Genomic DNA, 57671 nt, shown 5'->3' on the forward strand with positions numbered 1-57671 from the left:
CTTTTTGAAGTGCTTTAATTCTAGATATTTCGTCTTTTGTTTCCACTTTTACTCTGGTGTTCATTAAGTCTTTACGATTGTATTTTTTAATCCACACGTTTACTGTTGTAGGTGCAATAGAGTAGAGTTTACAAAGTTCACTCTTTGTGTGTTTTCCTGTTGTAAGTTCAGCTAAGATTTTTAATTTAAAAGGTTCGCTGTAGCGTCTAATTACTTTGTCATTTTTGTACATAATGTTTAAAATTATGTAGCCTTTATTCAGGACGGGTCAATGATTCGTCTAACGTTGTTGTGTATGGTTAGTTGCGTGTTTAAGTAACTAATTTAGTAAACAAAAACGAACAAGAGAAAATTCCGAAGGAATTTTCCAAATAAGCACTTGCCAAAGCAATTAATTATACACGTCTTAAGTTTACAATTCATTAAATTTAGAATATAATTAGAAAAGACAAAAGAGAGGAATAAGGTTAATATACACGCAGAAGCTAAAGACTTCGTCAACATTGTAAATCCCCTCTCTTTTCTACACAGATTTCGAACAGTTCTGTGAGGCTTTTAGACCTCGATTTTAAGTCGTTGAAACTCGCGTAGTATGTCCTTTCAAAAAAACATTTTCTTATGAATAAAGATATTAAATATTTTGGTATTGACATTAGTCATTTGGTTTTTGATGTTACAGATTCTGATGGTAATTACTACCAGTTTAAAAACAAAGTTTCAGGCTTTAATAAATTTAAAAAGCTCTTAAATTGTAATAGTCATTGCGTGATGGAAGCAACGGGTTATTATCATTACCAGTTGGCTTATTATTTGTTTGAAAACGATAAAAAAGTATCCGTTGAAAATCCTTTAGCAGTAAAACGTTTCATCCAAATGAGACTATCAAAGATCAAGACAGACAAGAGCGATTCAAAACTCATTTGCGCTTACGCAGAGCAAGTAGAATTAAAGCTTTGGAAGGGTAGTTCTAAAGAGGTTCAAGAAAGTCTTCAAATTACCAGAGCCCTTTCTGTGTATACAAAACAGAGAACTATGTTAAAGAACAAATTGCATGGAGAATCTGTTTTGGGCGAGCCGAGTAAAGCTGTTGTGAGGTCTTTAAAACGTAGTTTGAGACAGCTTGATAAAGAGGTGGGGACTTTAGAAGAGAAGTTATTGCTATTGGTAAAAGAGTCACATAAAGATTTGTTTACACGTATAAAAACTATCCCAGGAATCGGTAGAAAAACAGCCATTATGTTAATTGTTTTAACGGGAGGTTTTGAACGTTTTTCAAGTGCAGGTGAATTGTGTAGTTACGCAGGTCTAACACCAGTGATTCGGCAAAGTGGGAGCAGTGTAAAAGGGCGACCAAGAATTAGCAAAATGGGAAATCAAAAACTCAGAAATTTATTATTTATGTGCAGTTTCTCTGCTTGTAAATATAACAAATCATGCCGAGCACTTTATGAAAGGATCGTCGCCAAAGGAAAGAGTAAAAAACTAGCATTAATCGCAGTGTGTAATAAGCTATTAAAACAAGCCTTTGCCATTGCTAAATCAGGATTAATATTTGATAATGAATATAAAAGTAAACTAGCTAAAATTTAATGGATTTTTACTTGTTTTTTAGCACAGTACTTTGTTAGGTGTAGTTATTTTCTAAAAAGGTTAAATTAAATCGACATACATTCTAATATTCCTTCCTCCATATGACTCAATATACACAGGATACATTCCGTCTCCCATAAATGTATTAAATGCTATTCCTGCTCCTTCGTGACCACTTTCGTGAGTCATTACACCAAAACCTTGTTCGCTTAAAGTAGCATAACAAGCACCTGAATATGAATAAGAATGATTCGGTTTGCTATCTATTTCCATTTTCACAAACCTTTTAGATTCGATAAGTTCATTTACCGTTTTATCAAAGCCTGATATCTTTTCTTCAAAATGATTGAAGTCTTTTCTGAATTGATAAGTCTTACCTGTTTTCTCATCTTTGTAATGTCTTAAATCTTCGAAAGGTTCATTTTTCCAATCAGAATCTATATAACAAGGATCTGTAATCATTAATTGACCACTGTCAACATCAACATAACCAGCTAACTCTGTTTCTAGTTTTTTATCTTTGTCCAATAAATCTCCAAATTCCCCAAAATTTTGGATAAGTTCTGAAATTGAAGACTGTAATTCGTTTGTTTTCTTTAATTCTCTCTTAAACAGAATTAGTTCGTCATTTTTCTTTTGAATTTCGATTTGGTGATTCTCTTTATCTAGATTAAGTCTTTCGATTTCTTCTTCACGAATTTTTATTCGCTTACTCAATGCATTCTCAATGAAATCAGGTGTTTTTCTCTCTAGTTCTGATACTCTGTCTTTCCAAAGGGTTATATTTTTCTCCACAATTTTAATTTGCTCATCTTTTGCTGTAACTGTGGCTTTTAAATTTAAAATATAAGCTTTGTAAATCCAACCTGCTGCACCTAAAGCAAAAGCATTTATAATAAGCTGAATCCACTTTATGTAATCTTCTGGGTTCATAGTTTTGTTTTAATTACACCTAACGCGCTAGCATATCGACTATTTCAATTGTCAATATCCGCAATGAGACGAAGTTCAACTATTTTTTTGAAAATTCTGTACGTAGTTCTACGTATATTTTAGTTTTTATGTGTTAAAATCTTTTTAATCAAAGCAATCTGTCCCAAATGGTAATGGGTATGTTCAATGATTCCGTTAATATTACTGAAGTAATTTCCATATTTAGCATCTGTGAAGTCTTGTTTAAGTTGTTCTTCAGTCAGCAATTCTATATGTTGGGCTAATGTTTCAGCATTTAAAAGAAGGGTGTCTATGAGTTGTTTCCATTGGGTTTCGGTAGTAATATCTGGATAGTTGTAGCTAAATTTATCTTTAATTAATAATGGTCTGTCATTGAAAACTTCTAATACACCTGTGACATAATAACCCATATGAAAAGTCAATGCTAATATGGTGTTGAGATTATGAACTTTGGTTTTGGCAACTTCTAAAGTGACATCTGCCAATTGGTCTTTAATGTTAGAGTTAGTCCAATTACCTCCAAAATGAACGCCTCTAAAATGTTTTGCTAATTGTTGTGCTGTGGTCATATCTCTACTACTAAGGAATAAAAAAACGAAATAAATTTGACTATAAAAAATTAGAATTCATACATTTAGAAATGCAAGAAGATTTCTTACACTATTTATGGTTGCATAAAAAGTTAGATGTACTCCATCTAAAAACAACTCAGCATGAGCGTTTAGAAATCGTAAATGTTGGCACGCATAACCATAATTCTGGTCCAGATTTTTTTAACGGTCAAATTAGAATTGCAGATCAGCTTTGGGCAGGTAATATAGAAATTCATATCAAGTCTAGTGATTGGTTTGTGCATGGTCACGAGCAAGATGCTGCTTATGATAATGTGATTTTGCATGTGGTTTATGAACACGATACAGATATTTTTAGAAGTGATAATTCTACGATTCCAACTTTAGAACTCAAAAATTTTATTGATAGTGCGTTAATGGATAACTACCATAAACTATTTTCTTCAAAAAAGAAATGGATTAATTGCGAACAGGATTTTCCTGAGGTTGATGAATTTACGCTCAAAAACTGGCAAGAGCGTTTATATTTTGAACGTCTAGAGCGAAAACAACATACCATTGAAGACTTATTAAAGACTTCAAAAAACGATTGGGAAGCAGTATTGTTTAAACTGCTAGCTAAAAACTTTGGACTCAAAGTCAACGGAACAGCTTTTGCAAGCATCGCCAATTCTGTGGACTTTTCTATTGTGAGAAAAACGAGTTCTAAATTAGAGCAATTGGAAGCTTTGCTTTTTGGTCAGGCTGGATTATTGGAGAAGGAGAGTAGTAATAGTTATTATGAGACGCTTCAGAAAGAATACAAATTTCTAAAACAAAAGTTTCAGTTGGAGAGTCAAGGTGTCATTGATGTGCAATTTTTTAGATTGAGGCCTCCAAACTTTCCAACGATACGCTTATCACAATTAGCCAATTTGTATCATAAAGAACAGCAGTTGTTTTCAAAAGTGATTTCCGCAGAAAACCTAAAAGACATTTATACGCTTTTTGAAGTAAGCACCTCTCCATTTTGGAACACGCACTATACCTTTGATAAAGAATCTAAGCAGAGCAGCAAAAAAGTGACGAAAGCATTTGTAGATTTATTACTTATAAATACGATTTTACCAATAAAATTCTGCTACGCGAAACAAAACGGAGAAGCTATTGATGAAACGATACTGGAGATTATAAATGCAATTGCTTCGGAAAAAAATTCTATTGTAGATGGATTTACTCAATTAAAACATAAACCAAAATCTGCTTTAGAGTCTCAAGCCTTCATTCAATTAAAAACCGAATATTGCGATAAAAATAAATGTTTACAATGTGCTGTTGGAAATGTACTGCTCACCAATGGTTCTCACTAGAAGTTTATAGTATTAGATAGCGTAAAAAAAGAAATAAATTTTAACTTGCAGTATGAACAGGTTTTACCAAATGCTATACTATTTTCAAAAACGTGGGTTTTACGTGTGTCAACGTATTGCAGACCGTATTGGGATTAGAGCAAAAATTGTAAGGACGTCATTTATGTACCTCACGTTTGCTACTTTAGGTTTTGGGTTTGCGCTGTATTTGTTTTTCGCTTTCTGGATAAAAATTAAAGATATTGTCTACACCAAACGCTCATCTGTGTTTGATTTATAACCTATGAATCCATTAATTAAGTTATTTAGAGTTAAAATTTATACTGCAGTTTTTCTGTTGGTATTCATCCTGCTAGTTGGAATTTTTGGGTTTAGAATGATGTCTGACTATACTTGGGTAGATTCAATTTACATGACCGTAATCACAATTACCACAGTTGGTTTTGGTGAAGTGCAACCCTTAGACGATAATGCCAAAATATTTACCATATTCTTAATTTTAGCAAGTGTAATCATTTTAGGTTATGCTATTACTGTGATTACAGAGTATATTTTAAGCAAAAACAATTTTGAAGAACTAAAACAAAGAAAGATGCAAAAGAGAATTGACGGTTTTAAAGATCATATTATTATTTGTGGCTACGGAAGAAATGGAAAACAAGCTTCAGAAAAATTGTTAGCTTACAATAAGTCTTTTGTTGTGATAGAAAAAGATAAAGAGGTGATGGAGAAATTTCAAAGCGATACTGTGCCTTTTGTTTTAGGAAATGCTAATGAAGATGAAATTTTGATCCAAGCAGGAATTGAACGTGCAAGCACGCTTATTTCGGCTTTGCCAAATGACGCAGATAATTTATTTGTCGTGCTTTCTGCAAGGCAAATAAATAATAAATTAAATATTATAAGTCGTGCCTCTGAAGAAACGTCTTATAAAAAATTAAAATTAGCAGGAGCTAATAATGTGATTTTACCAGATAGAATTGGAGGTGATTACATGGCGTCTTTAGTTGTAGTTCCTGGTTTAATTGAATTTATTGATAACCTTTCTATTGTTGGTAAAGCAAATATCAATATAGAAGAAATTCCAATTGAGAAATTGTATGAATCCTCAACAACTAAAACAATTAGGGATTTAGATCTTAGAAAAAAAACGGGATGTAGCGTTATTGGATATAAGAATGCAAATGGTGAATATCTTGTTAATCCTGAGGCTGATTTAGAATTAGCGACCAACTCCAGAATAATTGTTTTGGGTAGGCCTGAGCAAATTCAGAAACTAAATTCATTGTACGATATCACTTAAATACTATCTCATTTTAACAACCGATGCTTTAAAAAGTCGAATTTTTTTAGCATCTTGTCACATTAATCTTTAACTAACTAATTAATTATATACAATGAAGAAACATCTTCTTTCAATTTTTGCACTCATTTTTCCAATTTTATTTTTTGCACAGGATGCAGAAAAAGGTGTAGATCAAATTATCGATGAAAAGTTTGGAGACGCTACAGGATGGTTCGTACAAGGAGTATTTTATCAAATACCATTTGGTTCTGTTGATAGAGATGTAACTGTTGATTTTGATAAAAACAGTAAGCTGTATTCAATTGAAGATAAAAACGATTCCCTTTATGTGAGTGGAATAAAAATGGGAAATCGTACAGCAAGAGAGTTGTCTAGTGCGAATTCTAATATTAAAATAGATGGTGGGAGTTTTGTTGTCGCTAAAAAGGATGTGCCAGATATGGTCGCATTAAAAGCAACTGCACCTTTTACAACAATCTATTGGGTATTATTCCCATTAATAATTGGAGCAATCTACTTTACAATTTATTTCAACTTTATCAATTTTAGAGGCTTCTTTACATCTGTAAATATTGTAAGAGGAAAGTATGATGAATTAGATCACCATGAATCTTTAATAGGTGCTGGAGATTCAACTCCAGGAGGTGATAATATAGAAACCATAGCAATTGAAAATCATGAAGGAGAAGTATCGCATTTTCAAGCATTAACAGCTGCTTTATCTGCAACCGTAGGTTTAGGGAATATTGCTGGTGTTGCAATTGCAGTGTCTATTGGTGGAGCAGGAGCAACATTTTGGATGATCGTAGCAGGTTTTCTTGGTATGGCATCTAAATTTGTAGAATGTACTCTTGGTGTAAAATATAGAGATATTGCAGAAGATGGAACCGTTTACGGTGGACCAATGTACTATCTAACAAAAGGACTTAAAGAAAAAGGACTTGGTGGTTTAGGTAAAGTGTTAGCAGTATTATTCGCCATTTTTGTGATTGGTGGTTCATTTGGAGGTGGAAACATGTTTCAAGTTAACCAAGCATTTCAATTGGTAGAAAATATAACAGGTGGAAAAGAATCTTTTCTAAATGGAAATGGTTGGGCATTTGGTTTAGTAATGGCAATCCTTGTTGGTATTGTAATTATTGGAGGTATTAAGAAAATTGCGAAAGTAACAGATAAGATTGTGCCTTTTATGGTAGTCATTTATGTGGCAGCATCTTTATTTGTCATCTTCTCAAAGTTTGATATGATTGGTGATGCATTCGCTGCAATCTGGAATGGTGCTTTTAGTCCAAAAGGAATAGCAGGTGGTGCAATTGGAGTATTAATTCAAGGATTTAGACGTGCAGCATTTTCAAATGAAGCAGGTATTGGTTCGGCTTCTATTGCGCATTCTGCAGTAAAAACAAAATACGCAGCAAGTGAAGGTATGGTGGCATTATTAGAACCATTTATTGATACGGTTATCGTTTGTACAATGACTGCTTTAGTATTAATTATCACAGGTTTTGTTGATCCTTTAAATCCGCCATCAAACGACGCTCAAGCTATTTTATTAACATCAAGCGCCTTTGAATCGTCAATATCATGGTTCCCTTATGTATTAACGGTTGCAGTAGTATTGTTTGCATTTAGTTCTATGATTTCATGGTCTTACTACGGTTTTCAAGGATGGACGTTTTTATTCGGAAGATCTAAAAAAACAGAATATACTTATAAAGTGATTTTCTGCATATTCGTAATTATTGGAGCAGCTGCAAGTTTAGATTCTGTAATAGGATTCTCAGATGCGATGGTATTTGCGATGATGGTTCCTAATATGGTTGGTCTAATTTTATTAGCGCCTAAAGTGAAACAAGAATTGAATAAATATATGGCAGCAATTAAAACTAATAAGTCATAAATAAGAAAACAATGAATTTTAAATCCCACTTCTCGTTTACAAAGAAACAGAGAAGTGGGATTTTTTTATTGCTCATTTTGATACTTGTTTTCCAATGTGCATATTATTTCTTTAATTTTTCTTCGGAAGAGCTTGATAGCGATTCACAGGAGGTTTATCAGTTTCAAGCAGAGATGGATTCTCTACGTATTGTGAAATTAGAAGCCTCAAAACCAGTTATATTCCCTTTCAATCCAAATTATATAACAGATTTCAAGGGTTATTCTCTAGGAATGTCAAATACTGAAATAGATAGACTACACGCCTTTAGAGATACCAATAAATGGGTAAATACTGCAAAAGACTTTCAGAAAGTAACTAAAGTATCAGATTCTCTTTTAGCTCAAATATCTCCTTATTTTAAATTTCCAGATTGGGTCACAAACCCTAAGCCTAAAACAAACTATACTAACAGCTATTCAAATAATTCAAAACCTAAAACCTTTGCTCAAAAACAAGATTTAAATACAGCAACTGCAGCACAACTAAAGCGAGTTTATGGGATAGGAGAAAAACTATCAGAACGCATTGTAGCTTATAGAGTTAAATATGGAGATTTTGTAGCAGATGTTCAACTTCAAGAAGTGTATGGTTTATCACCAGAAGTCATTGAACGAGCATTAAACGATTTTACAGTAAAAACTGGCAAGCCTATTACTACAATTAATGTAAACACTGCAACCATTGATCAGTTAGTGACTATTAAATACATTGATTACGAAATAGCATATAATATTATAGAACAAAGAACGCTTAGAGAAGGTTTTAAATCCTTTGATGAGTTGATAAAAGTTAAAGATTTTCCTACCAAAAAGAGTGAGATAATTAAGTTATATTTGTCCATAGATTAAAGGTACTCGTTTAACGAGATCAATATAAAAAATCACATTTTATGAGCAGTAGGTACTTCACAGAAGAACATGAGTTATTTAGACAAAGTTTAAAAGATTTCTTGCAAAAAGAAGTCGTTCCTCATATTGAAAAATGGGAAAAAACGGGTCATATAGAGCGTTTTATTTGGGAGAAATTTGGAGAAATGGGTTTCTTCGGTTTAGCATATCCTGAAGAATATGGAGGTATGGATCTCGATTTGTTTTACACAGTAATCTTACTTGAAGAATTACAAAAAGTAAACTCTGGCGGATTTGCAGCTGCAATTTGGGCACATGCTTATTTAGCAATGACGCATCTTAATAAAGAAGGAGATGACGCTATCAAACAAAAATATTTAGCACCTAGTATCACTGGAGAGAAAATTGGATGTCTTTGTATAACAGAGCCTTTTGGTGGTTCTGATGTTGCAGGAATGAGGACAACTGCTGTTAAAAAAGGCGATACATATGTAATCAATGGGTCAAAAACATTTATTACAAATGGAGTATATAGTGATTATTTAGTAGTATGTGCAAAAACAAATCCTGAACTTGGTAATAAAGGAATCAGCATATTCGTCATGGATCGTGATACACCAGGAATTTCGGCTACAAAACTTGATAAATTAGGATGGAGAGCATCAGATACTGGTGAGATTGCATTTGATAATGTGACTATTCCAGCATCAAACTTAATGGGTGAGGAGAATAAAGGGTTTCCATATATCATGCAACATTTTGCATTAGAGCGTTTAATTATGGGAATTAACTCTCATGCTCGTGCAGAATTTGCTTTAGAATATGCTCAAAAATATATGAGTGAGCGTCAAGCTTTCGGTAAATCTATTGATAAATTTCAAGCGTTAAGACATGCTTTTGCAGATTGTTACGCAGATATGATTATGTGTAAAGAATTTAATTATTCTATTGCAGATCGTCTTAACAACGGAGAATATGTAGTTAAAGAAGCTACAATTTCTAAATTGCGTTCAACAAAAATGGCAGATGAGGTCATTTACCAATGTCTTCAGTTTTTAGGAGGCTACGGTTATATGGAAGAATATCCTATGGCAAGATTATTGCGTGATAGCAGACTGGGACCAATTGGTGGTGGTACTTCGGAAATCTTGAGAGAGATTATCGCTAAAATGGTAATCGATAACAAAGACTACAAGCCAGCGACATAATTTCTTGATTGCTATTTTAGCGAAAATTATTTTTCAATTTCGCTAAAATGGTAATTGATAACAAAGATTACAAGCCAGCAACATAATTTTTTCTTCGGAAATATGATACCAAACTGTTCCCTCGCAATAAATTCAATTATAAAAGAACACTTAGTATGGTAATGAAACACTTTAAAAATTTTCTAGCAATAACTATATTGCTTTTCGCATTTAGCGCATCTGCACAAACTGAAGTCAAGAATAAAATTGTTGACTTCTTAATGCAATCACCAATAGAGAGTGCTAGTATTTACGTGCAAAACACAACTATTGGTACAGTAAGTAATGCAGATGGTAAATTTGCACTTGTAGTTCCACAAGAATTTGTAAAAGACACTTTAATCATATCTTCAATAGGATATAAGAGTTACAAAATCCCAGTAGATGAGTTTGATAACACCTTTGACGTTTTTCTAGAAGAAGATGTCGCATCACTTGATGAGATTGTTATAATGGCAGAAACGCGTCCCAAAACAGGAAACGATATTGTGCTTAAAGCCATGGAGAAGTTGGCTACTAACTTACCAGATTCGGCATATATTCAAAAAGGTTTTTTGCGTCATAAAGAACGAAATAAAGTGGAGTTCAAATGGCTTATTGAAAGCGCAATAACGGTTTATGATTCAGGATTTGCTGCCAATTCAAATGACTATTTAAAAATCAATGTTGATCAGGTTAGAAAAAGTTATGACTTAAGAGATGTAGATAGTATTTTTAATTATGTGGCTTACAATAATCAGAATGCAAAACGTAGCAGACTAAAAGTAAAAGATGTAAAGCGACGTGATTTATCAACCGAACAATTGGAGAAAGCCATTAAGTGGAATGATACCAGAGTCAACGGACTTCAAAACATATTTCAGGGAAAGCTTAATTTATTCAGAAATTCTACTAATGATAGTGCACTTTTTGGAGAAGATGTTTTAGAAAAGCATCATTTTGATTTAGATACCATATTAGTTGATGATGGAAGAAAAATCTATAAAATTAAAATTTCAGAAAGTAGAAAATTTGTAGATCTCGAAACTAAAGGTATTTTTAATGCAGGTTATGAGGCTAAAGGTTGGTTATATATCTATTACGATAATTATGCGATTAAAAAAGTAGAGTATGAGCTTGTAGCAGCTTCTCCAGCGCAAAAAGTTAGAAGTAAACGCTTATTTGATACGCAAGTTAATCACAAATTAGTGATGACTTATATGGAGTATCAAGATAAGATGTATCCTAATTACATTTATTATGAAACACCTAAACTCGTCAATGTTGGTTTTAAAACAGACCAAAAAGTAAGTGATGAAGAAAAGGAACGCTATAATAAAGAAGAACGCTTTTATTACACTGTACAGGAGATTTTGTTTTCTGAGATTATTTTAGATAAAGAAATCATTAAAATGAAACTTGATGGTCAATGGGATATGGATATATTTTCTCCTAAACCATACGATAAAGCATTCTGGAAAAACTATAATGTACTCTTAGAAAGCGAGGAAGATGAAAAATTGATTCAAGATTTAAGTCAAAGGGCATCTTTATTTAAAGACTAGAACTTTAAAAATTCAAAAACACAAATAAAGTCAAAACGATAAGTTTTGGCTTTATTTTTTGAAGTTAATTCAAAAAATACTACTTATTTCTGATTATTTATCAACACGAAAACGTTTTCGTTGATTTTCTATTTCTTTATTCGATTGTTATTAATGTAACTTACTGCTATAGTAACCAAATCTTATAATCATTATGAAAAATTTAAAATGTATAGGCATTGCGCTTTTGCTGTTGTGTCTATTTAATTGTAACAATGAAGACCTTTCGGTTGAAGAAGAATCTTTACAAAAAAAAGAAAATACTAATGACTTTCAACGTGCAGGTTTAAAACCGATTGGAGAAGGTGTTATGATGCAGGCTTTTTATTGGGATGTTCCAGGAGGTGGTAATTGGTGGAATACTTTAGATACTAAAATGGCAGATTGGAGTAATGCAGGAATTGATGCTGTATGGCTTCCGCCAGTTTCTAAAGCTCAAAATGGTCCGTTTTCAATGGGATACGATCCATTTGATTATTTTGATTTTGGAGAATATAACCAAATGGGAAGTACAGAAACTCGCTTTGGTTCTAGAACAGAGTTAACCAATATGATAAAGACAGCTCATGATAATGGATTGAGTGTCATTGCAGATATTGTGATAAATCATAATAGTGGAGGAGATAGTGAGTCTAATGCTTATACAGGAGGAAATACATGGACAGATTTTAATCCACTATCAGGAAATTTCAATCGCTCTTCAACAGATTTTCATGCTAATAATATACATTCTAACGATACTGGTGCGTTTGGAGGTTTTCCAGATTTATGTCATCACCAAACCTACGTTCAAGATTGGCTTTGGAAAAATCCTAACAGTGTAGCAAAATATTATAGAGATGTCATTGGTTTTGATGGCTGGCGTTTTGATTATGTAAAAGGATTTGAACCGTGGGTTGTAAAAGATTGGAAAAATGAAGTTGGTGGTTTCTCAGTTGGAGAATATTGGGATAGTAATGTGTCAACTTTAGATTGGTGGACAGGAGCAGCAGAGGTTAGCGCATTTGATTTTGCATGTTATTACAAAATGAAAGATGCTTTTATGGGTAATGACCTAGCAGCTCTAAATGACAATATGTTATGGAAGCAAAATGCATCTAAGGCAGTAACTTTTGTAGCAAATCATGATACAGATGAGATTATTAATAATAAAATATTAGCCTATGCTTATATTTTAACTCATGAAGGTTATCCAACTATTTTTTATAGAGATTATGAAGAGTGGTTAAATAAAGAACGATTAAACAATCTTATTTGGATACATAATAATTTAGCAAGTGGAACTACAACAATTCTTCACGCAGATACAGATGAATACATAGCTAAAAGAAATGGATCTGGAGGAAATGGATTAGTCGTGTATATTAATAATTCAAATTCTTGGCAAGAACGTTGGATAGAGACAAATTGGTCTAATACAGTGATAAAAGATTTTACAGGTCATTCTGGTTGGGAACCAACAACACAATCAGGAAAATGGGTAAAAATACAAGCTCCACCTAAAAGTTATTCAGTTTGGTCAGTAAAATAGATCCTAGTTTTTTTTGATTTTTTTTGTTGGACATTTTAAATTAGTTTTTATATTTGCAGCCTTAAAAAATCTAAAAGAGAGGAGGTTAAGAACTATGTTAATAATTCCAATAAAATCAGGAGAAAATATAGATAGAGCGCTAAAACGTTACAAACGAAAGTTTGTGAAGACGACGGTTAAAAACCAGTTGCAAGAGCGTAAACAATTTATAAAACCTTCTATAGCACGTAGAGCGCAAGTACAAAAAGCACAATATGTTCAGGGTCTTAGAGATCAAGAAGCAGTATAATTAAATGCTTTTTTAAATATAAATCCTACTCATATGAGTAGGATTTTTTTTGTTCTTTACTGAAATAGATAATTAAAAAGGTTGTACTTTTAAATTCGTACGAATTATTACTTCGGAAACATAAAACATGTCATTTAAAGCATTTTCAGATTATCTCTTCCTAGAGAAAAACTATTCAAAGCTAACGCTGAAAGCTTATTTAACCGATTTAGAAGCATTTCGAAAATTCGTTGAATCAGAATTTCAATCAGACACTATAGACGATGTCAACTATCAACAAATAAGAAATTGGATTGTTAGTTTAGTTGAAAGCGGTATCTCAAATCGAACTATAAACAGAAAAACATCATCTCTCAATACTTATTTTAAGTTTCTTTTAAAAACAAATACTATTACTGTAAACCCTTTAAATAAGCATAAAGCTTTAAAAGTGAGTAAAAAAGTTCAAGTACCGTTTTCAGAAACCGAAATGCAACAAGTAATAGAAGAACTTAATTCTGTAACAGACTTTGAAGGTTTAAGAAACCGATTAATTATAGAATTGTTCTATGCAACCGGAATACGTCGTATAGAACTCGTACAGCTTAAAATTTCTGATGTTGATAAGTCAAATAAGGTATTAAAAGTACTTGGTAAGCGAAACAAAGAACGACTAATTCCATTGTTAGATTCAGTAACAAAAACATTAGAAACATATTTAACTCAAAGAAATAAATTAGAACTAATAGTAGATAATCCTTATTTGTTTTTAACAAAAAAAGGGGTTAAAATTTATGAAACTCTTGTGTACAGAATTATAAATGACTACTTTAGTAAGGTATCTAGTAAAGTAAAAAGAAGTCCGCATATATTGAGGCACTCTTTTGCGACGCATTTACTTAATCAAGGTGCAAATTTAAACGCTGTAAAAGAACTTCTTGGACATTCAAGTTTAGCAGCAACTCAAATTTATACTCATAATAGTATAGCCGAATTAAAAAAAGTGTATTCAAATACACATCCAAGAAGTAAAAAATAATTTTTTGCTAACCTATAAAAGAACGAATATGAAGGTAAACACACAAGCTGTAAATTTTAATGCAGATAAAAAATTAATAGACTTTATTCAAACACGTATGGATAAATTAGATTTGTTTTATGATAAAGTCATACAATCTGACGTGTATTTAAAGGTCGAAAACACTAGTGATAAGGAAAATAAAGTTTTTGAAGCACGAGTAAAAGTGCCTGGAGACAGTTTTATTGTGAAAAAACAATGCAAAACTTTTGAAGAAGGGGCAGATATGGCTATTTCATCGCTTGAAAGGCAGTTAAAACGTAGAAAAGAAAAATTAAGAGCACATATGTGATAAAATTTTTCAAAAAATGTTTTGAATAAATAAATAAATCTTTACATTTGCAGTCCGTTAGAAATAGCGGACTTTTTTTATAACGAAAAAGTTATAGAAAAGCCGATGTAGCTCAGCTGGCTAGAGCAGCTGATTTGTAATCAGCAGGTCGTGGGTTCGAGTCCCTCCATCGGCTCTAAAAAAAGTCTAAGAAAACGAAAGTTGTTTTTAGCAAAGTTCTTTAAAATTGGGGAGATACTCAAGCGGCCAACGAGGGCAGACTGTAAATCTGCTGACTACGTCTTCGCAGGTTCGAATCCTGCTCTCCCCACAATTTGTTTTTAAGCGCAGTTTTCAGTTTTTTTGTAAAACTGCGTTCAAAAATTATTTTGGATTGGATTACCAATCTATTTTGAAATATTGAAACCTTTAACTTGTAAGATGGTTAAAAAATGCGAGAGTAGCTCAGTTGGTAGAGCGTCAGCCTTCCAAGCTGAATGTCGCCGGTTCGAACCCGGTCTCTCGCTCTAACTAAATTAAATTTTAGTTTTAAGTAAACGTTTCTGTTTAGCTTACAACCTTTAAAGCCGGTGTAGCTCAGGGGTAGAGCGTTTCCTTGGTAAGGAAGAGGTCACGAGTTCAATTCTCGTCATTGGCTCTTTTTTTTTGTGAATAAAGAATAAAATTGAATACTAATATAAATTAAGAATAAATAAATTAAACATGGCAAAGGCAACTTTCGATCGTTCAAAACCACACCTTAACATAGGTACTATTGGACACGTAGATCACGGTAAAACAACTTTAACTGCTGCTATTACTAAAGTATTAGCTGATGCAGGTTTTTCTGAAGCAAGATCATTTGATCAAATTGATAACGCTCCAGAAGAGAAAGAAAGAGGTATAACAATTAATACTTCGCATGTTGAATACGCAACAGCAAATCGTCATTACGCTCACGTTGACTGTCCAGGTCACGCCGATTACGTAAAGAACATGGTAACTGGTGCTGCTCAAATGGATGGTGCAATTTTAGTAGTTGCTGCGACAGATGGTCCTATGCCACAAACACGTGAGCATATCCTTTTAGGTCGTCAGGTAGGAATTCCTCGTATGGTTGTATTCATGAATAAAGTGGATATGGTTGATGATGAAGAATTATTAGAATTAGTAGAAATGGAAATTAGAGATTTATTATCATTCTATCAGTATGATGGTGATAATGGACCTGTAATAGCTGGTTCTGCTTTAGGTGCACTTAACGGTGAGCAAAAATGGGTAGATAGTGTATTGGAATTAATGAAGTCTGTTGATGAATGGATTGAAGAGCCAGTACGTGATATGGATAAACCATTTTTAATGCCTATTGAAGATGTGTTTTCAATTACAGGTCGTGGAACTGTTGCTACAGGTCGTATCGAAACTGGTGTTGGTAATACAGGTGATCCAGTTGAGATCATTGGTATGGGTGCTGAGAAATTAACATCTACTATTACAGGTATTGAAATGTTCCGTCAAATTTTAGATAGAGGTGAGGCTGGTGATAATGCTGGTATCTTATTAAGAGGTATTGAAAAATCTCAAATCTCTAGAGGAATGGTAATCTGTAAGCCAGGTTCTGTAACTCCACATGCTAAATTTAAAGCTGAGGTTTACGTATTGAAAAAAGAAGAAGGTGGACGTCATACTCCATTCCATAATAATTATCGTCCACAGTTTTACGTACGTACAACTGATGTAACAGGAAACATTATGCTTCCTGATGGAGTTGAAATGGTAATGCCTGGAGATAACCTTACAATCACTGTTGATTTAATTCAAGCAATTGCAATGAACGTTGGTTTACGTTTCGCAATCCGTGAAGGTGGTAGAACAGTAGGTGCTGGTCAGGTTACTGAGATTTTAGACTAAATATTTATTATATAAATATTGATTAAGGTGTCTTGTTTTTACAAGATGCCTTGATTAATATTTACGGGTTTAGCTCAGTTGGTAGAGCACTGGTCTCCAAAACCAGGTGTCGGGAGTTCGAGTCTCTCAACCCGTGCAAAGAAATAAAAACGGGATTTGATTTCTTAGATGCTTCTAAAAAATCGTTTCTATTAAAGTTAGCACTAGACGAAAGTTAAGTGTTTAAATACTAAATCAAATGGCAGGAATTATTAATTATATAAAAGAATCTTTTGACGAGTTAAGAAACAATGTTTCTTGGCCTACATTGTCTGAGGCTCAAAGTTTAACTGTTTTGGTTGCTGTGTTTTCAATCATATTCTCACTAGCTATTTGGGGAGTTGATACTGTTTTTAGTAAAGTAATTAAGGCTTACTTTAATTTAATGTAACTAAAATAACAGAGAGAATGTCTGAAACTAATGTAAATAAAAAGTGGTACGTTGTTAGAGCTGTAAGTGGTCAGGAAAACAAAATCAAAGCTTATATAGAAAATGAAATTTCTAGATTAGGTTTAGAAGATTTTGTAGATCAAGTATTAGTTCCTACAGAAAAAGTTATCCAAATTCGTAATGGAAAAAAAGTAAATAAAGAACGTGTTTACTTTCCGGGATATATTATGATTCAGGCCAATTTAAGTGGAGAAATACCTCATATAATTAAATCTATTACTAATGTAATTGGATTCCTAGGAGAAACAAAAGGAGGAGATCCAGTGCCATTAAGACAGTCTGAAGTTAATAGAATGTTAGGTAAAGTCGATGAATTATCTGTAGAAGCTGATTCTAGTATGGCAATTCCTTACACTATTGGAGAAACAGTCAAAGTAATTGATGGTCCTTTTAATGGATTTGATGGTACTGTTGAAAAAATAAATGAAGAAAAGCGTAAACTTGAAGTTATGGTTAAGATTTTCGGAAGAAAAACACCTTTAGAGCTAAGTTATATGCAAGTAGATAAAGTATAATAATTGTTACATATATAGAAAGTATGTCTTTTTGCTTCCATATTAAAAGGGATACAAAACTAAAAATTTAAAAATGGCAAAAGAATTAGGTAAAGTAGTTAAATTACAAGTTCGGGGAGGTGCTGCGAATCCGTCGCCACCGGTTGGACCCGCTTTAGGAGCTGCTGGAGTTAATATCATGGAATTTTGTAAACAATTCAACGCTAGAACTCAGGATAAGCCTGGTAAAGTTCTTCCAGTTGTAATTTCAGTTTACAAAGACAAGTCTTTCGACTTTGTTATTAAAACTCCTCCAGCTGCGGTACAATTGTTGGAAGCAGCCAAAGTAAAAAAAGGATCTGGTGAACCGAACAGAAAAAAAGTAGCAAAAGTAACTTGGGATCAAGTGAAAGCTATAGCAGAAGATAAAATGCAAGATTTAAATGCATTTAATATTGGATCTGCTATGAAGATGATTGCAGGTACTGCAAGATCAATGGGAATCACAGTTAAAGGTGGAGAAGCACCTAACTAAAAAATTTTTGAAATGGCAATTACAAAAAACAAAAAAGACGCTCAAGCTAAAGTAGAGAAGAATAAATTATATTCTGTCAAAGAAGCTTCAGTATTATTAAAAGAAATTACGTATACAAAATTTGATGCCTCTGTTGATTTAGCTGTAAGACTTGGAGTTGATCCTCGTAAAGCTAACCAGATGGTAAGAGGAGTTGTTTCTCTTCCACATGGAACAGGTAAAGATATGAAAGTTCTTGCATTAGTTACTCCAGATAAAGAAGAGGAAGCTAAAGCTGCAGGAGCAGACTACGTAGGATTAGATGAGTACCTAGAAAAAATCAAAGGTGGATGGACAGATGTTGACGTTATCGTTACTATGCCATCTATCATGGGTAAATTAGGCCCATTAGGTAGAGTATTAGGTCCAAGAGGACTTATGCCAAACCCAAAGACGGGAACAGTTACTATGGATGTTGCTAAAGCAGTAGCAGAAGTTAAAGCTGGTAAAATTGATTTTAAAGTTGATAAAACAGGAATTGTACACGCTCCAATAGGTAAAGCATCATTTAGTGCTGATAAACTAGAAGAGAATGCAATGGAATTGTTAACGACTTTAAATAAATTAAAGCCAACTGCTTCTAAAGGTGTATACATGAAAAGTGTATTCATGTCTAGTACAATGAGTCCTAGTATAGCAATTGATGTTAAATTCGCATAAGTAGTTAAATCTTTATTATTATGACAAGAGAAGAAAAATCACAAGTAATTGAAGAGTTAACTGCTCAATTAGCAGATAATGCAAATATCTATTTAGCAGATATCTCAGGATTAAATGCAGGAAACACTTCAGATTTGCGTCGTGCTTGTTTTAAAGCAAACGTACAATTAAACGTAGTAAAAAATACATTATTAACTAAAGCTATGGAGGCTTCTGATAGAGATTTCGGAGAACTTCCTTCAGTTTTAAAAGGTAATACTTCTATAATGTATTCTGAAACTGGAAATGCTCCAGCCAAAGTAATCAAGAATTTTCGTAAGAAATCTGATAAGCCTGTGCTTAAAGGAGCTTTTATTGAAGAGGCAGTATACATTGGTGATGATCAATTAGACATGTTAGTAGATATCAAGTCTAAAGAAGAATTGATTGGAGATATCATTGGATTATTACAATCACCAGCTAAGAATGTTATTTCAGCACTTAAATCAAGTGGAGGAACAATAGCAGGTATTCTTAAAACATTATCCGAAAAAGAAGGATAATCAACTAAGTACGCACTTAAACAAATTATATTTTATTAAAATTATTAAAACGGTAGAAAATGGCAGATTTAAAAGATTTCGCAGAGCAATTAGTTAATTTAACAGTAAAAGAAGTTAACGAATTAGCTACAATATTAAAAGACGAATATGGTATCGAACCAGCAGCAGCAGCAGTAGTTGCAGGACCTGCAGGACCAGGAGCAGAAGCTGCTGAAGAGAAAACAGAATTCGACGTAATCCTTAAAGCAGCAGGTGGTTCTAAACTAGCGGTTGTAAAATTAGTTAAAGAATTAACTGGTTTAGGATTAAAAGAAGCAAAAGGATTAGTTGATGATGCACCAAGTGCAATCAAAGAAGGTGTTTCTAAAGATGAAGCTGAAGCTCTAAAAACTCAATTAGAGGAAGCAGGAGCAGAGGTTGAGCTTAAGTAAGCTTAACAATCCTACAAATTTTGGTTTAGGTCTTTCGGTATACTCGAAATGACCTAAACCCTTTTGTGTATAAAAAAGGTACACAAAAAAACTAGTTATTTTTTTAATCAAAATCTCGTTCATCGATGTTAGCAAATAAAGCTGAAAGATTAAATTTCTCTTCCATAATAAACAGAACTGAATATCCAGATTTCTTGGATATTCAAATTAAATCCTTTCAGGATTTTTTCCAGTTAGAGACAAAATCAGAACAAAGAGGAAATGAAGGGTTGTATAATACCTTCATGGAAAACTTTCCAATTACGGATACTCGTAATCAATTCGTATTAGAATTTTTGGATTATTTTATCGATCCACCTAGATATTCAATTGAAGAATGTATCGAAAGAGGACTTACATATAGTGTGCCTTTAAAAGCACGATTAAAACTGTATTGTACAGATCCAGAACATGAAGACTTTGAAACAATCGTTCAAGATGTTTATTTAGGAACAATTCCTTATATGACTCCTAGTGGAACTTTCTGTATCAATGGTGCAGAGCGTGTGGTTGTTTCTCAATTGCATAGATCTCCAGGTGTATTCTTTAGTCAATCATTCCATGCGAATGGTACTAAATTATATTCTGCGAGAGTTATTCCTTTTAAAGGATCTTGGATTGAATTTGCTACAGATATCAATCAGGTAATGTATGCGTACATTGATAGAAAGAAAAAGTTACCTGTTACAACATTATTCAGAGCTATCGGTTTTGAACGCGATAAAGATATTTTAGAGATTTTTGATCTTGCTGAAGAAGTTAAAGTATCAAAATCTGGACTTAAAAAAGTTATAGATCGAAAGCTTGCTGCTCGTGTATTAAACACTTGGCATGAAGATTTTGTTGATGAAGATACAGGAGAAGTTGTATCTATTGAACGTAATGAAATTGTATTAGATCGTGACACAGTTATAGATAAAGAAAATATTGAAGAAATCCTTGAAGCTGGTGTAAAAACTATTTTATTACACAAAGAAACATCTCAACAAGGAGATTATGCAATTATTCATAATACATTACAGAAAGATCCAACAAACTCTGAAAAAGAAGCTGTTGAGCATATCTACCGTCAATTACGTAATGCTGAGCCGCCAGATGAGGAAACAGCACGTGGTATTATTGACAAATTATTCTTCTCAGACCAACGTTACTCTTTAGGTGAAGTAGGTCGTTATAGAATGAATAAAAAATTACAGTTAGATATCGGTATGGATAAGCAAGTGCTTACCAAAGAGGATATTATAACAATTATCAAATATTTAATTGAGTTAATCAATTCTAAAGCAGAGATTGATGATATTGATCACCTATCTAACCGTCGTGTACGTACAGTTGGTGAACAATTATCTTCTCAGTTTGGTGTTGGTTTGGCACGTATGGCTCGTACTATTCGTGAACGTATGAACGTTCGTGATAACGAAGTATTTACGCCAATTGATTTAATTAATGCGAAGACCTTATCTTCAGTTATTAATTCTTTCTTCGGAACAAATCAGTTATCTCAATTTATGGATCAAACTAATCCATTAGCAGAGATTACACATAAGCGTCGTCTATCGGCTTTAGGACCTGGAGGTTTATCTAGAGAAAGAGCAGGTTTCGAAGTTCGTGATGTTCACTATACACACTACGGAAGATTATGTCCAATTGAAACTCCTGAGGGACCAAACATTGGATTAATTTCTTCATTATCTGTATTTGCTAAGGTAAATTCAATGGGATTCATTGAAACACCATATAGAAAGTCTGATAACGGAGTTGTAGATATCAAAAATGCACCTATATATTTAAGTGCAGAAGAAGAAGAAGACATGTTAATTGCGCAAGCAAATATTCGTGTTGATGATAATGGTAAAATCTTAGAAGACAAGATTATTGCACGTCAAGAAGGTGATTTCCCTGTAATAGATCCAGTAGATGTGAACTATACAGATGTTGCACCTAACCAAATTGCTTCTATTTCGGCATCGTTGATTCCGTTCTTAGAGCATGATGATGCCAACCGTGCATTAATGGGATCTAACATGATGCGTCAAGCAGTACCTTTATTACGTCCGCAAGCACCAATTGTAGGAACAGGATTAGAGCGTCAAGTAGCTCAAGATTCTAGAGTATTGATTAATGCTGAAGGAAATGGAACTGTTGAGTACGTTGATGCCAATGAAATCACAATAAAATACGAGCGTTCTGAAGAAGCTGCAATGGTAAGTTTTGAAAGTGATACCAAAACATATCCATTAGTTAAATTTAGAAAAACTAATCAAGGTACATCTATTAACTTAAAACCAATCGTTGAGAAAGGTGATAAGGTTAAAAAAGGACAAGTACTTTGTCAAGGTTATGCTACTGAAAAAGGAGAATTAGCATTAGGTCGTAACATGAAAGTAGCATTTATGCCATGGAAAGGTTACAACTTTGAGGATGCAATTGTAATTTCAGAAAAAGTAGTTCGTGACGATATATTTACATCTATTCATATAGATGAGTATTCATTAGATGTTAGAGATACCAAATTAGGTAACGAAGAATTAACTAATGATATTCCTAACGTTTCAGAAGAGGCAACAAAAGACCTTGATGAAAATGGTATGATTAGAATTGGTGCAGAGATTAAGCCAGGTGATATTCTAATTGGTAAGATTACACCAAAAGGAGAATCTGACCCTACACCAGAAGAAAAACTATTACGTGCCATCTTTGGAGATAAAGCAGGTGATGTAAAAGATGCATCTTTAAAAGCATCTCCATCATTACATGGTGTCGTTATTGAGAAAAAATTATTCTCAAGAGCAATCAAAGATAAACGTAAGAGAGCAAAAGATAAAGAAGATATTGAAGCATTAGAAAATATCTATTATAAGAAGTTTGATGATTTACAAGCTGTTTTAGTTGAAAAATTATTTGCACTTGTAAATGGTAAAACTGCTCAAGGTATTTATAACGATTTAGGTGAAGAAATAATTCCGAAGGGAAAGAAATATACACTTAAAATGTTAAACTCTGTTGATGATTATGCGCATTTAACTTCAGGAGTTTGGACTACTGATGACCATTTAAATTCTCTAGTTGCAGATTTAATTCACAACTATAAAATTAAAGAAAATGACCTTCAAGGTTCATTACGTCGTGAGAAGTTTACAATTTCTGTAGGTGATGAGTTACCAGCAGGTATTATCAAATTGGCTAAAGTTTATGTTGCTAAAAAACGTAAATTAAAAGTTGGTGATAAAATGGCAGGACGTCACGGTAACAAAGGTATTGTTGCTCGTATTGTTCGTCAAGAAGATATGCCTTTCTTAGAAGATGGAACTCCTGTTGATATTGTATTAAATCCGTTAGGTGTACCATCTCGTATGAACATCGGTCAGATTTATGAAACTGTTCTTGGTTGGGCTGGACAAAAATTAGGACGTACATATGCGACTCCAATTTTTGATGGTGCAACTCTAGACCAAATCAACGAGTTTACAGATGAAGCAGGTGTACCAAGATTTGGTCATACATACTTATATGATGGTGGAACAGGAGATCGTTTTGATCAACCAGCAACAGTAGGTGTGATTTACATGATTAAGTTAGGTCACATGATTGATGATAAGATGCATGCACGTTCAATTGGACCATACTCATTAATTACACAACAACCATTAGGTGGTAAAGCACAGTTTGGTGGTCAGCGTTTTGGAGAGATGGAAGTTTGGGCACTTGAAGCATATGGAGCTTCAGCAACATTACGTGAAATCTTAACAGTAAAATCTGATGATGTTATAGGTAGAGCTAAAACTTACGAAGCAATCGTAAAAGGAGAGCCAATGCCAGAACCAGGACTACCTGAATCTTTCAACGTACTTATGCACGAATTGAAAGGATTAGGATTAGATATTAGATTGGAAGATTAGTTTCGTAGGGACAAGTTTTGACTTGTCCTTTACAAATCCAATCGCAAAAAAATAATTAAATAATTGTTAGAACCATAAAAAATGGCAAGAAGACAAGATAAGAATATAATACAGAAATTTAGCAAAATTTCTATTGGTTTAGCATCACCAGAGTCTGTTTTAGGAGCATCTCGTGGAGAAGTTTTAAAACCAGAAACTATTAATTATCGAACACATAAACCAGAACGTGATGGTTTATTTTGTGAGCGTATTTTTGGTCCTGTGAAGGATTTTGAATGTGCTTGTGGTAAATATAAAAGAATACGTTACAAAGGTATTGTTTGTGACCGTTGTGGTGTTGAAGTAACCGAAAAGAAAGTACGTCGTGATAGAGTAGGACACATCAACCTTGTTGTGCCAGTTGCTCATATCTGGTATTTCCGTTCGTTACCAAATAAAATTGGTTATTTACTTGGTTTACCTTCTAAGCGTTTAGATATGATTATCTATTACGAACGCTATGTAGTAATTCAACCAGGTGTTGCCAAAAATGTTGAAGGTGATCCATTACAGAAACTTGATTTCTTAACAGAAGAAGAGTATCTAAATATCATGGAAGGTCTTCCGCAGGAAAATAGACATTTAGATGATACAGATCCTAATAAGTTTATTGCTAAAATGGGAGCTGAGTGTTTAATCGATTTATTATCAAGAATCGATTTAGATGATTTATCATTTGAATTACGTCACAAAGCAAACACAGAAACTTCTAAGCAACGTAAAACTGAAGCGTTAAAACGTTTGCAAGTAGTTGAAGCGTTTAGAGATTCTAATAAAAATAGAGAGAATAGACCTGAGTGGATGATTATGAAGGCTATTCCAATCATTCCGCCAGAATTAAGACCTTTAGTGCCTTTAGATGGTGGACGTTTTGCAACTTCAGATTTAAATGATCTTTATCGTCGTGTTATTATTCGTAACAACCGTTTAAAGCGTTTAGTTGAAATCAAAGCTCCAGAAGTTATTTTACGTAATGAAAAACGTATGTTACAAGAATCTGTAGATTCATTATTTGATAATACACGTAAAGCTTCTGCAGTAAAAACAGATTCTAACAGACCATTAAAATCATTATCAGATTCACTTAAAGGTAAGCAAGGACGTTTTCGTCAAAACTTACTTGGTAAGCGTGTTGATTATTCTGCACGTTCTGTAATTGTCGTTGGACCAGAATTAAAATTATTTGAATGTGGGTTGCCAAAAGATATGGCAGCAGAATTATACAAACCTTTTGTTATTAGAAAACTAATTGAAAGAGGAATTGTAAAAACTGTAAAATCTGCAAAGAAAATTATAGATAGAAAAGAGCCTGTTGTTTGGGATATCTTAGAGAATGTTTTAAAAGGACATCCAGTTCTTTTAAATCGTGCTCCTACATTACACAGACTTGGTATTCAAGCTTTCCAACCAAAATTAATTGAAGGGAAAGCAATCCAGTTACACCCATTAGTGTGTACTGCATTTAATGCCGATTTTGATGGTGATCAAATGGCAGTTCACTTGCCACTTGGACCAGAAGCTATTTTAGAATGTCAATTATTAATGTTGGCATCTCATAATATCTTAAACCCAGCAAATGGTGCTCCAGTAACTGTACCTTCTCAGGATATGGTACTTGGTCTTTATTATATGACTAAGCACAGAATATCTTCAGATAATTATAAAGTTATTGGTGAAGGCTTAACATTCTATTCTCCAAAGGAAGTAACAATTGCTTACAACGAAAAGAAAGTAGAATTAAATGCTGGTATTAAAGTTAGAACTCAAGATTTTAATGAAGAAGGAGAGTTAACTACTCAAATTATTGAAACTACTGTTGGTCGTGTACTTTTTAACGAAAAAGTTCCAGCTGCAGCAGGTTATATAAATGAAGTATTGACTAAGAAATCATTAAGAGATATTATTCATGGTATTCTTAAAAAGACTAGTGTTCCTGAAACAGCTGCTTTCTTAGATGAAATTAAAACTCAAGGATATAAGTTTGCATTCCAAGGTGGTTTATCATTTAGTTTAGGTGATATTATTATTCCTGCGGAAAAACAAGGTATGATTGATAAGGCTAACACCTTAGTTGATGGTATTAAGAGTAACTATAACATGGGGCTTATTACAAATAACGAACGTTATAACCAAGTTATTGATATTTGGACTTCAACAAATGCTGAATTGACAGAATTGTCAATGAAGCGTATTCGTGAAGATCAACAAGGTTTCAACTCGGTGTTTATGATGCTTGATTCTGGAGCTCGTGGATCTAAAGAACAGATTCGTCAGTTAACAGGTATGCGTGGATTAATGGCTAAACCTAAGAAATCTAACGCAGGTGGTGGTGAAATTATTGAAAATCCAATTCTTTCTAACTTTAAGGAAGGTCTTTCAATTTTAGATTACTTTATCTCTACTCACGGTGCACGTAAAGGTCTTGCCGATACAGCACTTAAAACTGCAGATGCAGGTTACTTAACACGTCGTTTAGTTGATGTATCTCAAGATGTTATTATCTACACTGAAGATTGTGGAACATTAAGAGGTATTGAAGTTAAATCTTTAAAGAAAAACGAAGAAGTTATAGAAACTCTTGAGGCTAGAATTGTTGGTCGTACGTCATTAAATGATGTGTATGACCCAATTACTGAAGAGTTATTAGTTGAAGCAGGTGGTCATATTCATGACGATATTGCTAAGCGTATTCAAGCGTCTCCATTAGATGCTGTAGAAGTACGTTCTGCATTAACTTGTGAGGCTAAGAAAGGTATTTGTTCAAAATGTTACGGTCGTAATTTAGCGACAGGTAAAATGGTACAAAGAGGTGAAGCTGTTGGTGTAGTTGCTGCACAATCAATTGGAGAACCAGGTACTCAGCTTACTTTACGTACATTCCACGTAGGTGGTGTTGCAGGTAACATTTCCGAAGAAAATAAATTAACAGTTAAATTTGATGGTGTTGCTGAAATAGAAGACCTTAAAATTGTTAAGGGTACTGATAAAGAAGGTAAAGAAGTTGATATTGTTATATCTAGAACTTCAGAATTAAAATTAGTAGATGCTAAAACTGGTATCACATTAAGTACAAATAACATCCCTTACGGATCTTTCATCTATATTAAACCAGGTGCAAAAGTAAAAGCAGGTGCTGTAATTTGTGAATGGGATCCATATAACGGTGTAATTATTTCAGAGTTTGCTGGTAAAGTAAGATATGAAAACATCGAGCAAGGTGTTACTTATCAAGTGGAAATTGATGAACAAACTGGATTCCAAGAGAAAGTAATTTCAGAGTCTAGAAATAAGAAATTAATTCCTACTCTTATTGTTGAAGATGGTAAAGGCGAAGCAATTCGTTCTTACAACTTACCAGTAGGTGCACACATTATGATTGATGATGGAGAGAAAATTAAGATTGGTAAAGTCTTAGTTAAAATTCCTCGTAAATCTTCTAAAGCTGGTGATATTACTGGAGGTTTGCCTCGTGTAACAGAATTATTTGAAGCTCGTAACCCTTCTAATCCTGCTGTAGTAAGTGCGATTGATGGTGTTGTTTCTTTTGGTAAAATTAAAAGAGGTAACCGTGAGATTATCATTGAGTCTAAGCTTGGTGAGGTTAAGAAATACTTAGTGAAATTATCTAATCAAATTCTTGTTCAAGAAAATGATTATGTAAAAGCTTGTATGCCTTTATCTGATGGTTCTATTACGCCTAACGATATTTTAAATATCAAAGGTCCAGCTGCAGTACAACAATATTTAGTAAATGAAGTACAAGAAGTATATCGTTTACAAGGTGTGAAGATTAATGATAAGCACTTTGAGGTTGTTGTAAGACAGATGATGCGTAAAGTTAGAATCATTGATTCTGGTGATACAATTTTCTTAGAAGATCAACTAGCTCATAAAGCAGATTTCATTGAAGAGAATGATAAGATTTTCGGATTGAAAGTTGTTGAAGAAGTAGGAGATTCTAAGAATTTAAAACTAGGTCAAGTATTAACTTCAAGAGAGTTAAGAGACGAAAACTCAATACTTCGTAGAGAGGATAAGGAGTTGGTAACTGCACGTGAAGCGCAACCAGCAACTGCAACTCCAATCTTACAAGGTATTACAAGAGCATCATTACAGACAAAATCATTTATCTCTGCAGCATCGTTCCAAGAAACTACAAAAGTTCTTAACGAAGCAGCTGTAAATGGTAAGATTGATGATCTTGAAGGATTGAAAGAAAATGTAATCGTTGGTCATAGAATTCCAGCAGGAACAGGTGTTAGAAAATTTGATAACATCATTGTAGGTTCTAAAGCAGAATTCAATGAAATGATGAAAGCAAAAGAGGAAATGAATTACAACTAATAGTTTTAATTCAGAAATCTATAATAATAAAAGCCTTCTTGTATATAATACTAGAAGGCTTTTTTAATAAAATTTAATTATAAACCATATTTCCTTTTCTACGGAAATATTAATAAGCATATCATGGCAGAAGAAAATAAAAATAAGAAACCAGGAATTAACATCGAATTAGATGAAAAAATAGCAGAAGGAACGTATTCTAATCTAGCTATAATAAATCATTCAGTATCTGAGTTCGTAGTAGATTTTGTAAGCATCATGCCTGGAACTCCAAAAAGCAAAGTGAAGTCTAGAATTATTTTAACACCACAACATGCTAAACGATTATTAAAAGCATTAGGTGACAATATAAAACGATTTGAAAAAGCTCATGGTGAAATCAAAGATTATGAGCAGCCACCAATCCCACTTAATTTTGGACCTACAGGTCAAGCATAATAATTTAAACTAAAAAATGCCTTAGTTTTTAATTATACTGAAGTACTCTAGGATTTTTTAAACAATTTTTAAATTTTAGGTCAATGGATTAAACATAAAAAAAGCCTTGTAACGATGCTTCGCGGTATCAAGGCTTTTTTATTTACCATTATTTTTCAATAGATAAAAATTTTGTTTTCATAAAAATGGATTCCATAAATAGTGTGTTAACCAAAATTAGCGAATTAAGCAACTTCTTGCTTAACGTGAAATTGCAACGCACCAGAAGGACATTTTTTTACTTGTTTAATGATTTTTTTAGTAGAAGCAGCTTCCAAATCAATCCAAGGTATAACAGATTGTCTAAAAACATTAGAAAGTTCTTTGGCACATCGCCCTGCGTTAATGCAGTTGCACGGGTTGTAGGTAACAGTAATATCATTATTACTGAAAACGTTAGGATTAGTTTTCATAAGTAGATCAATTTTGGGGTTTAATCTGTTTTAAATTTTGATAACTAAAACGTTATCGCAACTTAATCAACGTTTAAATGTAGTTAAACATCGATGAAAAACAAATTATATTGAGAATTTTTGACGAATGACACAAAATTAACCAGTATTTTTAATCAAATTCTGAAGTATTATGAAATTTGATACTCTTATATTTCTGTTGTGTCATCTGTAATGAAAATGGAGAATCTGCTAAAAACACAAGTTGTCCACTTTTATCTTTAGCTAAAAATCGTTGTTTCACTCTCAAGAATTCTTTGTATTCTTCGCTCTTTTTATCATCGGTTTCAATCCAGCAAGCTTTGTGTACATTTAAATTTTCATAAGTACATTTTGCACCATATTCATGTTCTAAACGATATTGAATAACTTCATATTGTAATGCTCCAACAGTACCAATTACTTTTCTACCATTAAGTTCTAATGTAAATAACTGAGCAACACCTTCATCCATTAATTGGTCAATTCCTTTATTCAATTGTTTAGATTTTAAAGGGTCTGCATTATTGATGTATCTAAAATGTTCTGGAGAAAAACTAGGTACTCCTTTATAATTAAGAATTTCTCCTTCAGTAAGCGTATCTCCAATCTTAAAGTTTCCTGTGTCTTGTAATCCAACAATATCACCTGGATAAGATATATCTACAATTTCTTTCTTTTCAGCAAAAAATGCATTTGGACTTGAAAATTTCAGTTTTTTATTATGCCTTACATGAAGATATTGAGTGTTTCTTTTAAATTCACCTGATACTATCTTAATAAAGGCCAATCTATTTCTATGATTAGGATCCATATTTGCATGAATCTTAAAGACAAACCCACTAAATGTATCTTCATCAGGCTTAACTAATCGTTCTTCACTGTGTTTAGGTCTTGGTTTTGGAGCAATCTCAACAAAGCAGTCTAATAATTCACGCACTCCAAAATTATTTAAAGCAGATCCAAAAAACACAGGTTGTAGTTCACCATTGAGGTATTCATCTTTATCAAATTGTGGATAAATACCATCAACTAATTCAATTTCATCTCTAAGTGTTTGAGCAGCTTTTTCTCCAACCAATTCATCTAGTTCAGGAGATGCTAAATCATTGATCTCTATAGTTTCTTCAATATCTTTTCGGCTGTCTCCACTAAATAAATTAAGATTCTTTTCCCAAATATTGTAGATTCCTTTGAAGTCATAACCCATTCCAATAGGGAAACTTAACGGTACAACACGTAAACCTAATTTTTGTTCTATTTCATCTAAAAGGTCAAAAGCGTCCTTACCTTCTCGATCCATTTTGTTAATGAAAACAATCATTGGGATGTTACGCATCCTACAAACTTCAACGAGCTTTTCAGTCTGCTCCTCAACACCTTTAGCAACATCAATAACCACTATAACACTATCTACAGCAGTAAGTGTTCTAAATGTATCTTCAGCAAAATCCTTGTGACCAGGTGTGTCAAGAATATTAATTTTTATACCATCATATTCAAATGCTAAAACAGAAGTTGCCACACTAATACCACGTTGACGTTCAATCTCCATAAAGTCACTAGTCGCTCCTTTTTTTATTTTGTTGCTTTTTACAGCACCAGCTTCTTGGATTGCACCTCCAAATAATAATAGTTTTTCGGTTAAAGTAGTTTTACCTGCATCTGGATGTGATATGATACCGAATGTACGTCGTCTATTGATTTCTTTTTTAAAACTCATAGTTATTTTAGTAGCTACAAATATAATTATATTAAATTTTATAAAACTAATGACGTGGTTATATCGTATGTATAAAAAAATATTTTTTATAAGTGACTTATTAAAAAAGTTGGTGTCTTAAATTTTGTAAGGCGATTACTATAACTATTGTTTATTGATAATTAGAATAGATTAAACGCCTTTAAAATTAATAATGCTTTTTACGTTTTTTAGATAAAGCCCTTGTATATTAAAAAACAAAGCATAAACATGCTTTTTATCAGTGATTTAGTACGGTTAATCGATAAAATAAATGTTACACTTTTGATATAAATTAACAAAAATAATATTATTTTTGGATGAGATTAATAGCAGTAATCTGATATGCATATTTTCAAATGGTAATCCTATATTCATAATTATTTGAGTTGGGGTTTTTGTTTATACATTTGATTGATTTGTCTTGGATGAAAATGTTATTAATCTATTTAATGGAATAATATAATATATACTTATATAAACATTTTTACTTTAAGATAATATGAAAATCTCTACCCGATTCTCGATTAAAAAGATAACTTTTTTTATTTTACTCTTTTTTTTATTTTTTGTTTCACAAATAACCTATGCTCAATGTATTGGGCCAGTTGGCGATTGTGATAATGATGGTGTTCTTGATATTAATGATTTTGATGATGACAATGATGGTATTTTAGATACAAACGAAGATGAATGTAATTTAGCCGATTATTCAGATGGAGGCACAAGAGGATTTGGGCAAAATTTGAATTTTAGTACAGATGTTATTATGGACTTATTAGACTATAATCCTGTAATAGATTTTGTGTCTGCTCAAGGAGGTGCTTGGGATACGTATGATTATGAAGATAATTTTACAAGTGTAGATGGTTCAACAGGTAACCAAGGTATTTGGCTAGTAGATACTGGTGTGCCTGCATTAACTCCAAGTGTTGTGACATTAAATTTTGGTGCTCCATTACAACATTCTCTTAGATTTGAAGTTGGAGATTTAGATTCTAGTGGAGAACAAGTTACTTTTATTACAGATAATGGTTCTGATGTTAGTTTTTCTAATTTACAGTCTCTTGTTGTTTCTCCTGGAACTAATATTATTCAAACAACAGTATTTACTGGTCCAGATATAGACCATGATAATAATAGTGGTTCGGCTTTGGTACATATTGAAGCAGGAGTGACAAGCGTTCAACTAAGTATGACTGTCGCTTCCTCTGGCTCTATTGGAGTGTCTCTTTATAACGGATGTACACCAAATGATACTGATGATGACGGAACACCAGATTATTTAGATACTGATAGTGATAACGATGGATGTCCAGATGCATTAGAAGCAGATGGAGGCTTTACTTACATAGATTTAGAAGTAAATGGTAGTTTTGTTAATGTTGTAGATGTAAATGGAATCCCTCAAGTTGGAGGACTCTCTGCCCAACAGAATGATATAAGTAGTCAGGATTCAAATTTTAGTGGTCCAGAATGTGACGACGATAGAGATGGTGTGCAAAATAGTGCAGATGTGTGTAATGGTTTTGATGATACTGCAGATGCTGATGGAGATTTAGTTCCTGATGCTTGTGATGATGATGATGATAATGATGGACTTTTAGATACAGATGAAAATGGCTCTATAACAAATACACCACCTGCATGTGGGTCAGAATCTAGTTTAAATTTTAGTTCTATTCCTACTGAAGAATCTGGTGATGGTAATTCAGCTACATTTTTGCAAGGAGAAGTATTTAGAATTGCATCTGTACTTCCAAATGTTGATGCAATAGTAACTATTCAAAACATCCAAAACTGTACAATTGGAGCTTTAGATGATAATACGGGAAATACAGCAAGTTTTACACCATTAACAGATTATCAAAACTTACTAATTGGTGATGTAGCTTATGTTGAATATAACTTTAGTTTTGTGTCTTCAATTGATGGTACGCCTTCTCAAATTGCTGAGTTCTTTGTGAATTTCAACGATATTGATGGTAATACGAGTTTACAAGAGAAAAACTGGACACAATACCCACAAAGTTATACTGCAGAAAATCCAACAACTTTGACTTTCAACGATGAAGGTGGTTGGTTTATAGCAACATCAGGGACAATTAATTTTACAGGATCTACAAATGCTGTTCCTGAAGTAAATTTCTCAGGACGATTTGTTAATTTATCTTCTTTTAACTTTAGAGTAGGAGCACAAATTACAGAGACTCCAATCGTATTTACTCAAAGAAGATCTAATTTAGAATTTAGTTGTATTTCTAACTATACTAATCCAGAAACAACTGAATTAGATTATGATGAAGATGGTATTCCAAATTCTTTAGATAATGACAGTGATAACGATGGATGTCCTGATGCAATTGAAGGAGATGGTGGGTTTACTTTCAATGATTTAGATGCAGATGGTAGTTTAGGAGATGTTGTTACAAACAATGGTAATGGAGTTCCAGATGTCGTAGCTGCTACAGGACAAAATGATTTGTCTAGTCAAAATTCTGATGCAGGAGGTCCTGAATGTGATGATGATAATGATGGTGTTTCAAACAATGCAGATATATGTAATGGTTTTGATGATAATGCAGATGCCGATGGAGATACAATTCCTGATGGTTGTGATGAAGATGATGATAATGATGGAATTTTAGATGTAGATGAAAATGGCCCTCCAACAAATACGCAACCTGCCTGTGGAGAAGAGTTTAGTTTAGATTTTAGTGCTATTCCTACGGAAGAATCTGGCGATGGTAATTCAGCTACATTTTTGCAAGGTGAAGTATTTAGATTCGCATCTGTGCTACCAAATGTTGACGCTATAATAACCATTCAAGATATACAAAACTGTGTTATCGGAGCTTTAGATGATAATACAGAAAATGCAGCAAGTTTTACACCATTGACAAATTATCAAGGTTTATCAACTAATGATATCGCTTATGTAGAATATCATTTTGATTTTGTGTCTTCAATTGATGGCACTCCTTTTGAAGTTCCTGAATTCTTTGTGAATTTCAATGACATTGATGGTAATACAAGTTTACAAGAGAAAATTTGGACACAATATCCACAAAGTTATACTATAGAAAATCCAACAAGTTTGACTTTTAATGATGAAGGTGGTTGGTTTATAGCTACTTCGGGATTAACTAATTTTACAGGATCTACAAATGCTGTTCCTGTAATTAATTTCTCTGGAAGATTTGTTAATTTATCATCTTTAAATGTTAGGGTTGGGGCTCAAATAACAGAAAATCTAATCGGATTGGTTCAAAGAACAAATGATTTAGAATTTAGTTGTATTTCTAATTACACAAATCCAGAAACTACAGAGTTAGACTATGATGAAGATGGAATTCCTAATTCTTTAGATACTGATAGTGATAATGATGGATGTCCTGATGCTATTGAAGCAGATGGCGGATTTACCTTAGCAGACTTAGATGCAGATGATAGTTTAGGAGATGTTGTTACAAATAATGGTAATGGTGTTCCAGATGTTGTAGCTACTACTGGTCAAAATAATGTAAGCGCATATGATGAAACTGTTATTTCACCAGAATGTCCTTCTCCAAGTATCTTAGCAGAGAAGAGCGCAACAATCACAGACAATGGCGATGGAGTATTAGGAGTAGGAGATACAATCAGCTATACGATTACAGTAGAGAATACAGGAAATACAATATTAGATGGCGTAACGATTACAGATACATTAACAGATGTAGATGGAAACGTATTAACTCTAACAACAGGACCAACATTTGACAGTGCAGATCTAGGCAGTTCAGAAGGCATTTTGTTAATCGATGAGACAGCAACATATTTTGCTTCATATGTGATTACACAAGATGATGTAGATGCAGGAGGCGTAAGTAATACTATATTGGCATCAGGAGATAGTCCAGATGGCACAACAGTTACTGACGATAGTGATGATCCAAATGACACAGACAATGTAGATCCAGATAATGATGGAGATCCAGATGATCCAACAGATACATTAATCAACGAAGATCCAAGTATCATCGCAGAGAAGAGTGCATCAATCACAGATGATGGTGATGGAGTATTAGGAGCAGGAGATACAATCAACTACACAATTACAGTAGAAAATACAGGAAATGTAACATTAGATGGTGTAACGATTATAGATACATTAACAGATGCAGATGGAAACGTGTTAACTCTAACAACAGGACCAACATTTGATAGTGCAGATCAAGGTAGTGCAGAAGGTATTTTGTTAGTCGATGAGACAGCAACATATTTCGCTACATATGTGATTACACAAAATGATGTAGATGCAGGAGGCGTTAGTAATACTGTATTAGCATCAGGAAATAGTCCAGATGACACAACAGTTACTGATGATAGTGATGATCCAAATGACACAGACAATGTAGATCCTGATAATGATGGAGATCCAGATGATCCAACAGATACATTAATCAACGAAGATCCAAGTATCATCGCAGAAAAAAGTGCAACAATCACAGATAATGGCGATGGAATATTAGAAGCAGGTGATACAATCAATTACACAATTACATTAGAGAATACAGGAAATGTAACATTAGATGGTGTAACGATAACAGATACATTGACAAATTTTGATGGCACTGTACTAACCCTAACCTCAGGACCAACATTTAGCGGTTCAGATCAAGGTAGCGCAGAAGGTATTTTGTTAGTTGATGAGACAGCAACTTATTTAGCAACTTACCTTATTACAACAATTGACGTAAACACAGGAGGTATCAGTAACACAGTATTAGCATCAGGAGATAGTCCAGATGACACAATAGTGACAGATGATAGTGATGATCCAAATGATACGGAAAATGTTGATCCAGATAATGATGGAGATCCAGACGATCCAACTGATACTTTATTTGAAAGTCCAAGTATTTTAGGAGAGAAGATCGCTACAATCACAGACAATGGAGATGGTGTGCTTGGATCAGGAGATACAATTAATTATATCATTACTGCAGAGAACACAGGAAATGTAACTCTAGATGGAGTAACAATCACAGATACATTAACAGATTTAGATGGAAACGTATTAACATTAACAACAGGACCAACATTTGATAGTGCAGATTCAGGAAGTTTAGAAGGTGTCTTGTTAGTGGGTGAAACAGCAACTTACTTAGCAACTTATGTAATTACACAAGATGATGTAGATGCAGGAGGTGTAAGTAATACGGTTTTAGCATCGGGTGATAGTCCAGATGATACAACAGTAACAGACGATAGTGATGATCCAAATGATACAGACAATGTAGATCCAGATAATGATGGAGATCCAGATGATCCAACAGATACATTAATTACCGAAAGTCCAAGTATTTTAGCAGAGAAGAGTGCTACAATCACAGACAATGGAGACGGTGTACTTGGGGCAGGAGATACAATTAATTATATCATTACGGTAGAGAACACAGGGAATGTAACTTTAGATGGAGTAATAATCACAGATGCATTAACAGATTTAGATGGAAACGTATTAACATTAACAACAGGACCAACATTTGATAGTGCAGATTCAGGAAGTTTAGAAGGTATCTTGTTAGTGGGTGAGACAGCAACTTACTTCGCAACTTATGTAATTACACAAGAAGATGTGGATACAGGAGGTGTAAGTAATACAGTATTAGCATCAGGTGATAGCCCAGATGATACAACAGTAACAGACGATAGTGATGATCCAAACGATACTGAAAATATTGATCCAGATAATGATGGAGATCCAGATGATCCAACAGATACAATAATAAATGAAGATCCAAGAATCTTAGCAGAGAAAAGCGCATCTGTTACTGATAATGGTAATGGTGTGTTAGGTATTGGTGATACTATTGTTTATACAATTGTGATATCAAATACAGGAAATGTACCACTGGATGGAGTTGATATTTTAGATACGTTAACAAATTTCGATGGTACAGAATTAGCATTAACAACAGGGCCAACATTTGATAGTGCAGATGCAGGAAGTATAGAAGGTGTTTTATTGGTTGGTGAGACAGCAACTTACTTAGCAACTTATGTAATTACACAAGACGATGTGGATGCAGGAGGTGTAAGTAATACAGTTCTAGCATCAGGAGATAGTCCAGATGATACAAATGTTGATGATGTTAGTGATGATCCAAATGATCCAGATAATGTTGATCCAGATAATGATGGAGATCCGGATGATCCAACAGATATAGTTATAAATTCAGATCCGTGTACAGAAGGTGCAATAGCAGGAACAGTTACAGAGAATGATTCTGATGGTGATGGGATTAATGATATTTGTGATCTAGACGATGATAATGATGGGATCTCTGATATTGATGAGCAGGGAACAACAACCAGTGGTCAACCTTCATGCGGAAACCAAACAATATTTGATTTTAGTGAGCTTCCTACTGAGGAAATAGGTGATGGAGATGTAACAACCTTCTTAGAAGGAGAAGTGTTTAGATTTGCTAACGTTACTACTGGCACAGATGCTCTTATCACTATAACTGAATCTGTAAATGTTTTTATAAGCGTTTTAGATGATAATACAACAGAGCCTACATTTTTTAAACCGAGGTCATCTATTGCTAATTTGAATGTAGGTCAAGAAGCATTTGTTGAGTATAATATACTATTTGTTCAAAATGGTACCACAACTCCTGTTGATTTTCCTGAGACTTTCATAAATATAAATGATATAGATGGAAACGATGATTTATTTGAACGTGTTAAAATTCCAACACCTGTAAGTTATACAGTTGAAAATCCAACTAATTTAGCAATCACATCTGAAGCAAACCAATTAGTAATAAATTCTAATAATGTGAATTTTACAGGTACTTCTAATGATGTAACTGAAATTAATATGTCAACTAGATATCTAAATTTATCAAGTTTTGATATTAAGTTAGGTGTATTTGCTAATAATACCTTAACTAATGTTGATAGAAACCATAGTCTTGAATTTGATTGTGTTACTAATTTTATTGATCCGCAAACAACAGATCCAGATACAGATAACGACGGGATCCCAGATTATTTAGATACAGATAGTGATGATGATGGTTGTCCAGATGCATTAGAAGGAGATGGAGGTTTTACAGCATCAGACTTAGATGTAGATGATTCTTTAGGAGATAATGTTGATGATCAAGGTGTTCCTATTGTAAACGGTAATACAGGTGCTCAAAATGATGTGAGTTCAACAGATGCTACTGTTAATAATTGTGTAGCTCCTGGAATGGAGGTTGTGAAAATAGCAGATATTATTGATAATGGAGATGAAATAATCGGTGTAGATGATATAATAAATTATACTATTACACTACAAAACACAGGTAATGTAACATTAATCAACGTAGGTATAGTAGATACATTTACTGATATAGACGGAAATGCATTAAACTTAATATCTGGTCCAACTTTTGATAATGCAGATCAAGGTAGTATAGAGGGAATCTTACTAGCAGGTGAAACAGCTACATATTTAGCAACTTATGTTATTACTCAAGACGATGTAGATGCTGGTGGTGTGTCTAATAGTGTTTTAGCAACTGGTGAAAATCCTGATGGTGAAACAATATCAGATACTAGTGACGACGACGATGATACAGATGGTAATACTGAAGATGATCCAACCGAAACACTTACTGATTCTGATTTTGAATTATCGGTAACTAAAGAATTGGATATTGCAGAACCAATAATTGGTGATGAAGTAACATTTACTATCACTATTGCTAATGATGGCTTTGTAACTGCAACAGGAGTTGTAGTTGAAGAAGTTATTCCAAGTGGATATACATTTGTATCTGTTATAACAACTCAAGGAACATACTCAGACTCAGATGGAGAATGGATTGTAGGTCAATTAAATCCAGGTCAAGCTGAAGTATTACAAATTACTGTTGAAGTCCTAGGATTTGGAGATTATTTAAATACAGCAACTATTATAGACTATGAAGGTGGTGATGATCAAAATGAGGACAACAATACTGATACAGCTGGAGTTGATCCAATATGTTTAACTATCTATAATGAGTTCTCACCAAATGGTGATGGAGTTAATGACTTCTTTAATATAGATTGTATAGAAACGTTCCCTAATAATACCTTAGAGATTTATAACCGTTGGGGTAATATTGTTTATGAAGCTAAAGGCTACAGAAATGATTTTGAAGGAACATCAAACGGACGTGCAGTATTAAGTGAAGGTGAGAAGTTACCAGTTGGGACATACTACTATGTGATAGACTTGGGTAATGGCTCAGAGCCAAGAGTAGGCTGGTTATACATTAACAGATAGAATTAATAAGGCAAGATTAAAAAAACGATATTAAAATGATACAAAAAACATCATTATTAAAAGGATTGATCCTGTTAGTGTTTTATACACTGATGATTAATACTAGTTTTGCGCAGCAAGACCCACAGTACACGCAGTATATGTATAATACGATGAGTGTAAATCCTGGTTATGCAGGACAGCGTGAGGTATTAAGTGTTACTGGTTTACATCGTACACAATGGGTCGGTATTGATGGAGCTCCACAAACACAAACATTGGGTATCCATACACCACTTAGAAACGATAGAATAGGTTTAGGTCTATCTATAGTTAATGATGCCTTAGGTCCCGTAAATGAGTTCTACATTGATGCTAATTTTTCGTACACCATGCAAGTTGGTGATAATAATACAAAGTTATCTTTTGGAGCAAAAGCAGGAATGCACGGTTTAACTTCAGATTGGAGTGAAGGTGTGATTCAGCAATTAGGAGATCCAACATTCGCAGATAATTTAAGTGTGTTTTCTCCAACAGTTGGTGCTGGTTTATATCTTCATAACCGTAAATGGTATTTAGGATTATCTGTTCCTAATTTTTTAAGAACAGAACATTTTGATGACAATCAAGTCTCTATCGCAAAAGAACGTATGAACTATTACTTAATTGCAGGTTATGTATTTGATCTTAGTGCCAATACAAAATTTAAGCCAGCTGCATTAGTTAAAGCAGAAACAGGAGCACCAATTATAGCAGACGTATCAGCAAACTTTTTGTTCAACGATAAATTAACACTAGGAGTTGCTTGGAGATGGGATGACTCTGTAAGTGGTTTAGCAGGTATTCAAGTTACAGACGGTTTATATATAGGTTATTCTTATGATGCTACAACAACAAATTTAAATAACTATAATAGCGGATCACATGAAATTATGTTGCGCTTTGAGTTACAAAAAATAGGTAGAATATTATCACCAAGATTCTTCTAAAAAAAATGATTATGAAAACACATAAAATAATATTTATCCTGGCGTTAAGTTTAGTTTTCTCTTCAGCTTATGCCCAAAAAGGGAAAATACGACAAGCTTCAAAAGAGTATGATAACTTAGCATATTTAAAAACTAGTGAGATTCTATTGGAAGTTGCAGAGAAAGGATATACTTCTGTAGATTTACTTCAGAAATTGGCCAACTCCTTCTATTTCAACAATCAAATGGAGGAAGCAGCGAAGTGGTATGGTGAATTAATGGCTAAGAACGAAAATATAGATGCTGAATATTACTTTAGATACGCACAAGCATTAAAATCTATAGAGAACTATGAAGAGTCTGACAAATGGATGAAAAAGTTCGCAGATTCAGACCGTAGTGATTTACGAGGACGAGCATTTAGCTCAACTGTAGATTACTTAGCTATGATTGATGAAGTAAGTAGAGAGTTTGAGGTCGTGAATTTAGATATTAATACTGAAGTTTCAGATTTTGGAACAACACAATACCAAAACCAATTAATATTTGCATCTTCACGTGGAGGCGGACAGAAATACAAATGGAATGAGCAACCTTACTTAGATCTATTTTCCGCAGAAAAACAAGAGGATGGTAGTTACGGAAATGTTGAGAAATTAGATGGTGATATCAATTCAAAATTTCATGAGTCTACGGTGGCTTTTACACCAGACGATCAAGTGATGTATTTTACAAGAAATAATTATTTCAATAAAAAATACAAGAAGAGTGAAGATGGAACAAACCGTTTAAAATTGTTTAAAGCAACATTAAATGCAGATGGTAAATGGGATGATATTGAGTCTGTTCATTTTAATAGTGATGAGTACAGTGTAGCGCATCCAACAGTTAATGTGAAAGGGACGAAATTATATTTTGCATCAGATATGGAAGGCACATTAGGCATGTCAGATATCTTTGAAGTAGACATAAATGCAGATGGCTCATTAGGAGATCCTGTAAATTTAGGACCAAACGTAAATACCGAAGGTCAAGAAACGTTCCCGTTTATTAATTCTGAAGGTGATTTATATATATCATCAAACGGATTTAATGGTTTAGGAGGTTTAGATGTTTTTGTGATTAGAGATTTTGAAAACAAATTCGAAGCTCACCAACCAATGGCTTTAGAGAATGTTGGGAGACCTATTAATAGCCCAATGGATGATTTTGCTTATTACGAAAATTTAGGAACTAAAGAAGGGTTTTTTACATCTAACAGAGAAGGTGGAAAAGGAGATGATGATATTTATAGTTTTATCATTCCAGAATGTGAACAAACTGTTGAAGGTATCGTAAGAGGTCAAGATATTCAAGGTCCAATTGAAGGAGCTAAAGTGACTTTATTAGATGAAGATAGTAATAAACTCAATCAACAAATAGTAGGTGTAGAGGGAGCATATAAGTTTGAAAACTTAGAGTGTGAAAAAGAGTATTTGATAAGAATTGAAGCAGATACTTATGCAACAGTAGAAGAACGTTTTACAACGCCTAAGAAAAAACAGAAATTAGGGATAAACCCATTGCTAGAAAAAGATGAAGTAGAATTGGAGCCATGTGCAGATTTAGCTAAAATTTTAGATATTCCAATTATATACTTTGATTTTGATAAATTCAATATTAGAAGAGATGCAGAGGTAGAGTTACAAAAAGTATTGGCAGTATTAAATAAATATCCAACGATGAATATTGATGTTCGTAGTCATACAGATTGTAGAGGAACAGCAGCTTACAATGAACGTTTATCAAATAACAGAGCAAAATCAACGCGTCAATACCTAATTAAAAATGGTGTCGCAGCAGATCGTTTAACAGCAAAAGGATATGGAGAGTCTCGATTAGTAAATGATTGTGGGTGTGAGTCAACAGACGATTCTAATTGTAGCGAAGCAGAACATCAACTCAATAGACGTAGTGAATTTATAGTCACTAGTATCAATGGAGAAAAATGTCCTGATAATTAAACCAGACATTTGAATCTTATTAAATAATAGTTAAAAGCTGTCTTTTTTAAGGCAGCTTTTTTATTTGTGATGGTTTTATGAAATTTAGTTGTTATTTTTGTTAGCTATGATAGAAGAACACGTAATTCTTGTTAATGAAAACGATGAGCAAGTTGGTACAATGCCAAAAATGGAAGCTCATGAGAAAGCACTTTTACATCGTGCATTTTCTGTGTTTATATTTAATGATCAAAATGAATTGATGCTGCAACAACGCGCTAAACACAAATATCATTCGCCTTTATTATGGACGAACACATGTTGTAGTCATCAAAGAGTAGGTGAAAACAATTTACAAGCAGGAAAACGTCGTTTAATGGAAGAAATGGGCTTTGTTGTTGATTTAAAAGATACCATATCATTTATCTATAAAGCACCTTTTGATAATGGTTTAACCGAACATGAATATGATCATGTCTTGGTAGGTCATTTTAATGATGAGCCAATCATTAATCCAGATGAAGTTGAAGCCTGGAAATGGATGCCTCTAGAAAACGTAAAGGTAGATATTGAATTACACCCAGAACTCTATACAGAATGGTTTAAAATCATTTTTGACAAGTTTTACGAACACATAAACATCGCAAAATAATGAGAGTTACAGTAAGTAGAAAAGCACATTTTAATGCAGCACATCGCTTATATCGTAAAGATTGGAGCTTTGAGAAAAATGATGAAATCTTCGGAAAATGTAACAATCCAAACTACCATGGTCATAATTATGATCTTATCGTTAGTGTCACAGGAGAAATAGATCAAGAAACCGGATACGTTATTGATATGAAAGTATTAAAAGATATTATCAAATCTGAAATTGAAGATGCTTTTGATCATAAAAATCTTAATGTTGAGGTCCCAGAATTTAAAAACCTAAACCCAACTGCCGAAAATATTGTCGTGGTTATCTATAACAAAATTAGGCCTAAATTAAGAGCTAATTTAGATATAGAAGTCACACTTTATGAAACTCCTCGTAACTTTGTAAGCTATTCAGGACAATGAAAAATATAAGCTATCCATTAAAATTCAATCCTATTTTAAAAGATAAAATTTGGGGCGGACAAAAACTAAAATCATTACTAAATAAAGATTCTAACTTGCCAAACGTTGGAGAAAGTTGGGAGATTAGTGATGTAGAAGGAGACACTTCAATAGTTTCTAATGGAAACTTAAAAGGACAGACTTTAAAACAACTCCTAGACGAATATAAAGCAGATCTTATAGGTGAAAAGAATTATAATATCTTCGGAAATAAATTCCCATTGCTTATAAAATTCATTGATGCAAAACAAGATTTGTCTATTCAATTGCATCCAAATGATGAGTTAGCAGCAAAGCGTCATAATTCCTTCGGAAAAACAGAAATGTGGTACGTCATGCAAGCAGATGATGATTCTAATTTGATTGTAGGTTTCAATCAAGACATGACACCAGAAAAATACCTAAAACACCTCGAAGATAAAACCTTAACTGAAATTCTAAATTTCGATAAAGTTAAAACTGGAGATACTTATTTTATAGAAGTTGGTCGCGTTCATGCTATTGGAGCAGGAGTGATGCTTGCCGAAATTCAACAAACAAGTGATATCACATATAGAGTTTATGATTGGGGTCGTGTTGATGATAATGGTAACGAGAGAGAGTTACATAATGATTTAGCCATTGATGCTTTTGATTTTGATATGCCTGAAAATTTTAGAGTTCAATATCAAAAAGAGAAAAATAAGTCAAACGACATGGTGAGTTGTCCTTATTTTACAACTAATTATCTACATATTACAGAACCAATATTAAAAACAAATACTAAAGATTCATTCTTTATTTATCTGTGTGTTGAAGGCGAAGCCTTGATTGAAACGGAAACAACATCAGAATTTATTAAGCAAGGAGAGACCGTTTTACTTCCTGCAGCTATAGAAACGTATAAAATAACGTCTACTAATGCAAAACTATTAGAAGTTTATGTTTAATTTTGCAGCAAATTAATATATAAGATTAAGATTATGGCAAATATTAGAGACCTTAAAAAAGACATAAATTTTGTTTTAGGTGATATTATTGAAGCAGTTTATGTTTGGGAATACGCAAATACAGACAAAGACACTAAAAAGAGTGAAGCAATTATTGATGAAGCTATCGAGACTTTTGATGGTTTAATTACAAGAGTAAATGATAGAAGTGCAGAAGATAAAAAAGCTCACTTTAAAGCGATAAATAGCGATCTTGAAACAAAAGGAAGAGCGTTAATCGAAAAATTGAATAAATTAAGCTAATTTTTTCAAAAAGTGCTTGCAAATTAAAATAGCAATATTATATTTGCCGACGCTTAAAAGCCGATGTAGCTCAGCTGGCTAGAGCAGCTGATTTGTAATCAGCAGGTCGTGGGTTCGAGTCCCTCCATCGGCTCTAAATTTATAGAAAGTCCTAATCATTTTGATTGGGACTTTTTTTGTCTTCCTTATTTTATAAAATAGGACAATTTAATTCTCCTCCTTTTGAAGGAGGAGTGAATTCGCTCTCAGTAAAGAGAGTGAAGAAGAGGTGGTTATTAAAATTATAAATGAATAATTTGAAAACACATAACCCTTCCGTCCTTTGGACACCTTCCCTTCAAAAGGGAAGGACCTAAACATTTAAACTTTTGAATTATTAAGATAAGAAAACATATTTTGCTAAAGGCTAAAGGCTAAAGGCTAAAGGCTAAAGGCTAAAGGCTAAACTAAAGATTATTTCGTTCGTCAATAGATTCTTTTAATTGAAGTCCGTATTTTGAAGCTTTCACATCGTCTGTTAAAGCTTTATAAATTTCCTCTAAAAATTTGACGCTTGTGTTAGGTATTTCGCTAATTGCTAAATATGGAGATACTTCACTGTCTGGATGATTTACAGCAAAGTTAATCGTGTACAAGTATTTACGCTTAATGAGCTTATTGTAGTTGTCTTCAAAAGAGACAGTAGTATCATTTGCTTTACTTGCTTCTAAGCTTTCTTGAATGAGTTCTAAGTTTTTATTGCTAAACTTAGACATCATTAATAAATATTCTTCCAAGGTTTCTTGCTGTTTAGAACCTTTTATTTTAGCATCGTAATTAAAGTTTTTTAATGTTGAATTGATTTCTGTAATTCCTTTGTCTGCAAAAAAGACAACGGTTCCTTCATCATTATCGTTTTTATCGAGTTTTAAGAAGAGCATTTCAGGTTCTGGAAGTTCGGTATGTAATTCGAAAATAGAACTCCCATTAAGTTCTAATGAATCTATGGTTTCCATATCCATATTATCGTTTTGTCTTTGAAGATAAACGGTTCCTTTTTTTAATCCTTTTACTTGTCCTTTAAGCGTAAAATCGTGAGTTTTCTCGTTTCCGCAGGAAAAAAATAAAAGGACTATAAATACAACAATAATTTGCTTCATCTTATAAGTTTTAAGGTGCGCAAATATCTTATAAAATTTATAGAAATACTAACTCACAGCTGCCAATTCCATTAAAATTGTACAACCAATGGCAGCAATGGTACCAATAGCGTAACCAAATACAGCAAGAAGTACACCAACCGTTGCTAACGACGGATGAAAAGCAGAAGCCACAATAGGTGCAGAGGCTGCTCCACCAACATTAGCTTGACTACCTACAGCTAAGTAGAAGTAAGGTGCTTTTATGAGTTTTGCAACGCCAATAAGAAGTAATGCATGAATACTCATCCAGACAATACCAATAGCAATGAGGCCGAAATTATCAAAAATGAGCGTTAAATCCATTTTCATACCAATAGTAGCAACGAGAATGTAGATAAATACACTACCAAATTTACTCGCTCCCGCACCTTCATAATTTTTAGCTTTAGTATAAGAGAGTAAAATAGCAATGAGTGTTGCAATACTTATCATCCAGAAAAATGAAGAACCTAAAAAGGTAAAAATATTTCTAATAGTTAGATTTTCAATGTCTGCTACTATACCGTCAAAATAAGGCGCTAAGAAACTAGAAGCTAGATGTGCCATGCCTACTGCACCAAATGCAATAGCACCAATGATCATGATATCTGTAAGTGATGGGTTTCTTTTTACTTTTTCTGAAAACGTAGATACCTTTTCTTTTAATTCTTCAATAGATGATGTATCTGCTTTTAACCATTTATTGATGCGATCTCGTTTACCAATACCTATTAAAATAATAGCCATCCATATGTTAGCAACAACGATATCAACAAATACCATTGCGCCATATTTTGCTTGGTTATATTCATAAATTTCTAGCATAGCAGTTTGATTTGCTCCACCACCAATCCAGCTTCCAGCTAAGGTTGATAAACCTCTCCAAACAGCATCTGTACCAACACCTCCAACTGCTTCTGGATAGATTGCAGCAATTAATAAAATAGCGATTGGTCCTCCAATGACAATGCCCACTGTACCTGTAAAGAACATAACGAGTGCTTTCCATCCTAAATTGAATACTGCTTTTAAATCTATGCTTAATGTCATTAAAACTAAAGCTGCAGGCAGTAAGTAGCGACTTGCTATGTAGTATAGGCTTGAGCTACCTTCGGTTTCAACTCCGGTTTCTGAAACAGATGTCCACTCTGGTGATATCAACCCAACTGTTGTTAATAAAGCAGGAATCATATAAGCCATAAATAATCCAGGTACAACTTTATAGAATTTTGGCCAAAATCCGGTTTCAATAGATTCTGTATAAAATACAAAACCCAAAGAGAGCATTAAAAGACCAAAAACAATAGTGTCATTTGTAAAAAGTGGTGTTGTGTCCATATTAAGATTTTAATTGCATTGCAAAATACCAAAATTAAACTGCATAAAAAAAGCGATTCAATTAAGAGTCGCTTTTGTTATCATCATTAGTTTTTTTTGGCTTAGGCATTCTATTTTGTTCTTTAAGATATTGCATGAGCATCCATTCAATTTGTCCGTTGGTACTTCTAAACTCATCAGAAGCCCATTTCTCAATTGCTTTAATCATATCTTCATTGATACGTAATGCGAATGCTTTTTTCTTAGCCATTTTATTTTTTTACAAAGGTTTCAATTTCAGAAACTAGTTCTGTTGGTTTTCAAATGTAATAATTATTAGTTTTTGGATTTTTCGTCTTTAAAAATCACTAATGCTAGTATAACTCCTATTATAGATCCTATTGCAGTACCATAAACAATTCCCATAGCAACATCTCCAATAATTGCACCTATTGTAGTTCCAAAACTACTGCCAAATGCGACACCAAGTGCAATACTATAAGTTTGTTTTTTGTTCATTTTAATGATTTAAAGTTCCTGTGTTTAATACAGGTGATGCATCTTTATCTCCACAAAGTATCACCATTAAATTACTTACCATAGCAGCTTTACGCTCACCATCTAATTCTATAATTTGCTTTTTTTCTAACTGCTCAATTGCCATTTCAACCATGCTTACTGCACCTTCCACTATTTTATGACGTGCAGCAACAATTGCTGTTGCTTGTTGACGTTTTAACATTGCATTTGCAATTTCTTGTGCATATGCTAGATAACCAATACGAGCTTCTAGAACTTCAATACCTGCAATAGATAAACGTTCATCTATTTCTTTTTCTAAAGCTATACTCACTTCGTTGACACTTGATCTTAAGGTGATATCTTCATCAAGACCTTCATCTGCAAAATTGTCATAAGGGTACATGCTTGCTAGTTTTCTAACAGCAGCATCAGTTTGTACTCTAACAAAGTTTTCAAAAACGTCTACATCAAACGCAGCTTTATAAGTGTCTTGGACTCTCCAAACTAAAATGGTGCTAATCATAATCGGGTTACCAAGTTTGTCATTTACTTTTAAACGCTCGCTATCAAAATTTCTAGCACGTAGAGAGATTTTCTTTTTTGTATAAAAAGGGTTTACCCAATAAAATCCGTTTTTCTTAACTGTCCCTATATACTTACCAAAGAGTAGTAATACTCGAGATCCGTTAGGCTGTACCATTATAAATCCTGGAGCTATAAAGATAGCAACTGGGATAATAACTATAAATTCTGGATTTTTATTAGCTATAGCAGCTACAATTGATCCAAAAAATAATATTAGGAAAACAAGTAGCATTAGATATCCATTTGCTGGGACAATGATTTTTTCTTCTTTCATGGTTTGATGTTTTGGTTAGATAATTCAATATGATATTATATTGATATCAAATTTACATCAAACATTTTTATCTACCAAATAGAGTTTGGCACGCCATTTGCTTTATACATATTGTAAGTGATTATGATGATCTTAGAAGAGGAGTGATTACCTCGCATAAAGGAATAACATTTACATTTGGTTGGTTAGTTAATAAAAACGCATCTCTTTCTTGAGATGCGTTTTTTATTCAAATAAATTGCTGATTTTTACTTTAAGATGAAGCTTGAAATCGTAGTAATCAATTCTTCGGAAATTTTACGAGACGATTCATTATAGCTTTTTGAATTGACCAATTGATCACCTTCAATAATAAAGAGGACATGGTTCATTTTCTCGATAATTTTAATTTCAGACGTTTCCGAAGCATCTTTTAATAATTGAGCTTCATCAACCGAAACCTGAAGATCACTCGTTCCATTTATAATAAGTATAGGAATATCTAATGATTTTATGACCTCTTGCGGATTGTACTGCATCCAATTCATAATAAAAGGTTGCACATCTGCTCTAAAAACAGGAGCAAGCGGTTGAGGATAATCTGTTATTGCTTTTCCTTCTTTTAAACTTTTAAATGCTTTTTTTGTAGCATCAATAAGTGAAGGATCCATAGCACTAATTTGTTCAGTAATTACTTCATCAATAGATTGTCCTGCACCAGCTAGTGATATAAAACCATCTGCTTTGCCTTTTGCAGCAAGCATACCAACCAAACTTCCTTGACTGTGACCTATCACATAAATTTGCGAATACTTATTTTTTTCTTTAAAATAATCTATAACAGAAATAGCATCAGTCACAAAATCATCAAACTTAATATTAGGATCTACTTTGTTTTTAAGAATTTGCTTGACAATGCGTTTGTCATATCTAAAAGTAGCAATGCCTTTATTTGTAAGAGATTCAGCTAATTTTTTTAAGGAGTTGTTTTTCATGAAATTCTGGTTTCCGTTTCTATCGGTTGGTCCAGAACCAGCTATAATAATGGCAAGCTTAGGTTTGTCATTATCATTTGGAGTTAAAAGTGTGCCATCAATTAGTTTATTAATTTCAAGATCTTGAGTGCTATAAGTAAGATCTTGACTTTGTATGGTAAAGCAGAAACAAACTAATAAGAGACTTAAATAATATTTCATGTATTTATATTTTTTAATGTGAACATGTTGACAGTTTTTACATGTTGGTTTTAATTCTTTCTTTTTAATATGCTTTGCAATAGATGTAACAAAGTTAAACAAATTTATAGGAGGTTTATATCAGTTTTATAACTTCATTATCTTAAAAACAGTAAATTTAAATCATGTATTTCATCGGTGAAATGCAATATTTCATCTATAAATGTTAAAATTATGTGTATTTCGTCGATTTATTGTGTATTTTGACTTGTGTATTCAAAAAGGATTATATATTTGAAATGTACTAGAAATTTAGTTTTTAGTTCAATGGATTAATTAATTAATATTTGCATGTGATACGAATTAGAGACCCTAAATCTACCACATATAAAAAGCAAATTAAGGAAAACCAAGGTTGAGGGACCTTGGTTTTTTCGTATGCGCTATTTTGTACTTAAGTAAGCTCAGCTAACAATAGTTTGTTATTTATAGTAGTGTTCTAAAGGTTAAGTTTATTCGTTCTCCAATATCCTTTTTTGTCTTTGCAATTTGATGTAGCCAGTAATGTTGCATTTCTCCTCGCATAACTAATAAACTCCCATGATTAAGATTTATTTTATGTCGCTCGTCTTTTATATCACGATGTTTAAAATGAAATGGTCTTGTAGCTCCTAAACTCAAAGATGCAATCACAGGATTTTTTCCTAATTCTGTCTCATTATCTGCATGCCAACAGTTACTATCGTTTCCGTTGCGATATAAATTTAGTAAGACTGATGTGAATTTATGATTACTTTCTTGTTCTAAATCTAATTTGATTTGTTGCAATTCCGAAGTAAAAATAGATGGTTGCATCGTAATATTAGAATAACTGTAAGGCTTACTATTATTGGCATATAAAGCTGTGAGTCTTGGTTGTTTGTAAGTTTTTCCATAGATGGTAATATCATCTTGTTGCCAGTCTATAGTCTTTTTTAAAATGTCAAAATAATAATCTGCTTTTGCACCATCGTAAAAGTTTTCTATGTAGATTAATTCAGCATTTGGCAGATTAAAATGCCTTTTTTCTTCGGAAAATAAGTCCATCACTTAATTTTTATCTAATTTAGTGTTTGGTTGCAAAAAGAAATAAATTTAATATATTATGTTTACGACCAGCCACTAAAGTAGCTATATCATGAAGATTCACAAAACATTAATTTTATTATGTGCCTTAGTGGCTTTTGGATTTACATTTCAGCAGAAAAAAGAGCTTCCCGAAGGTTTTGTTTACGTCAAAGACATCATTCCAGATTTGAATGTGCAGTTACGTTATTATTCAACTCACAATTTTGTAGGTGACACCATCACAGGTTATAAAGCCAATAAATTGATTTTGACTAAACAATCTGCAGAAGCCTTAAAAAAAGTTCAAGCCGAATTGCAGGAACAAAATTTATGTTTGATGGTTTATGATGGCTATCGTCCGCAACGTGCAGTTAATCATTTTTCGCGATGGGCAAAAGATTTAAATGACACTTTACAAAAGCAAGAATTTTATCCAAAAGTCAATAAACGTCACTTGTTTAGAGACGGTTATATTGCATCTCGTTCTGGTCACAGTCGTGGGAGCACGCTAGATTTAACTATTATTGATGGAAATACTAGCGAGCCATTAGATATGGGAAGTCCTTATGATTTCTTCGGAAAAGAATCGTGGGTAGACCATCCAGACCTTACCAAAACACAATTAGCAAATAGGCAATTATTACAAAAAGTAATGCTCAAACACAACTTTAGAAACTACCCAAAAGAGTGGTGGCATTTCACGTTGCGTTGGGAACCTTTTCCTAAAACGTTTTTTGATTTTGAGGTAGAATAATTGTCTTGATCTATCATTGTAGAGATAGTTGGAATCAATAATTATGTGGATTCCTGATTTCTCAAGAATGACAATGGTATTTTAAAAGTAAAATCTTAATTGTTTGAGGCAAAATTAATTGCATGTCAGATATATTTATAATTAACAGTTTCTCATTTTTGTAAAATATAAATCTATAAATGAAAAAAATACTACAAATAGGCAATGGAGTTGCATTAATAGCAACTATTATCATGAATTATCTTTCTAACACAGGATTAATGAATGACACAACTATTGGAGAAATTTCTGGCGGATTGAGAACATTATTCACTCCAGCTGCTTACGCATTTTCCATTTGGGGAATTATTTATCTCATGCTTTTAAGTTTTGCTATTTATCAAGGTAGAAGTTTATTTGTAAAAGTGCGATATGATGATTTTGTGTTGCGAGTAGGTTGGTGGTTCATGTTATCATGTATAGCTAATAGTTTTTGGGTAGTAAGTTGGATTTACGGTTACACAGGATTATCTTGTTTTTTCATATTCTTACTCTTGTTCTCGCTTTTAAAAATTGTTTGGAATAACCGTATGGAATTATGGGATGCACCAATCTCTGTAATCGCATTTTTGTGGTGGCCATTCGTTATTTATAGCGGTTGGGTAACGGTTGCAAGTATTGTAAATGTAGCTGCTTATTTAGTGAAAATCAATTGGGATGGTTTTGGGATTTCTCCAGTAATCTGGACACTTATCATGATTGTCATCGCAACACTCATAAATATTATTATCACTTGGAAACGTAATATGCGCGAATTTGCACTCGTTGGTGCTTGGGCTTTAATCGCAATTGGTGTCGCTAATTTTTCTTCGGAAATTTTAATTGCTTACACTGCTTTTGCTGCTGCAGGAATTTTAATTATTAGCAGTGGGATTCATAGCTCTAAAAATAAAGATACGAATCCCTTTACTAAGTTTTTAGAGTTTAAAAAAGGGAAATAAATTTTGCGTTTAGAAGGATGTTTTGCTTAATATTAGAACAAAGACAACTCTTTATTATTTCCTTTTCATAGCTGAATGTGTTATTCAACAGTTTATAAACTCTAATTTATTTAAGTTTTTAAGGATTAGTAGACCATAGTGATCCGCTAGCCATCATTGCACGTCTAGGTAATTGTAAGCCTGCAATAATAAATTGAGCAAAATCCTCAGGTTGCAATACCGTTTCTGTATTACCATCTGTAATTCCTAAATCTAAAGACATATCAGTCGCAATTGTACTTGGTGTTAAAGTATTGACTCTAATATTGTTTTTACGAACTTCTTTCATTAAGGATTGTGATAATCCTATAACAGCAAATTTTGAAGCAGAATAAGCAGAAGTCGTAGCATTTCCACTTAAACCTGCAGTAGAAGAAATATTAATAATATCACCTTCATTTTTATCAATCATGCAAGGAAGTACTTCTTTAGTTACATAATACATTCCCAAAACGTTAGTTTTAATAATGTTTTCCCATAACGCAGGCTCCATTTCATTTAAAGTTCCAAAAGCAGCGATACCTGCATTGTTTACTAAAATATCTACGGTGCCTAAATTTGAAATTATATTTTTAATTCCAGTTTTAACCTCTTCATAATTTCCAACATCAAACACTTCATAAAAAGCATTTACACCCAATGCCTTTAGCTCTGCAACTGTTTCATTTAATTTGACTTCATTTCTACCAGTAATAGCAACATCAATTCCTAATTTAGCAAATGCTAATGCGGTCGCTTTTCCTAATCCTTTGCTTCCACCAGTAATGATGGCTTTTTTGTTTTTTAATTCCATTGAATTCGATTTTTATATATAAATTTTATTTCAGTTTTTCTAAAGCTTCAATAATTTCAGAAGATTCTGCTCTTTCTCTATAATCTGCATCTAAAAACGCATATTGAATGATACCATTTTTGTCAATAATATAAGTTGCAGCCAAAGGTAACTCATTGCTATCATCTCCATTTTTTTCATTTAAACCAAATCCATTTTGGTAAATGGATGCAACATCATCTGTTAGTTTAAATACAACACCATATTCTTTTCCAATAGTATTACCTGCATCACTTAAAACTATAAACTCTAAATTGTTTTTTTCTGAAGTACTTAAAGAGTTATCTGGTAACTCAGGTGTTAATGCGATAAGCGTTGCACCTGCTTTTTGAAATTCGGGTAATTTTTCTTGTAAATAGTGTAATGTTATATTGCAATAAGGACACCATCCACCTCTGTACCACGTTAAAACTACGGGTCCGTTTTCTAGTTCGTCATATAAAGAAATAGATTTGTTTAGTGCGTTATTTAATGTGAAATTGGGTGCTTTATCACCTAAGTTTAATGCTTTTTCAAGTACACCAGAATGAGCGATACTTGAGATACCGTCTGCATAAATTTGATTTTTTTCTTCAGTAAATTTTTCAGCACCTTCTTTACGTTTTACGTCTAATAATGCATCTAATTCCCCTTTATTTTTATTTGTTGCCATATTTTGATTTTCGTGTAATTTTATTCAAAAACCGTAAGTACTAAACGGATTTCTTTTTTTTAATGTATCAGAATTTCTCTCATCTTTTTGGACTCTCTTATCAACGCACTTGCAAGTACAGTTGTAGCATCAATAATTAAACTGTCTTCTATTTTTTCATATTGTATGGCTAACGGAATTTCTGTACAACCTAAAATTACAGCTTGAGCACCTTTTCTTGATAAGTAAGTTGCTGCCATACTTAGGTTTTCTTTAGCTTTCTCGTTCACTGGATTAGAAAAAGCTTTAATCCCATAACTAGTATCGTAAATGGAAGGATGCACAAATAAATCTTGGATGTCTTCTGATGGTTGTATCACTTCAATATTATATTTAGCCAATACTACTGGATATACTTTTGCTAAAATGGTACCTGTAGTTCCTAAAACACCCACTTTTGTGATTTCTAGATACTTGGTTGAAATATGTAAACCAACTTCTTCAATGAGATTAATTAACACACAAGACTCTGGTATACTCTTTTCAATAAAGCTTAAAATAGGTCTTGCGTGTGCTGTATTACATGGAATAGCAATTACTCTAGAGCCACTAGCAATTAATGATGCTATAATTTCTGAAATAGCAATACCTGGATTAATATCCGTTTCACCTAAAAGATATTTAGTACGATCTATAATTTTATGTGGCACAGACAGCATAGACACTGGTAAATGTTCTTGGTCTGATTTTGCCTCAGTAAGGTCGTAGACCTTTTTTATTAAATCGATTCCTGCGTAGCTACCAACGCCACCCACGATACCTATCATTTTATTTTGCATTGCTATATTTTTGTTGCTAATATCGCTTTTATTCGGCAACCAATTCAGAAAGTACTTGTTTAAAAGTTTCTACCGGTTGTGCACCAGTTACCGCACTTTTTCTATTAAAAACGATGGTTGGTACAGAATTAACACCTAAATTTTTCCAGTAGTTTTGTTTAGTTCTTACTTCGTTTCGTGCTTCTTCATTATCTAATCTAGCAATTCCTTCTTCAGCATTTAAGCCAACATCTAATAATGCTTGTTTTAAAACATCTCTTTTTGAAACATCTTTACGTTCACTAAAAAATGCAGTTGTCAAACACATTTTTAGTTCGGTTTGTTTATTAAATTCTTTAGCGTACTCTAATAAAATATGAGCATCAAAAGTATTCACCATGCGCATTTCGTCAAAATAATCGAAGGTAAAGCCAAGTTCGGCACCAACTTCTGTCATATTTCGTTTTGATTCTTTCTGCTGTTCTAAAGTAGATCCATATTTTTCGGTAATATGTTCATTTACATTTTGACCTTCCGCAGGCATGTTCGGGTTTAACTCAAAAGGTTGCCATTCTATCTCTACTTGATCATTAATACCAAGTTCTGAAATTGCTTTTTCCAAACGTTTGTATCCAATGGTACACCAAGGACACACCACATCTGAAACGATATCTATTTTAAGTTTAGTTTTCATAATATCTATTTTTAGGTTTCATTAAGCCGATTACTTTGTTACTTTAGATTAAGTACAGTTTTACAGGTATTGCCTAATGAATGGTATCTTATTTTTTGAAATTTTGTTCTGTTAAATTATTATTGAATTTTATGTCAGACCATTTAACCTTTATCCATGGAGCATCAGTTACATCAGCATTCCAATTTGATTTTTTATATTTTCGTTTTGTAGGCAATAGAAGTCCTTCAATATTCTCATATTCAAGCTTCATCAAATTAGGAGTATCCATTACACCAAAATCTGCAACAGTAAATAAAAATTGATCTACCAACATTGTTTTTTTGTTGATGTACAATTGATAGATATCTGTAGGTTTATCATCCTTTAAATCAAAGCTTACTTTTACAATGTCATATTCGTTACCATCTATTGTTTTCTCTCCTAGGTGCTCATATTTTAAACCATTATCTAATAATTTTTGCATCATAGTAAACCAATAAAAGTTAGTAGGTCTATTAAAATGAACTTTAGCCATTAGGTCTTCGTCTGTTAAGATTTTTCCATTATGTTTTAGCCAAAATTCATTACCATCGTAACCTTGTTCTATAGGTCCTTCAAGTTGAGACAATGTTCTTTCATGCTTCTTGTAAGCACCATAAGATAGCTCTCCATTAAATATGTATTTTTCTGTAACGAGGTCTGTTTTACCATCAGGTGTTTGATAGGTGTATGTATAAATGACATTCTTTTTTTCAAGGAGTTTATTATAATTTCCCGTTTTCTGTGTCATATTGTAAACCAATTCATGACCTTTATTTTTAAAATCTTGAACAGTTTGTGTTTTCGAACTTACTTTGTCATTATTACCACATGACATTAATAATAAGCTTAGTATTACTGTGAAAATATTAATTTTCATACGTTTTATAATGTTTTATTTATAGGTTGTGAGAATGTTTGCTATTGCTTTTAAATCAGATTCTTCAATTTCAGTTTTGGGAGCTAAGGGGAAAATTTGTTGTCCAGGTCTACTAACAAAAGCAGCTCTCCAGCCAGCCCAAAGTGCTCCGGCAACATCCCAACCATGTGCTGCAATAAGCATACACTCTTCGGGTTTTACGTTTAACTTGTTTGCTGCCCAATTGTAGGTGTCTGTAAAAGGTTTGAATTTACCAACATCTTCAATACTTAATCTTTCGTCAAAATACTCGGTTAAACCAGCGCTTTCGAACTGCTTTTTAACCCCTTCATTAGATGAGTTTGTTAAAGAAACTAATGTGAAGCCAGCTTGCTTTAATTGTGTTAACGCTTCTTTTACTTCAGGATGCGCAGGCAAACCACGTAAACCAGAAAGAATCACTTTGCGAGCTTCTTCTTCAGAAATTATAATATTGTTATTCGCAGCGACCATTTGTAAAGCTGCAGCACCAATATGCCCAAAAGGTTCATAGCGACCGCTTGCCGAAACCACTAAAGAATATTGTAACATGGTTGTAAACCATAATGGTAATAAGTCTTGGTTTCCGCCTAAAGCGTCGCCAACTTGTTGTTTCATTTTAGTAAGATCTAAAAGCGTTTCATTAACGTCAAAAAATAATACTTTAGGTCTGATTTTTGTGTCCATTTGATTGCGATTTTTTATATAAAAATATATTTAAAAATACTAAAACTATATATCCAATAGGCATTACAGGTGGCTTAAATTTCATTGGTAATTATAAAACTTCACTAATTTGAACTTGTGGTTGTGCGTTAGTGAAATTTGGAAGATCAGCTAAGATAGCTTCAGAGTTTACTCCAAAGGATTGTTGGAACGTTGCCATAGACTCAAACACTAAATTCGCAATGACTACAAAAGGAGCAGGTTGCTCTGGAGTGGCTCCAATAATCCCAAAATTAATATCTGAAGATACGATTGCATCACCCAACAAATCGGCAAGTAATTGACTGTGTTGCTTTGTGTAATAGTCTTTATCAAATTTTAGACCTTCACTGTTTGGATATAGTACTGTTATTTTAATCATATTGTTTTATTTATTAATAAACCTTCCTCACAAAAGGAGGAAGGTTTAAAGCTATTAATCAGGGTGTGGTCATAGGAATTAAGAAACCACTTTCTCTTTAGACCAAGCAAAAGGTTTAAAAGGTGCATCTACTGCAGTATTTGCAATATGATTTGTATAGTTGCTAATTACTTTTTGAGACAATCCTAAGATGATTTCTAAGACTTGTTGCTCACCATAACCTGCTGCATAAAATGCTGCTAGTTCTTCTTGAGATACATGTCCGCGATTACGAGTAATTGCTAATGTTAATGTACGTAATGCTTCTAATTTAGAATCTTCAAGAGGTGTTTCATTACGTAGAGCTTCAGTAATAGCATCATCAACTTTCATCATTTTTGCAATTGCTGTATGTGCAGGTACACAGTAATGACATTCATGTTCTACGTTAATCGTTTGCCATACTACAGTTAATTCATCTTTATTAAAAGACGTTTCTGTAAATAATTTATGGATGGTCTGGTAAGCTTCTAAAATACCAGGAGCTCCTGCTAAAACACCATGTAAACCAGGAATCATTCCGTTAGCTTTAAGTGATTGCTCTAATAATGCTTTGCTACCTTCTGGAGCAG

General features: G+C 33.1%; 51 protein-coding genes and 6 tRNA genes (1 of these 57 running past the window's edge). 37 read left to right on the forward strand and 20 right to left on the reverse strand.

The window, feature by feature from the left end; translation table 11 throughout:
• Positions 1–232 (reverse strand): transposase (locus IM744_RS19350; protein ID WP_194507371.1); only part of this gene is annotated, 232 nt, incomplete at its 3' end.
• 386 nt (positions 233–618) lie between these two features.
• On the opposite strand from IM744_RS19350, the gene IM744_RS19355 reads away from it, so the two are divergent.
• A complete protein-coding gene (locus IM744_RS19355) occupies positions 619–1590 on the forward strand; it encodes an IS110 family RNA-guided transposase (protein WP_194509835.1) in 972 nt (323 codons plus the stop codon).
• 60 nt (positions 1591–1650) lie between these two features.
• Here the strand turns inward: IM744_RS19355 and IM744_RS19360 are convergent, their stop codons facing one another.
• Positions 1651–2523, reverse strand: coding sequence for a hypothetical protein (locus IM744_RS19360; RefSeq protein WP_194509836.1), 873 nt, complete (start codon positions 2521–2523; stop codon positions 1651–1653).
• Between the two features lie 119 nt (positions 2524–2642).
• Positions 2643–3113 (reverse strand): DUF1572 domain-containing protein, encoded by a 471-nt coding sequence (locus tag IM744_RS19365; protein ID WP_194509837.1) that lies wholly within the window; start codon positions 3111–3113, stop codon positions 2643–2645.
• A 71-nt stretch (positions 3114–3184) separates the two neighbouring features.
• Here IM744_RS19365 and IM744_RS19370 point away from each other — a divergent pair, with 71 nt between their 5' ends.
• The 26 genes from IM744_RS19370 to IM744_RS19495 all read left to right on the forward strand — a co-directional run bounded on the left by IM744_RS19370 (position 3185) and on the right by IM744_RS19495 (position 28400).
• Positions 3185–4465, forward strand: a complete 1281-nt coding sequence (locus IM744_RS19370) for a DUF2851 family protein (RefSeq protein WP_194509838.1) — start codon at positions 3185–3187, stop codon at positions 4463–4465.
• Positions 4466–4517: 52 nt separating this feature from the next.
• Complete coding sequence (locus IM744_RS19375) at positions 4518–4745, forward strand: PspC domain-containing protein (protein ID WP_040280775.1); 228 nt, start codon at positions 4518–4520, stop codon at positions 4743–4745.
• 3 nt (positions 4746–4748) lie between these two features.
• Positions 4749–5768: a potassium channel family protein gene (locus tag IM744_RS19380; RefSeq protein ID WP_194509839.1), complete on the forward strand. Its 1020-nt coding sequence runs from the start codon at positions 4749–4751 to the stop codon at positions 5766–5768.
• 94 nt (positions 5769–5862) lie between these two features.
• Complete coding sequence (locus IM744_RS19385) at positions 5863–7671, forward strand: alanine/glycine:cation symporter family protein (protein WP_241738378.1); 1809 nt, start codon at positions 5863–5865, stop codon at positions 7669–7671.
• Between the two features lie 11 nt (positions 7672–7682).
• Positions 7683–8561, forward strand: coding sequence for a ComEA family DNA-binding protein (locus tag IM744_RS19390; RefSeq protein ID WP_194509840.1), 879 nt, complete (start codon positions 7683–7685; stop codon positions 8559–8561).
• 41 nt (positions 8562–8602) lie between these two features.
• Positions 8603–9769, forward strand: coding sequence for an acyl-CoA dehydrogenase family protein (locus IM744_RS19395; RefSeq protein WP_194509841.1), 1167 nt, complete (start codon positions 8603–8605; stop codon positions 9767–9769).
• A 161-nt stretch (positions 9770–9930) separates the two neighbouring features.
• Entirely contained in the window at positions 9931–11352 is a 1422-nt protein-coding gene (locus IM744_RS19400) for a carboxypeptidase-like regulatory domain-containing protein (RefSeq protein WP_194509842.1), read from the forward strand.
• Between the two features lie 193 nt (positions 11353–11545).
• Entirely contained in the window at positions 11546–12922 is a 1377-nt protein-coding gene (locus IM744_RS19405; protein WP_194509843.1) for an alpha-amylase, read from the forward strand.
• Positions 12923–13016: 94 nt separating this feature from the next.
• Positions 13017–13211 carry a 30S ribosomal protein S21 gene (gene rpsU / locus IM744_RS19410; protein WP_194509844.1) on the forward strand — a complete coding sequence of 65 codons (195 nt, stop codon included), beginning with the start codon at positions 13017–13019 and terminating at the stop codon, positions 13209–13211.
• Positions 13212–13338: 127 nt separating this feature from the next.
• A complete protein-coding gene (locus IM744_RS19415; RefSeq protein ID WP_194509845.1) occupies positions 13339–14229 on the forward strand; it encodes a tyrosine-type recombinase/integrase in 891 nt (296 codons plus the stop codon).
• Positions 14230–14257: 28 nt separating this feature from the next.
• Positions 14258–14560: a ribosome hibernation-promoting factor, HPF/YfiA family gene (hpf, locus tag IM744_RS19420; RefSeq protein WP_194509846.1), complete on the forward strand. Its 303-nt coding sequence runs from the start codon at positions 14258–14260 to the stop codon at positions 14558–14560.
• Between the two features lie 101 nt (positions 14561–14661).
• Positions 14662–14735: transfer RNA gene (locus IM744_RS19425), tRNA-Thr, on the forward strand.
• Between the two features lie 53 nt (positions 14736–14788).
• Positions 14789–14870: transfer RNA gene (locus tag IM744_RS19430), tRNA-Tyr, on the forward strand.
• 123 nt (positions 14871–14993) lie between these two features.
• Positions 14994–15066 (forward strand) — tRNA-Gly (locus tag IM744_RS19435).
• A 59-nt stretch (positions 15067–15125) separates the two neighbouring features.
• A tRNA-Thr gene (locus tag IM744_RS19440) sits at positions 15126–15197 on the forward strand.
• Positions 15198–15262: 65 nt separating this feature from the next.
• On the forward strand, positions 15263–16450 hold the full coding sequence (tuf, locus tag IM744_RS19445) for an elongation factor Tu (protein WP_194509847.1): 1188 nt from the start codon (positions 15263–15265) through the stop codon (positions 16448–16450).
• A 63-nt stretch (positions 16451–16513) separates the two neighbouring features.
• A tRNA-Trp gene (locus IM744_RS19450) sits at positions 16514–16586 on the forward strand.
• A gap of 102 nt (positions 16587–16688) precedes the next feature.
• Positions 16689–16880 (forward strand): preprotein translocase subunit SecE, encoded by a 192-nt coding sequence (gene secE / locus IM744_RS19455; protein ID WP_194509848.1) that lies wholly within the window; start codon positions 16689–16691, stop codon positions 16878–16880.
• A gap of 17 nt (positions 16881–16897) precedes the next feature.
• Complete coding sequence (nusG, locus tag IM744_RS19460; protein WP_194509849.1) at positions 16898–17455, forward strand: transcription termination/antitermination protein NusG; 558 nt, start codon at positions 16898–16900, stop codon at positions 17453–17455.
• Positions 17456–17528: 73 nt separating this feature from the next.
• Positions 17529–17969 (forward strand): 50S ribosomal protein L11, encoded by a 441-nt coding sequence (gene rplK, locus IM744_RS19465; protein WP_194509850.1) that lies wholly within the window; start codon positions 17529–17531, stop codon positions 17967–17969.
• A gap of 12 nt (positions 17970–17981) precedes the next feature.
• Positions 17982–18668, forward strand: coding sequence for a 50S ribosomal protein L1 (gene rplA, locus IM744_RS19470; protein ID WP_194509851.1), 687 nt, complete (start codon positions 17982–17984; stop codon positions 18666–18668).
• Positions 18669–18688: 20 nt separating this feature from the next.
• Entirely contained in the window at positions 18689–19210 is a 522-nt protein-coding gene (gene rplJ / locus IM744_RS19475) for a 50S ribosomal protein L10 (protein ID WP_194509852.1), read from the forward strand.
• Positions 19211–19269: 59 nt separating this feature from the next.
• The gene (gene rplL / locus IM744_RS19480) at positions 19270–19641 is read left to right on the forward strand and encodes a 50S ribosomal protein L7/L12 (RefSeq protein ID WP_194509853.1); all 372 of its coding nucleotides are present in this window, start codon (positions 19270–19272) and stop codon (positions 19639–19641) included.
• Positions 19642–19766: 125 nt separating this feature from the next.
• Entirely contained in the window at positions 19767–23579 is a 3813-nt protein-coding gene (rpoB, locus tag IM744_RS19485) for a DNA-directed RNA polymerase subunit beta (protein WP_194509854.1), read from the forward strand.
• Positions 23580–23660: 81 nt separating this feature from the next.
• Positions 23661–27962, forward strand: a complete 4302-nt coding sequence (gene rpoC / locus IM744_RS19490) for a DNA-directed RNA polymerase subunit beta' (protein WP_194509855.1) — start codon at positions 23661–23663, stop codon at positions 27960–27962.
• Positions 27963–28085: 123 nt separating this feature from the next.
• Entirely contained in the window at positions 28086–28400 is a 315-nt protein-coding gene (locus IM744_RS19495; RefSeq protein ID WP_194509856.1) for a DUF3467 domain-containing protein, read from the forward strand.
• 224 nt (positions 28401–28624) lie between these two features.
• On the opposite strand, the gene IM744_RS19500 is transcribed toward IM744_RS19495, so the two are convergent.
• Both IM744_RS19500 and IM744_RS19505 read right to left on the reverse strand, forming a co-directional pair.
• Positions 28625–28852 (reverse strand): (4Fe-4S)-binding protein, encoded by a 228-nt coding sequence (locus tag IM744_RS19500; RefSeq protein ID WP_194509857.1) that lies wholly within the window; start codon positions 28850–28852, stop codon positions 28625–28627.
• A gap of 151 nt (positions 28853–29003) precedes the next feature.
• The gene (locus tag IM744_RS19505; RefSeq protein WP_194509858.1) at positions 29004–30593 is read right to left on the reverse strand and encodes a peptide chain release factor 3; all 1590 of its coding nucleotides are present in this window, start codon (positions 30591–30593) and stop codon (positions 29004–29006) included.
• A gap of 520 nt (positions 30594–31113) precedes the next feature.
• On the opposite strand from IM744_RS19505, the gene IM744_RS19510 reads away from it, so the two are divergent.
• The 8 genes from IM744_RS19510 (at position 31114) to IM744_RS19545 (ending at position 44320) form a co-directional block, all read left to right on the forward strand.
• Complete coding sequence (locus tag IM744_RS19510) at positions 31114–38925, forward strand: DUF7507 domain-containing protein (protein ID WP_194509859.1); 7812 nt, start codon at positions 31114–31116, stop codon at positions 38923–38925.
• A 35-nt stretch (positions 38926–38960) separates the two neighbouring features.
• A complete protein-coding gene (locus tag IM744_RS19515) occupies positions 38961–39893 on the forward strand; it encodes a PorP/SprF family type IX secretion system membrane protein (RefSeq protein WP_194509860.1) in 933 nt (310 codons plus the stop codon).
• An 11-nt stretch (positions 39894–39904) separates the two neighbouring features.
• Positions 39905–41875: an OmpA family protein gene (locus IM744_RS19520; protein ID WP_194509861.1), complete on the forward strand. Its 1971-nt coding sequence runs from the start codon at positions 39905–39907 to the stop codon at positions 41873–41875.
• Positions 41876–41981: 106 nt separating this feature from the next.
• The gene (gene idi / locus IM744_RS19525; protein ID WP_194509862.1) at positions 41982–42506 is read left to right on the forward strand and encodes an isopentenyl-diphosphate Delta-isomerase; all 525 of its coding nucleotides are present in this window, start codon (positions 41982–41984) and stop codon (positions 42504–42506) included.
• Positions 42506–42916, forward strand: coding sequence for a 6-pyruvoyl trahydropterin synthase family protein (locus tag IM744_RS19530; protein WP_194509863.1), 411 nt, complete (start codon positions 42506–42508; stop codon positions 42914–42916). The genes idi and IM744_RS19530 overlap by 1 nt, the downstream gene beginning before the upstream one ends.
• Complete coding sequence (locus tag IM744_RS19535) at positions 42913–43884, forward strand: type I phosphomannose isomerase catalytic subunit (protein WP_194509864.1); 972 nt, start codon at positions 42913–42915, stop codon at positions 43882–43884. Before IM744_RS19530 ends, IM744_RS19535 begins: the two co-directional genes overlap by 4 nt.
• A gap of 33 nt (positions 43885–43917) precedes the next feature.
• Complete coding sequence (locus IM744_RS19540) at positions 43918–44187, forward strand: hypothetical protein (protein ID WP_194509865.1); 270 nt, start codon at positions 43918–43920, stop codon at positions 44185–44187.
• A gap of 59 nt (positions 44188–44246) precedes the next feature.
• Positions 44247–44320, forward strand: a tRNA-Thr gene (locus IM744_RS19545).
• A 313-nt stretch (positions 44321–44633) separates the two neighbouring features.
• Here IM744_RS19545 and IM744_RS19550 read toward each other — a convergent pair.
• From IM744_RS19550 to IM744_RS19580, 7 genes are all read right to left on the reverse strand, one after another.
• Complete coding sequence (locus IM744_RS19550; protein WP_194509866.1) at positions 44634–45326, reverse strand: DUF4369 domain-containing protein; 693 nt, start codon at positions 45324–45326, stop codon at positions 44634–44636.
• Positions 45327–45374: 48 nt separating this feature from the next.
• The gene (locus tag IM744_RS19555) at positions 45375–46685 is read right to left on the reverse strand and encodes a DUF819 family protein (RefSeq protein ID WP_194509867.1); all 1311 of its coding nucleotides are present in this window, start codon (positions 46683–46685) and stop codon (positions 45375–45377) included.
• 61 nt (positions 46686–46746) lie between these two features.
• Positions 46747–46935 carry an Arc family DNA binding domain-containing protein gene (locus IM744_RS19560; RefSeq protein WP_194509868.1) on the reverse strand — a complete coding sequence of 63 codons (189 nt, stop codon included), beginning with the start codon at positions 46933–46935 and terminating at the stop codon, positions 46747–46749.
• Between the two features lie 65 nt (positions 46936–47000).
• The gene (locus tag IM744_RS19565) at positions 47001–47183 is read right to left on the reverse strand and encodes a hypothetical protein (RefSeq protein WP_194509869.1); all 183 of its coding nucleotides are present in this window, start codon (positions 47181–47183) and stop codon (positions 47001–47003) included.
• A gap of 1 nt (position 47184) precedes the next feature.
• On the reverse strand, positions 47185–48045 hold the full coding sequence (locus IM744_RS19570) for an SPFH domain-containing protein (RefSeq protein ID WP_194509870.1): 861 nt from the start codon (positions 48043–48045) through the stop codon (positions 47185–47187).
• 248 nt (positions 48046–48293) lie between these two features.
• Positions 48294–49220 (reverse strand): alpha/beta hydrolase, encoded by a 927-nt coding sequence (locus IM744_RS19575; RefSeq protein ID WP_194509871.1) that lies wholly within the window; start codon positions 49218–49220, stop codon positions 48294–48296.
• Positions 49221–49685: 465 nt separating this feature from the next.
• Entirely contained in the window at positions 49686–50285 is a 600-nt protein-coding gene (locus tag IM744_RS19580) for an alpha-ketoglutarate-dependent dioxygenase AlkB family protein (protein ID WP_194509872.1), read from the reverse strand.
• Positions 50286–50376: 91 nt separating this feature from the next.
• Here IM744_RS19580 and IM744_RS19585 point away from each other — a divergent pair, with 91 nt between their 5' ends.
• Positions 50377–51060: a M15 family metallopeptidase gene (locus tag IM744_RS19585; protein ID WP_194509873.1), complete on the forward strand. Its 684-nt coding sequence runs from the start codon at positions 50377–50379 to the stop codon at positions 51058–51060.
• Positions 51061–51239: 179 nt separating this feature from the next.
• Positions 51240–52040, forward strand: a complete 801-nt coding sequence (locus tag IM744_RS19590) for a tryptophan-rich sensory protein (protein WP_194509874.1) — start codon at positions 51240–51242, stop codon at positions 52038–52040.
• A 118-nt stretch (positions 52041–52158) separates the two neighbouring features.
• Here IM744_RS19590 and IM744_RS19595 read toward each other — a convergent pair whose 3' ends face one another.
• From IM744_RS19595 to IM744_RS19630, 8 genes are all read right to left on the reverse strand, one after another.
• Entirely contained in the window at positions 52159–52872 is a 714-nt protein-coding gene (locus IM744_RS19595) for a 3-ketoacyl-ACP reductase (protein ID WP_194509875.1), read from the reverse strand.
• Positions 52873–52897: 25 nt separating this feature from the next.
• Positions 52898–53563 carry a peroxiredoxin-like family protein gene (locus IM744_RS19600; RefSeq protein ID WP_194509876.1) on the reverse strand — a complete coding sequence of 222 codons (666 nt, stop codon included), beginning with the start codon at positions 53561–53563 and terminating at the stop codon, positions 52898–52900.
• 59 nt (positions 53564–53622) lie between these two features.
• Positions 53623–54381, reverse strand: coding sequence for an aspartate/glutamate racemase family protein (locus tag IM744_RS19605; RefSeq protein WP_194509877.1), 759 nt, complete (start codon positions 54379–54381; stop codon positions 53623–53625).
• Positions 54382–54409: 28 nt separating this feature from the next.
• Positions 54410–55054, reverse strand: coding sequence for a DsbA family oxidoreductase (locus tag IM744_RS19610; protein WP_194509878.1), 645 nt, complete (start codon positions 55052–55054; stop codon positions 54410–54412).
• A gap of 88 nt (positions 55055–55142) precedes the next feature.
• Positions 55143–55955: a DUF6503 family protein gene (locus tag IM744_RS19615; protein ID WP_194509879.1), complete on the reverse strand. Its 813-nt coding sequence runs from the start codon at positions 55953–55955 to the stop codon at positions 55143–55145.
• A 15-nt stretch (positions 55956–55970) separates the two neighbouring features.
• A complete protein-coding gene (locus tag IM744_RS19620; RefSeq protein ID WP_194509880.1) occupies positions 55971–56660 on the reverse strand; it encodes a haloacid dehalogenase type II in 690 nt (229 codons plus the stop codon).
• 91 nt (positions 56661–56751) lie between these two features.
• On the reverse strand, positions 56752–57060 hold the full coding sequence (locus IM744_RS19625; RefSeq protein ID WP_194509881.1) for an EthD family reductase: 309 nt from the start codon (positions 57058–57060) through the stop codon (positions 56752–56754).
• Between the two features lie 78 nt (positions 57061–57138).
• On the reverse strand, positions 57139–57671 hold the 3' portion of the coding sequence (locus IM744_RS19630; RefSeq protein ID WP_194509882.1) for a carboxymuconolactone decarboxylase family protein. It continues 31 nt past the right edge of the window; only the last 533 of its 564 coding nucleotides appear in the window; its start codon lies off the right edge, out of view; it ends in the stop codon at positions 57139–57141.

The organism is Psychroserpens luteus (assembly GCF_015319355.1).
GTDB classification, from domain to species: domain Bacteria; phylum Bacteroidota; class Bacteroidia; order Flavobacteriales; family Flavobacteriaceae; genus Psychroserpens; species Psychroserpens luteus.

Bases quoted from the DNA above. Each gene is read 5' to 3' on its own strand.
- IM744_RS19355 (WP_194509835.1), top strand. From the start codon at position 619: ATGAATAAAGATATTAAATATTTTGGTATTGACATTAGTCATTTGGTT.
- IM744_RS19360 (WP_194509836.1), bottom strand. From the start codon at position 2,523: ATGAACCCAGAAGATTACATAAAGTGGATTCAGCTTATTATAAATGCT.
- IM744_RS19365 (WP_194509837.1), bottom strand. From the start codon at position 3,113: ATGACCACAGCACAACAATTAGCAAAACATTTTAGAGGCGTTCATTTT.
- IM744_RS19370 (WP_194509838.1), top strand. From the start codon at position 3,185: ATGCAAGAAGATTTCTTACACTATTTATGGTTGCATAAAAAGTTAGAT.
- IM744_RS19375 (WP_040280775.1), top strand. From the start codon at position 4,518: ATGAACAGGTTTTACCAAATGCTATACTATTTTCAAAAACGTGGGTTT.
- IM744_RS19380 (WP_194509839.1), top strand. From the start codon at position 4,749: ATGAATCCATTAATTAAGTTATTTAGAGTTAAAATTTATACTGCAGTT.
- IM744_RS19385 (WP_241738378.1), top strand. From the start codon at position 5,863: ATGAAGAAACATCTTCTTTCAATTTTTGCACTCATTTTTCCAATTTTA.
- IM744_RS19390 (WP_194509840.1), top strand. From the start codon at position 7,683: ATGAATTTTAAATCCCACTTCTCGTTTACAAAGAAACAGAGAAGTGGG.
- IM744_RS19395 (WP_194509841.1), top strand. From the start codon at position 8,603: ATGAGCAGTAGGTACTTCACAGAAGAACATGAGTTATTTAGACAAAGT.
- IM744_RS19400 (WP_194509842.1), top strand. From the start codon at position 9,931: ATGAAACACTTTAAAAATTTTCTAGCAATAACTATATTGCTTTTCGCA.
- IM744_RS19405 (WP_194509843.1), top strand. From the start codon at position 11,546: ATGAAAAATTTAAAATGTATAGGCATTGCGCTTTTGCTGTTGTGTCTA.
- rpsU (WP_194509844.1), top strand. From the start codon at position 13,017: ATGTTAATAATTCCAATAAAATCAGGAGAAAATATAGATAGAGCGCTA.
- IM744_RS19415 (WP_194509845.1), top strand. From the start codon at position 13,339: ATGTCATTTAAAGCATTTTCAGATTATCTCTTCCTAGAGAAAAACTAT.
- hpf (WP_194509846.1), top strand. From the start codon at position 14,258: ATGAAGGTAAACACACAAGCTGTAAATTTTAATGCAGATAAAAAATTA.
- tuf (WP_194509847.1), top strand. From the start codon at position 15,263: ATGGCAAAGGCAACTTTCGATCGTTCAAAACCACACCTTAACATAGGT.
- secE (WP_194509848.1), top strand. From the start codon at position 16,689: ATGGCAGGAATTATTAATTATATAAAAGAATCTTTTGACGAGTTAAGA.
- nusG (WP_194509849.1), top strand. From the start codon at position 16,898: ATGTCTGAAACTAATGTAAATAAAAAGTGGTACGTTGTTAGAGCTGTA.
- rplK (WP_194509850.1), top strand. From the start codon at position 17,529: ATGGCAAAAGAATTAGGTAAAGTAGTTAAATTACAAGTTCGGGGAGGT.
- rplA (WP_194509851.1), top strand. From the start codon at position 17,982: ATGGCAATTACAAAAAACAAAAAAGACGCTCAAGCTAAAGTAGAGAAG.
- rplJ (WP_194509852.1), top strand. From the start codon at position 18,689: ATGACAAGAGAAGAAAAATCACAAGTAATTGAAGAGTTAACTGCTCAA.
- rplL (WP_194509853.1), top strand. From the start codon at position 19,270: ATGGCAGATTTAAAAGATTTCGCAGAGCAATTAGTTAATTTAACAGTA.
- rpoB (WP_194509854.1), top strand. From the start codon at position 19,767: ATGTTAGCAAATAAAGCTGAAAGATTAAATTTCTCTTCCATAATAAAC.
- rpoC (WP_194509855.1), top strand. From the start codon at position 23,661: ATGGCAAGAAGACAAGATAAGAATATAATACAGAAATTTAGCAAAATT.
- IM744_RS19495 (WP_194509856.1), top strand. From the start codon at position 28,086: ATGGCAGAAGAAAATAAAAATAAGAAACCAGGAATTAACATCGAATTA.
- IM744_RS19500 (WP_194509857.1), bottom strand. From the start codon at position 28,852: ATGAAAACTAATCCTAACGTTTTCAGTAATAATGATATTACTGTTACC.
- IM744_RS19505 (WP_194509858.1), bottom strand. From the start codon at position 30,593: ATGAGTTTTAAAAAAGAAATCAATAGACGACGTACATTCGGTATCATA.
- IM744_RS19510 (WP_194509859.1), top strand. From the start codon at position 31,114: ATGAAAATCTCTACCCGATTCTCGATTAAAAAGATAACTTTTTTTATT.
- IM744_RS19515 (WP_194509860.1), top strand. From the start codon at position 38,961: ATGATACAAAAAACATCATTATTAAAAGGATTGATCCTGTTAGTGTTT.
- IM744_RS19520 (WP_194509861.1), top strand. From the start codon at position 39,905: ATGAAAACACATAAAATAATATTTATCCTGGCGTTAAGTTTAGTTTTC.
- idi (WP_194509862.1), top strand. From the start codon at position 41,982: ATGATAGAAGAACACGTAATTCTTGTTAATGAAAACGATGAGCAAGTT.
- IM744_RS19530 (WP_194509863.1), top strand. From the start codon at position 42,506: ATGAGAGTTACAGTAAGTAGAAAAGCACATTTTAATGCAGCACATCGC.
- IM744_RS19535 (WP_194509864.1), top strand. From the start codon at position 42,913: ATGAAAAATATAAGCTATCCATTAAAATTCAATCCTATTTTAAAAGAT.
- IM744_RS19540 (WP_194509865.1), top strand. From the start codon at position 43,918: ATGGCAAATATTAGAGACCTTAAAAAAGACATAAATTTTGTTTTAGGT.
- IM744_RS19550 (WP_194509866.1), bottom strand. From the start codon at position 45,326: ATGAAGCAAATTATTGTTGTATTTATAGTCCTTTTATTTTTTTCCTGC.
- IM744_RS19555 (WP_194509867.1), bottom strand. From the start codon at position 46,685: ATGGACACAACACCACTTTTTACAAATGACACTATTGTTTTTGGTCTT.
- IM744_RS19560 (WP_194509868.1), bottom strand. From the start codon at position 46,935: ATGGCTAAGAAAAAAGCATTCGCATTACGTATCAATGAAGATATGATT.
- IM744_RS19565 (WP_194509869.1), bottom strand. From the start codon at position 47,183: ATGAACAAAAAACAAACTTATAGTATTGCACTTGGTGTCGCATTTGGC.
- IM744_RS19570 (WP_194509870.1), bottom strand. From the start codon at position 48,045: ATGAAAGAAGAAAAAATCATTGTCCCAGCAAATGGATATCTAATGCTA.
- IM744_RS19575 (WP_194509871.1), bottom strand. From the start codon at position 49,220: ATGAAATATTATTTAAGTCTCTTATTAGTTTGTTTCTGCTTTACCATA.
- IM744_RS19580 (WP_194509872.1), bottom strand. From the start codon at position 50,285: ATGGACTTATTTTCCGAAGAAAAAAGGCATTTTAATCTGCCAAATGCT.
- IM744_RS19585 (WP_194509873.1), top strand. From the start codon at position 50,377: ATGAAGATTCACAAAACATTAATTTTATTATGTGCCTTAGTGGCTTTT.
- IM744_RS19590 (WP_194509874.1), top strand. From the start codon at position 51,240: ATGAAAAAAATACTACAAATAGGCAATGGAGTTGCATTAATAGCAACT.
- IM744_RS19595 (WP_194509875.1), bottom strand. From the start codon at position 52,872: ATGGAATTAAAAAACAAAAAAGCCATCATTACTGGTGGAAGCAAAGGA.
- IM744_RS19600 (WP_194509876.1), bottom strand. From the start codon at position 53,563: ATGGCAACAAATAAAAATAAAGGGGAATTAGATGCATTATTAGACGTA.
- IM744_RS19605 (WP_194509877.1), bottom strand. From the start codon at position 54,381: ATGCAAAATAAAATGATAGGTATCGTGGGTGGCGTTGGTAGCTACGCA.
- IM744_RS19610 (WP_194509878.1), bottom strand. From the start codon at position 55,054: ATGAAAACTAAACTTAAAATAGATATCGTTTCAGATGTGGTGTGTCCT.
- IM744_RS19615 (WP_194509879.1), bottom strand. From the start codon at position 55,955: ATGAAAATTAATATTTTCACAGTAATACTAAGCTTATTATTAATGTCA.
- IM744_RS19620 (WP_194509880.1), bottom strand. From the start codon at position 56,660: ATGGACACAAAAATCAGACCTAAAGTATTATTTTTTGACGTTAATGAA.
- IM744_RS19625 (WP_194509881.1), bottom strand. From the start codon at position 57,060: ATGATTAAAATAACAGTACTATATCCAAACAGTGAAGGTCTAAAATTT.